General features: G+C 72.5%; 54 protein-coding genes and 5 tRNA genes (2 of these 59 cut by a window edge). 37 read left to right on the top strand and 22 right to left on the bottom strand.

Going from position 1 to position 55,877, the window contains the following annotated elements:
• Positions 1-425: the 5' end (the start) of a 3-hydroxybutyryl-CoA dehydrogenase gene (locus ABZ919_RS22285; protein WP_361250428.1), read on the bottom strand. Its footprint begins 448 nt before the window's first position; only the first 425 of its 873 coding nucleotides appear in the window; it begins with the start codon at positions 423-425; its stop codon lies beyond the left edge, outside the window.
• 171 nt (positions 426-596) lie between these two features.
• Here ABZ919_RS22285 and ABZ919_RS22280 point away from each other — a divergent pair, with 171 nt between their 5' ends.
• Positions 597-1,871, top strand: coding sequence for a family 10 glycosylhydrolase (locus ABZ919_RS22280; RefSeq protein WP_361250425.1), 1,275 nt, complete (start codon positions 597-599; stop codon positions 1,869-1,871).
• Here the strand turns inward: ABZ919_RS22280 and ABZ919_RS22275 are convergent.
• The gene (locus tag ABZ919_RS22275) at positions 1,841-2,062 is read right to left on the bottom strand and encodes a DUF1918 domain-containing protein (protein WP_361250423.1); all 222 of its coding nucleotides are present in this window, start codon (positions 2,060-2,062) and stop codon (positions 1,841-1,843) included. The genes ABZ919_RS22280 and ABZ919_RS22275 overlap by 31 nt on opposite strands.
• A 19-nt stretch (positions 2,063-2,081) precedes the next feature.
• Positions 2,082-2,993 (bottom strand): DMT family transporter, encoded by a 912-nt coding sequence (locus tag ABZ919_RS22270; RefSeq protein ID WP_361250420.1) that lies wholly within the window; start codon positions 2,991-2,993, stop codon positions 2,082-2,084.
• Between ABZ919_RS22270 and ABZ919_RS22265 the strand changes: the two genes are divergently transcribed.
• Complete coding sequence (locus ABZ919_RS22265) at positions 2,992-4,425, top strand: PLP-dependent aminotransferase family protein (protein WP_361250418.1); 1,434 nt, start codon at positions 2,992-2,994, stop codon at positions 4,423-4,425. The two genes, ABZ919_RS22270 and ABZ919_RS22265, sit on opposite strands and share 2 nt — an antisense overlap.
• Here the strand turns inward: ABZ919_RS22265 and ABZ919_RS22260 are convergent.
• Positions 4,422-4,628, bottom strand: coding sequence for a DUF6461 domain-containing protein (locus ABZ919_RS22260; protein WP_361250416.1), 207 nt, complete (start codon positions 4,626-4,628; stop codon positions 4,422-4,424). The genes ABZ919_RS22265 and ABZ919_RS22260 overlap by 4 nt on opposite strands.
• Before the next feature lie 86 nt (positions 4,629-4,714).
• Between ABZ919_RS22260 and ABZ919_RS22255 the strand changes: the two genes are divergently transcribed.
• Positions 4,715-5,308 (top strand): histidine phosphatase family protein, encoded by a 594-nt coding sequence (locus ABZ919_RS22255; RefSeq protein WP_361250413.1) that lies wholly within the window; start codon positions 4,715-4,717, stop codon positions 5,306-5,308.
• Here ABZ919_RS22255 and ABZ919_RS22250 read toward each other — a convergent pair.
• Complete coding sequence (locus ABZ919_RS22250; RefSeq protein WP_361250622.1) at positions 5,290-5,733, bottom strand: DUF6314 family protein; 444 nt, start codon at positions 5,731-5,733, stop codon at positions 5,290-5,292. The genes ABZ919_RS22255 and ABZ919_RS22250 overlap by 19 nt on opposite strands.
• Before the next feature lie 260 nt (positions 5,734-5,993).
• On the opposite strand from ABZ919_RS22250, the gene ABZ919_RS22245 reads away from it, so the two are divergent.
• The 8 genes from ABZ919_RS22245 to ABZ919_RS22210 are packed head-to-tail and all read left to right on the top strand — an operon-like array spanning position 5,994 to position 14,823.
• Positions 5,994-8,609: a YfhO family protein gene (locus ABZ919_RS22245; protein ID WP_361250411.1), complete on the top strand. Its 2,616-nt coding sequence runs from the start codon at positions 5,994-5,996 to the stop codon at positions 8,607-8,609.
• 22 nt (positions 8,610-8,631) lie between these two features.
• The gene (locus ABZ919_RS22240) at positions 8,632-9,582 is read left to right on the top strand and encodes a glycosyltransferase family 2 protein (protein ID WP_361250409.1); all 951 of its coding nucleotides are present in this window, start codon (positions 8,632-8,634) and stop codon (positions 9,580-9,582) included.
• Complete coding sequence (locus tag ABZ919_RS22235) at positions 9,579-9,950, top strand: GtrA family protein (protein ID WP_361250406.1); 372 nt, start codon at positions 9,579-9,581, stop codon at positions 9,948-9,950. The genes ABZ919_RS22240 and ABZ919_RS22235 overlap by 4 nt, the downstream gene beginning before the upstream one ends.
• A gap of 45 nt (positions 9,951-9,995) precedes the next feature.
• Positions 9,996-11,024 (top strand): N-acetyl-gamma-glutamyl-phosphate reductase, encoded by a 1,029-nt coding sequence (gene argC, locus ABZ919_RS22230; protein ID WP_361250403.1) that lies wholly within the window; start codon positions 9,996-9,998, stop codon positions 11,022-11,024.
• The gene (argJ, locus tag ABZ919_RS22225; protein ID WP_361250400.1) at positions 11,021-12,172 is read left to right on the top strand and encodes a bifunctional glutamate N-acetyltransferase/amino-acid acetyltransferase ArgJ; all 1,152 of its coding nucleotides are present in this window, start codon (positions 11,021-11,023) and stop codon (positions 12,170-12,172) included. Before argC ends, argJ begins: the two co-directional genes overlap by 4 nt.
• Positions 12,169-13,068: an acetylglutamate kinase gene (gene argB, locus ABZ919_RS22220; protein WP_361250397.1), complete on the top strand. Its 900-nt coding sequence runs from the start codon at positions 12,169-12,171 to the stop codon at positions 13,066-13,068. The genes argJ and argB overlap by 4 nt, the downstream gene beginning before the upstream one ends.
• The gene (locus ABZ919_RS22215; protein WP_361250395.1) at positions 13,065-14,270 is read left to right on the top strand and encodes an acetylornithine transaminase; all 1,206 of its coding nucleotides are present in this window, start codon (positions 13,065-13,067) and stop codon (positions 14,268-14,270) included. The genes argB and ABZ919_RS22215 overlap by 4 nt, the downstream gene beginning before the upstream one ends.
• Positions 14,271-14,277: 7 nt before the next feature.
• The gene (locus ABZ919_RS22210; RefSeq protein WP_361250392.1) at positions 14,278-14,823 is read left to right on the top strand and encodes an arginine repressor; all 546 of its coding nucleotides are present in this window, start codon (positions 14,278-14,280) and stop codon (positions 14,821-14,823) included.
• Between the two features lie 95 nt (positions 14,824-14,918).
• On the opposite strand, the gene ABZ919_RS22205 is transcribed toward ABZ919_RS22210, so the two are convergent.
• Genes ABZ919_RS22205 through ABZ919_RS22185 form a run of 5 tightly spaced genes read right to left on the bottom strand, consistent with a single transcriptional unit; the run spans position 14,919 to position 19,862 of the window.
• Positions 14,919-15,710, bottom strand: a complete 792-nt coding sequence (locus ABZ919_RS22205) for an FAD:protein FMN transferase (RefSeq protein WP_361250619.1) — start codon at positions 15,708-15,710, stop codon at positions 14,919-14,921.
• A gap of 4 nt (positions 15,711-15,714) precedes the next feature.
• Positions 15,715-16,524, bottom strand: coding sequence for an FMN-binding protein (locus ABZ919_RS22200; RefSeq protein WP_361250389.1), 810 nt, complete (start codon positions 16,522-16,524; stop codon positions 15,715-15,717).
• Between the two features lie 17 nt (positions 16,525-16,541).
• Positions 16,542-17,924 (bottom strand): ferredoxin reductase family protein, encoded by a 1,383-nt coding sequence (locus tag ABZ919_RS22195; protein ID WP_361250386.1) that lies wholly within the window; start codon positions 17,922-17,924, stop codon positions 16,542-16,544.
• Between the two features lie 59 nt (positions 17,925-17,983).
• On the bottom strand, positions 17,984-18,475 hold the full coding sequence (locus ABZ919_RS22190) for an FMN-binding protein (RefSeq protein ID WP_361250384.1): 492 nt from the start codon (positions 18,473-18,475) through the stop codon (positions 17,984-17,986).
• A 40-nt stretch (positions 18,476-18,515) separates the two neighbouring features.
• Positions 18,516-19,862 carry a ferric reductase-like transmembrane domain-containing protein gene (locus ABZ919_RS22185; RefSeq protein WP_361250381.1) on the bottom strand — a complete coding sequence of 449 codons (1,347 nt, stop codon included), beginning with the start codon at positions 19,860-19,862 and terminating at the stop codon, positions 18,516-18,518.
• A gap of 209 nt (positions 19,863-20,071) precedes the next feature.
• On the opposite strand from ABZ919_RS22185, the gene ABZ919_RS22180 reads away from it, so the two are divergent.
• Together ABZ919_RS22180 and ABZ919_RS22175 are read left to right on the top strand one after the other, a co-directional pair.
• Positions 20,072-20,812, top strand: coding sequence for a response regulator transcription factor (locus ABZ919_RS22180; RefSeq protein ID WP_361250379.1), 741 nt, complete (start codon positions 20,072-20,074; stop codon positions 20,810-20,812).
• An 80-nt stretch (positions 20,813-20,892) separates the two neighbouring features.
• Complete coding sequence (locus ABZ919_RS22175; RefSeq protein WP_361250616.1) at positions 20,893-22,365, top strand: HAMP domain-containing sensor histidine kinase; 1,473 nt, start codon at positions 20,893-20,895, stop codon at positions 22,363-22,365.
• A gap of 16 nt (positions 22,366-22,381) precedes the next feature.
• Here ABZ919_RS22175 and ABZ919_RS22170 read toward each other — a convergent pair whose 3' ends face one another.
• Positions 22,382-23,086 (bottom strand): L,D-transpeptidase family protein, encoded by a 705-nt coding sequence (locus ABZ919_RS22170; protein WP_361250377.1) that lies wholly within the window; start codon positions 23,084-23,086, stop codon positions 22,382-22,384.
• A gap of 3 nt (positions 23,087-23,089) precedes the next feature.
• Entirely contained in the window at positions 23,090-23,677 is a 588-nt protein-coding gene (locus ABZ919_RS22165; protein WP_361250374.1) for a pyridoxamine 5'-phosphate oxidase family protein, read from the bottom strand.
• Between the two features lie 152 nt (positions 23,678-23,829).
• Between ABZ919_RS22165 and ABZ919_RS22160 the strand changes: the two genes are divergently transcribed.
• The 5 genes from ABZ919_RS22160 to ABZ919_RS22140 all read left to right on the top strand — a co-directional run bounded on the left by ABZ919_RS22160 (position 23,830) and on the right by ABZ919_RS22140 (position 29,797).
• Positions 23,830-25,023 carry an argininosuccinate synthase gene (locus ABZ919_RS22160; RefSeq protein ID WP_361250372.1) on the top strand — a complete coding sequence of 398 codons (1,194 nt, stop codon included), beginning with the start codon at positions 23,830-23,832 and terminating at the stop codon, positions 25,021-25,023.
• Between the two features lie 52 nt (positions 25,024-25,075).
• Positions 25,076-26,509, top strand: a complete 1,434-nt coding sequence (gene argH / locus ABZ919_RS22155; protein ID WP_361250369.1) for an argininosuccinate lyase — start codon at positions 25,076-25,078, stop codon at positions 26,507-26,509.
• A gap of 160 nt (positions 26,510-26,669) precedes the next feature.
• Complete coding sequence (locus tag ABZ919_RS22150; protein ID WP_361250366.1) at positions 26,670-27,641, top strand: aldo/keto reductase; 972 nt, start codon at positions 26,670-26,672, stop codon at positions 27,639-27,641.
• 84 nt (positions 27,642-27,725) lie between these two features.
• Positions 27,726-28,277, top strand: a complete 552-nt coding sequence (locus ABZ919_RS22145) for a helix-turn-helix domain-containing protein (protein ID WP_361250364.1) — start codon at positions 27,726-27,728, stop codon at positions 28,275-28,277.
• Positions 28,274-29,797, top strand: a complete 1,524-nt coding sequence (locus ABZ919_RS22140; protein WP_361250362.1) for an MFS transporter — start codon at positions 28,274-28,276, stop codon at positions 29,795-29,797. Before ABZ919_RS22145 ends, ABZ919_RS22140 begins: the two co-directional genes overlap by 4 nt.
• A gap of 129 nt (positions 29,798-29,926) precedes the next feature.
• Here the strand turns inward: ABZ919_RS22140 and ABZ919_RS22135 are convergent, their stop codons facing one another.
• Positions 29,927-30,598, bottom strand: a complete 672-nt coding sequence (locus tag ABZ919_RS22135) for a lysophospholipid acyltransferase family protein (RefSeq protein WP_361250359.1) — start codon at positions 30,596-30,598, stop codon at positions 29,927-29,929.
• A gap of 365 nt (positions 30,599-30,963) precedes the next feature.
• Here ABZ919_RS22135 and ABZ919_RS22130 point away from each other — a divergent pair, with 365 nt between their 5' ends.
• From ABZ919_RS22130 to ABZ919_RS22120, 3 genes are all read left to right on the top strand, one after another.
• Positions 30,964-32,139, top strand: coding sequence for a glycerophosphodiester phosphodiesterase (locus ABZ919_RS22130; RefSeq protein ID WP_361250356.1), 1,176 nt, complete (start codon positions 30,964-30,966; stop codon positions 32,137-32,139).
• Positions 32,140-32,710: 571 nt separating this feature from the next.
• A complete protein-coding gene (locus ABZ919_RS22125) occupies positions 32,711-33,217 on the top strand; it encodes a sigma-70 family RNA polymerase sigma factor (protein WP_361250353.1) in 507 nt (168 codons plus the stop codon).
• A 45-nt stretch (positions 33,218-33,262) separates the two neighbouring features.
• Positions 33,263-33,760 (top strand): GNAT family N-acetyltransferase, encoded by a 498-nt coding sequence (locus tag ABZ919_RS22120; protein ID WP_361250614.1) that lies wholly within the window; start codon positions 33,263-33,265, stop codon positions 33,758-33,760.
• Positions 33,761-33,833: 73 nt separating this feature from the next.
• Here ABZ919_RS22120 and ABZ919_RS22115 read toward each other — a convergent pair whose 3' ends face one another.
• On the bottom strand, positions 33,834-34,274 hold the full coding sequence (locus ABZ919_RS22115; RefSeq protein WP_361250351.1) for a hypothetical protein: 441 nt from the start codon (positions 34,272-34,274) through the stop codon (positions 33,834-33,836).
• Positions 34,255-34,614, bottom strand: coding sequence for a hypothetical protein (locus tag ABZ919_RS22110; RefSeq protein ID WP_361250347.1), 360 nt, complete (start codon positions 34,612-34,614; stop codon positions 34,255-34,257). The genes ABZ919_RS22115 and ABZ919_RS22110 overlap by 20 nt, the downstream gene beginning before the upstream one ends.
• A 69-nt stretch (positions 34,615-34,683) precedes the next feature.
• Between ABZ919_RS22110 and ABZ919_RS22105 the strand changes: the two genes are divergently transcribed.
• The 9 genes from ABZ919_RS22105 to ABZ919_RS22065 all read left to right on the top strand — a co-directional run bounded on the left by ABZ919_RS22105 (position 34,684) and on the right by ABZ919_RS22065 (position 47,240).
• Positions 34,684-35,334 carry an HAD family hydrolase gene (locus ABZ919_RS22105; protein ID WP_361250344.1) on the top strand — a complete coding sequence of 217 codons (651 nt, stop codon included), beginning with the start codon at positions 34,684-34,686 and terminating at the stop codon, positions 35,332-35,334.
• A 379-nt stretch (positions 35,335-35,713) separates the two neighbouring features.
• Positions 35,714-36,748: an ATP-binding cassette domain-containing protein gene (locus ABZ919_RS22100; RefSeq protein WP_361250611.1), complete on the top strand. Its 1,035-nt coding sequence runs from the start codon at positions 35,714-35,716 to the stop codon at positions 36,746-36,748.
• Entirely contained in the window at positions 36,745-37,482 is a 738-nt protein-coding gene (locus ABZ919_RS22095; protein WP_361250342.1) for a methionine ABC transporter permease, read from the top strand. The genes ABZ919_RS22100 and ABZ919_RS22095 overlap by 4 nt, the downstream gene beginning before the upstream one ends.
• Positions 37,483-37,566: 84 nt before the next feature.
• The gene (locus tag ABZ919_RS22090) at positions 37,567-38,397 is read left to right on the top strand and encodes a MetQ/NlpA family ABC transporter substrate-binding protein (protein WP_361250340.1); all 831 of its coding nucleotides are present in this window, start codon (positions 37,567-37,569) and stop codon (positions 38,395-38,397) included.
• 142 nt (positions 38,398-38,539) lie between these two features.
• A complete protein-coding gene (locus ABZ919_RS22085) occupies positions 38,540-39,178 on the top strand; it encodes a GNAT family N-acetyltransferase (RefSeq protein WP_361250338.1) in 639 nt (212 codons plus the stop codon).
• Between the two features lie 87 nt (positions 39,179-39,265).
• Positions 39,266-40,489 carry a precorrin-6y C5,15-methyltransferase (decarboxylating) subunit CbiE gene (cbiE, locus tag ABZ919_RS22080; protein ID WP_361250335.1) on the top strand — a complete coding sequence of 408 codons (1,224 nt, stop codon included), beginning with the start codon at positions 39,266-39,268 and terminating at the stop codon, positions 40,487-40,489.
• 345 nt (positions 40,490-40,834) lie between these two features.
• Positions 40,835-44,980, top strand: a complete 4,146-nt coding sequence (cobT, locus tag ABZ919_RS22075) for a nicotinate-nucleotide--dimethylbenzimidazole phosphoribosyltransferase (protein WP_361250332.1) — start codon at positions 40,835-40,837, stop codon at positions 44,978-44,980.
• Between the two features lie 143 nt (positions 44,981-45,123).
• A complete protein-coding gene (cobA, locus tag ABZ919_RS22070; protein WP_361250329.1) occupies positions 45,124-46,356 on the top strand; it encodes a uroporphyrinogen-III C-methyltransferase in 1,233 nt (410 codons plus the stop codon).
• Between the two features lie 65 nt (positions 46,357-46,421).
• Entirely contained in the window at positions 46,422-47,240 is an 819-nt protein-coding gene (locus ABZ919_RS22065; protein ID WP_361250327.1) for an RNA methyltransferase, read from the top strand.
• A 47-nt stretch (positions 47,241-47,287) separates the two neighbouring features.
• Here the strand turns inward: ABZ919_RS22065 and ABZ919_RS22060 are convergent, their stop codons facing one another.
• On the bottom strand, positions 47,288-48,700 hold the full coding sequence (locus ABZ919_RS22060) for a protein kinase (protein WP_361250325.1): 1,413 nt from the start codon (positions 48,698-48,700) through the stop codon (positions 47,288-47,290).
• Positions 48,701-49,313: 613 nt separating this feature from the next.
• Between ABZ919_RS22060 and ABZ919_RS22055 the strand changes: the two genes are divergently transcribed.
• The 3 genes from ABZ919_RS22055 (at position 49,314) to ABZ919_RS22045 (ending at position 51,067) form a co-directional block, all read left to right on the top strand.
• Positions 49,314-49,481, top strand: coding sequence for a hypothetical protein (locus ABZ919_RS22055; RefSeq protein WP_361250637.1), 168 nt, complete (start codon positions 49,314-49,316; stop codon positions 49,479-49,481).
• Between the two features lie 261 nt (positions 49,482-49,742).
• On the top strand, positions 49,743-50,696 hold the full coding sequence (locus tag ABZ919_RS22050; protein WP_361250322.1) for an aminoglycoside phosphotransferase family protein: 954 nt from the start codon (positions 49,743-49,745) through the stop codon (positions 50,694-50,696).
• Positions 50,697-50,776: 80 nt separating this feature from the next.
• Positions 50,777-51,067, top strand: a complete 291-nt coding sequence (locus ABZ919_RS22045) for a zf-TFIIB domain-containing protein (RefSeq protein WP_361250319.1) — start codon at positions 50,777-50,779, stop codon at positions 51,065-51,067.
• A 48-nt stretch (positions 51,068-51,115) separates the two neighbouring features.
• Here ABZ919_RS22045 and ABZ919_RS22040 read toward each other — a convergent pair.
• From ABZ919_RS22040 to ABZ919_RS22020, 5 genes are all read right to left on the bottom strand, one after another.
• Positions 51,116-51,187, bottom strand: a tRNA-Val gene (locus ABZ919_RS22040).
• A 29-nt stretch (positions 51,188-51,216) separates the two neighbouring features.
• Positions 51,217-51,288, bottom strand: a tRNA-Val gene (locus tag ABZ919_RS22035).
• A 47-nt stretch (positions 51,289-51,335) separates the two neighbouring features.
• A tRNA-Val gene (locus ABZ919_RS22030) sits at positions 51,336-51,407 on the bottom strand.
• Between the two features lies 1 nt (position 51,408).
• Positions 51,409-51,482 (bottom strand) — tRNA-Cys (locus tag ABZ919_RS22025).
• A 38-nt stretch (positions 51,483-51,520) separates the two neighbouring features.
• Positions 51,521-51,593 (bottom strand) — tRNA-Gly (locus tag ABZ919_RS22020).
• Positions 51,594-51,771: 178 nt separating this feature from the next.
• Here ABZ919_RS22020 and ABZ919_RS22015 point away from each other — a divergent pair.
• The 3 genes from ABZ919_RS22015 to ABZ919_RS22005 all read left to right on the top strand — a co-directional run bounded on the left by ABZ919_RS22015 (position 51,772) and on the right by ABZ919_RS22005 (position 54,550).
• Positions 51,772-52,827 carry a chorismate-binding protein gene (locus ABZ919_RS22015; protein WP_361250317.1) on the top strand — a complete coding sequence of 352 codons (1,056 nt, stop codon included), beginning with the start codon at positions 51,772-51,774 and terminating at the stop codon, positions 52,825-52,827.
• Entirely contained in the window at positions 52,824-53,645 is an 822-nt protein-coding gene (locus tag ABZ919_RS22010) for an aminodeoxychorismate lyase (RefSeq protein WP_361250315.1), read from the top strand. Before ABZ919_RS22015 ends, ABZ919_RS22010 begins: the two co-directional genes overlap by 4 nt.
• 80 nt (positions 53,646-53,725) lie before the next feature.
• Positions 53,726-54,550, top strand: a complete 825-nt coding sequence (locus ABZ919_RS22005; RefSeq protein WP_361250312.1) for a GNAT family N-acetyltransferase — start codon at positions 53,726-53,728, stop codon at positions 54,548-54,550.
• A gap of 79 nt (positions 54,551-54,629) precedes the next feature.
• Here the strand turns inward: ABZ919_RS22005 and ABZ919_RS22000 are convergent, their stop codons facing one another.
• Positions 54,630-55,154, bottom strand: a complete 525-nt coding sequence (locus ABZ919_RS22000) for a DsbA family protein (protein WP_361250309.1) — start codon at positions 55,152-55,154, stop codon at positions 54,630-54,632.
• A 285-nt stretch (positions 55,155-55,439) separates the two neighbouring features.
• Between ABZ919_RS22000 and ABZ919_RS21995 the strand changes: the two genes are divergently transcribed.
• Positions 55,440-55,877, top strand: the 5' portion of a protein-coding gene (locus tag ABZ919_RS21995; RefSeq protein ID WP_361250306.1) for a hypothetical protein. 3 nt of this gene lie beyond the right edge of the window; the window shows 438 of its 441 coding nt (coding positions 1-438); its start codon is at positions 55,440-55,442; its stop codon lies beyond the right edge, outside the window.

The following is a 55,877-nucleotide window of genomic DNA, read 5'->3' as shown; positions in this document are numbered from 1 at the left end:
TGGTCCGGGCGGGAGGTGGCCACCGCCAGCTTGACCAGCGGAATCGAGGAGGTGTTCGAGGCGAGGATGGCGTCGGCGCGGGTCACCACCTGGTCGAGCACCTGGAAGATCTCCGTCTTCACCTGCTCGTTCTCCACGACCGCCTCGACCACGAGGTCGCGGTCGGCGAACTCGCCGAGGTCCGTGGTGAAGCTCAGCCGCGCCTGCGTCGCGTCCCGCTCCTCCTCGCTGATCTTGCCGCGCTCGGCGGCCTTGGCCAGGGAGCTGAACAGCCGGGTGCGGCCGATCTCCAGGGCCTCGCCGGTGGTCTCGGCGACCTTCACGTCCAGTCCTGCGCGGGCGCACACCTCGGCGATGCCGGCGCCCATCTGCCCGCAGCCCACGACTCCGACGCGCGCAATGTCTCCCGCTGGGATGCCCGTCACATCGACCCCTTCGCTGGTTCGGCTCGCTCGGCAGGGACCTCCTGGTTCGGCGCCTGCTCCGAACGTGCACGTTACCGTCAAGTATCGATGATCGATCGCGCGGGTGGGGTGCATCCTGGGGCGCGGAGCGATCCGTGACGGAGCGGATCCGGAGCGTATGGGGGTGTACGGATGGGGCGACTGTCACGGCGGGCCTTCACCCTGGCGGCGCTGTCGACGCTGGCGGCGCCCCCGAGCGCGGCGGCGGCCGCGGACCACCCGCCCCGCGCCGCCGCGGACCACCGGCCCCGCGCGGCCGATGACGGTCCGGCCCGCGCGGCCACCGAGATGCGGGGGGTGTGGCTCGCCACCGTGGCCAACCGGGACTGGCCGTCCCGGCCCGGCCTCACGGCCGCCGCGCAGCGGGCGGAGCTGCTCGCGCATCTCGACAGGGCGGCCCGTGACCGCCTCAACACGGTGATCTTCCAGGTACGGCCCACCGCCGACGCCCTGTGGCCGTCACCGTACGAGCCCTGGTCCGAGTACCTCACCGGCACCCAGGGCCGCAGCCCCGGCTGGGATCCCCTGGGCACCGCGGTGCGGGAGGCCCACGCCCGGGGCCTGCAACTGCACGCCTGGTTCAATCCGTACCGGATCGCGAACCACACCGACCTCAGCCGGCTGGCCGCCTCGCACCCTGCCCGCAGACACCCCGACTGGGCGGTGCCCTACGGCGGGAAGCTCTACTACAACCCCGGCCTGCCCGAGGTCCGCGCCTTCGTCGAGAAGGCGATGCTCGACGGGGTCGCCAGGTACCCCGTCGACGCCGTCCACTTCGACGACTACTTCTACCCCTACCCGGTGGCCGGGCAGACCTTCGACGACGACGACGCCTACGAGCGGTACGGCGGGGACTTTTCCGGCCGGGCCGCCTGGCGGCGGGACAACATCAACACACTCGTGCGGGAGACGGCCGCCGGCGTCAAGCGGATCCGCCCCGGCACCAGGTTCGGGATCAGCCCCTTCGGGGTGTGGCGCAACGCCTCCACCGACCGCCGGGGCTCGAAGACACAGGCGGGCGTGCAGACGTACGACGACCTGTACGCGGACACCCGTACCTGGGTGCGCAACCACTGGATCGACTACATCGTCCCGCAGCTGTACTGGAACATCGGCTTCGCCGCGGCCGACTACGCGAAACTGGTCGGCTGGTGGGCGGCGGTGGCGAGGGGCACCAGGACCCGGCTCTACATCGGCGAAGCCCTGTACAAGGCCGGAGCCGCCGGGCAGCCTCCGGCCTGGCAGGATCCGGCCGAGCTGTCCCGGCACCTTACTCTGGCCGCCCGCCACCCACAGGTGCGCGGGCATGTGTTCTTCGCCGCCGAGGACGTGGCGGCCGACCCGATCGGGGCGATGTCACGCGTGATCGCCGATCACTACGGGCGATCGGCGAAGCCACCCCGTTGATTCCTCTCGTCGCGGTGCTTGACCTGGCAGTCAGGTCCGGGGGACATGATCGCCTCGTGTCCGTCCTGGAAACGGACGCGGTAGGGCGGGTTGCCCTCGGTACCGAGTACTTCGACGACTTCCGTGACCTGGTCGTGCTGGCCCACCACCCTGCCGTGCTGGACCAACTGGTCGCCCTTGGATGCGCGCATCTGCAGGCCCTCCTCGTGATCACGACCGCTGTGTGACGGCGATGCACACGAGCACGGCGACGGCGGTCACCGGTGCGGCCGCCGTGAAGTGCTCGCCCAGCAGCAGCGCCGACCACACCAGTGTGAGCAGGGGTTGGGCCAACTGCAACTGGCTGGCCCTGGGGATGCCGATCGCCGCCATCCCCCGGTACCAGACGACCAGTCCGAGGAACTGCGAGCCCAGGGCCACCCACAGCAGGCCGGCGATGCCGTGCGCGGTGAGACGGACGGGCTCGTACGTCAGCGCCACCGTGGCAGCGGGCACGCTCAGCGGCGCGCACAGCACCAGCGCCCAGCCGATCACCTGCCAGCCCGGCATGACCCGGGCCAGTCGGCCGCCCTCGGTGTATCCGGCCGCGCACACCAGCAGGGCGGCGAACAGCAGACCGTCGGCGGTGGTGAGGGCGCCGCCGCTCTGTCCGACGGTGAAGGCGACCACGGCCGCGGCCCCCGCCAGCGCGGCCGTCCAGAACCGGTGCGAGGGGCGGCTGCCGGTGCGCAGGGCCGACAGGACGGCGGTGGTCAGCGGCAGCAGTCCCACGACGACGGCGGCGTGCGCGGTCGTGGAGGTCTGCAGCGCGAGCGTGGTCAGCATCGGGAAGCCGAGCACCACGCCGGCGCCGACGACGCCGAGACCCGGCAGATGCCGGCGTTCCGGCAGCGGAACCCGCAGCACGAGGAGACAGCCGCCCGCGACGAGCGCGGCGAGGACGCTGCGCACCGCCACCAGTGACCAGGGCCCGAAGCCCTCCAGACCCCAGGCGGTGGCCGGGAAGGTCAGGGAGAAGGAGGCGACACCGAGGGCGGCGAGGCCGGTGCCGACGCCTCGGCGCTCGCCGGGAGCGGTGACCGCTATCGGGCTCGGGGCAGTAGCGCTACTCTGTGCTCTCATGCATGAGAGTAGCAGTGTGGGTGATCTGGCAGCACGGCTCCGGCGGGAGCTGGACCGCTACTCCCCGGGTGGAAAGCTCCCGTCGAGCCGGGAACTGGTCGAGCGGTTCCACGTCAGCCCGGTGACCGTCTCGCGCGCCCTCGCCCAACTGGCGGCCGAGGGGCTGGTGGTCACCCGGCCCGGCGCGGGTGCCTTCCGGGCACGGCCGCACGCGGCGCAGACCCCGGCCGGGGACACCTCCTGGCAGGAGGTCGCGCTGAGCGCCGACGGCGCCGCCGACCACGTACCGCGCACGGTGGACGCCTCCGGGGTCACGGTCTCCCTGGCCGCCCCGCCACCCGGTGTGCTGGAGTTCAACGGCGGCTACCTGCACCCCTCCCTGCAGCCCGAGCGGGCCATGGCGGCGGCCCTGGCCCGCGCCGGGCGGCGGCCGGGCGCCTGGGGGAGGCCGCCGCTGGAGGGCCTGCCGGAACTGCGGGAGTGGTTCGCGCGCGGCATCGGCGGCGCCGTCACGGCGGCCGAGGTGCTGATCGCGGCCGGCGGGCAGTCCGCGCTGGCCACCGCGCTGCGCGCGCTCGCCCCACCCGGTGCCCCGGTCCTCGTCGAGTCGCCCACCTACCCGGGCATGCTGGCCCTCGCCCGCGCGGCCGGGCTGCGGCCGGTCCCGGTGCCCGTCGACGCCGACGGCGTACGGCCCGACCTGCTCGCCGACGCCTTCGGGGCCAGCGGCGCCCGGGTGTTCGTCTGCCAGCCCCTGTTCCAGAACCCGACCGGCGCCGTGCTGGCCCCCGGCCGGCGCGCCGAGGTGCTGCGCATCGCCCGGGAGGCCGGCGCGTTCGTCATCGAGGACGACTTCGTCCGGCGCCTGGTGCACGCCGACGCGGGACCGCTGCCCCGCCCGCTCGCGGCCGACGACCCGGACGGCGTGGTCGTGCACGTCGGCTCGCTGACCAAGGCGACCTCGCCGAGCTTCCGGGTGAGCGCGCTGGCCGCGCGCGGTCCGGTGCTCGAGCGCCTGCGCGCCATCCAGGTGGTGGACAGCTTCTTCGTCCCCCGGCCGTTGCAGGAGGCGGCCCTGGAACTGGTCGGCTCCCCGGCCTGGCCGCGCCATCTGCGGGCGCTCTCGGCCGAGTTGAAGGCCCGCCGCGACGCCATGACGGCCGCGCTCGCCCTGCACCTGCCCGAAATCGCCCTGCCGCACATCCCGTCCGGTGGCTACCACCTGTGGCTGCGCCTCCCCGACGGTGCCGACGAGTCCGCGCTCACCGTGGCCGCCCTCCGCGCGGGCGTCGCCCTCACGCCCGGCCGCCCCTACTTCAGCGCCGAACCCCCCGCCGCCCACCTGCGCCTGAGCTTCGCGGCGGTCGCCGGCACCGGAGAGATCACGGAGGGGGTACGGCGGCTGCGGGCGGCCCGTGACGGCAGACCCTAGGGCACTGTCACCAGCGCGCAGGTGATCTCGAGCGACTCGAACAGCTCGGGAGTCAGGCGGACCCCGGTGATCCGCTCGGCGAGTGCGAAGGCGGCTTCGGTGCGCAGGGCGAAGCTCCGCGAGCGGTTCCCCCCATACAACTTCGGCGTGTACGAGCGGTCCTCGGGGAAGCAGGTGGCGTACGCGGCCAGTGGATGGTCCACTCCGTTCGGGTAAGCGGTTGCTCACCCGCTGTAGCTCACAGGCGGCACCCCTTGACCTGCTCTCACCGGCGGCACACCATCACCGCATGCCACTGAGGGTGACGTTCGTCGCCGCCGCACGCAGTTCCCCGCTGCTGGCGGAGCGCTTCGAGGACGACCGGCCGCTGGACCAGGCCGGCTGGGACGAGGTGCAGCGCGCCGCCGGGGATCTGCTGCCACTGGCGGCGGCCGAGCTGCGCTACTGCTCGCCGACCCCGCGCAGCCGGGCCACCGGCGACGCGCTGGGATACGCGCCGCTGGTCCAGCTGGCGCTCCGGGACTGCGACATGGGCCGCTGGCGCGGGATGACGCTGGGCGAGGCGATGGCCCGCGAGCCGGACGCGGTGGACGCCTGGCTCGCCGACCCGCGCTCCACCCCGCACGGCGGCGAGTCCCTGCTGGCCTTCATCTCCCGGGTCGGCGGCTGGCTGGACACCCGTCCGGCGGACGACAGTGGCCGGATCGTCGCCGTCGCCGAGCCCGCCGTGATCCGCGCGGCCCTGGTCTACGCCCTGAAGGCGCCGCCCTCGACCTACTGGAACATCGACGTGCGCCCGCTGTCGACGTCCACCGTCACCGGCCGGGCGGGCCGCTGGAACCTCCGCCTCGACGGCGTCTGCGCTCAGCCCTCACGCACGTAGTCCGTGGCCAGCACGAGATCCTTGGCCGGACCGCCGACCCGCCACACCGTGTGCCAGCGGTCGGCGTCCAGGACGGTGAACTCGCCCAGGTAGAGATCGGCGGCGCACGGGTGCTCGGCGACGTACCGCCCCGAGCCGAGATCCAGCGCGTGGAAGGGCCGCCCGTCCGCGAACCGCACGTCCGCGCTGCCCGGCGTCGGTCCCGGCAGGAAGCGCAGCGTACGGGTCGCCGGCCGCGCCACACCCTGCCAGGTGAAGGTGCCGGACTCCTCGTGCAGCAGTCCGCCGCCCTCCAGTGAGCCGAAGACGGTCATCCCGCGGAAGTGCCCTCGCTCTCCGCTCGCCAGGTCCCGCACGTCGCGCTCGACGCGCCAGCGACCGGCCAGATGGGCCAGTACGTCGGCCACGGGCCAGAACTCGGCCACCGTCGCCCCTTCCGCCATGCCCGCCCCATCGGCGTGCTCCTACCCCTTCTCGCATTGTGCCAGAGCTCGTTCACCGTAAAAACACCCTCCGTAAATCAGAGATTTCCCGGCTGGCCATCAAATCCACGCGGAGTTTCCCGTATTCGGAGTGCGGCGCATCACTTTTCGGTGAGCGCACAACCAACCGGAAAGAAGGCTCGTCTAGGTCGGCGAAATGACGGGCACACCTTGTGGGGGAACGCCGGAAAATGCAAAAAGGTGTGAAACCGATATCCCGTCCAGCGCGGGCCGCCGCCCTGCTCGCCGCGGCCGTCGCACTGACGGCGTTCTGCGCCGGGGACGTCCTCGCCCGCAGCTACCCCTTCGGCCCCCGCACGCGCAGCGTCAACGACCTCGGCAACCAGTTCGTGCCCTTCCACGCCCACCTGTGGGACCTGCTGCACGGCCACGCCGACGGCGGTCTGCTCGTCAACTGGCAGTCCGGCTACGGTTCCAGCTTCCTGCCCGACCTCGGCACCTACCTCGGCAGCCCGTTCGCCCTGCTCGTGGCCGTCTTCCCCCGGGACCGGATCGACCTCGCCGTCTACGTCGTCACCGTACTGAAGATCGCCGCGGCCGCGGCCGCCATGGCCCGGCTGCTGCTCACCCTGCGTCCCGGGCGCTGGTGGGCCGCCGGACTGCTCGGCGCCTCCTACGCACTGTGCGGCTGGACCGTGGCCGACGCCGACTACAACCCGATGTGGCTCGACGGTCTGATCGCCCTGCCGCTGCTGTGCCTTGTCGGCGAGTGGGCGCTCGCGGGGCGCCGGCGCCTCCCCGGCGTCCTGATCGTCGCCCTCGCCTGGACCGCCAACTTCTACACCGCCTACATGGCCACCCTCGGCGCGGCACTGGTCCTGCTGCTGCGCCTGCTGCTCACCCGCCCGCCCCGCCGGCAGGCACTCGCGGCGGCCGGCCGCGCCGCCCTCACCGTCGCCCTCGGCATCGGCCTCGCCGCCCCCGTCGTCATGGTGATCTACTTGGGCACCAGGCACGCCTACCCGGGCCGCGTACAGCAGTTCACACCGGTGGCCGGCCAGGACCTGCTCGCCCGGCTGCTGCCGGCGACGTACGGCTTCGGCTCCCCGGCCCTCTACGTCGGCATCACCGCCCTGGTGCTCGCCCTCGCCCTGCCCTTCCACCGCGCCGTCCCCACCCCGGTCCGCCTGGGCTGGACGGCGCTGGTCGCGGCGGTCGCGCTGTCGCTCCAGTGGGCGCCGACCAGCCTGGCCTGGCACGCCTTCGCCACCCCGCAGGGCAGCTCCTACCGGCAGGCCTTCGTCCTGTGCGGACTGCTGGTCATCGCCGCCTGGCACGGCCTGGCGTACGGGCCGCCCGACCGGCGTGCGCTCGGGGCCGCGACCGCGCTGCTCGTCCTGATCACCGCCGTCGCCGGCCGGAGCGCGCTGGTACGGCCGCACACCTGGCCGGTGCTGCTGCTCGCCGTCGCGGGAACCCTCACCGGGCTCGTCCTCCTGGGGCGCGCCGGGCCGCGCACGAGACTCGCCGGCCTCGCCGTCGCCGTCCTCCTCGGCGCACAGGTCGGCGAGAGCGCCGCCACCTCCGCCGTCGCCACCGAGCTGCGCCTGAAACACCTGGACGACTACGCGCCCTGGGGTGAGCGCCAGGAGCGGCAGGCCTCGGCGATCGCCGACGCCGACGGCTGGCCCCGCTACCGCACCGACCCCGGCCGCGAACGGACCGTCGGCAACGACCCGATGCTGGTGGGCGGCCAGGGTGCGCAGTACTACAGCAGCCTCACCTCCGACGTCCTCAGCCGTACCCTGACCGCGCTCGGCGGCGGCTGGACCTCACGCGGCCGCAGCGTGGAGAGCCTCGACAACGCCGTCACCGACGTCGTCTTCTCCGTCGGCGCCCGGCTGCACAACCCGCCGGACCCGCACCAGGAACCACCGGCCCCGGCCGGCACCGACAGCACCGACAGCACCGACAGCACGGGCAGCACGGGCAGCGCCGACAGCACGGAGAGTGCCCCGGTCACCGTCACCCGGCGCGAGGTGCCGCCCCTGGTGACGGTGCGGACCGCGCCCGACGACGCCCCGTTCGGGCCCTCGCCGTACCGCAACCAGGAACTGCTGCTCGGCAGCCGCGTCTACGCCGTGCCCCGGGTCTCCGTGCACGACCACGGCGGCAAGCCGGTGCCAAGCCGCTACGTCGGCTCGGGCGACGCCCTGACCCGACCGGTGGTCACGGCCCGCTGCCCGGCGGGGACACAGGTGAATCTGTGGGCGCCGCACTTCTCCGGCACCGCACGGCTCGCGGGCACCGGTACCGGCGTCCCCTTCCGCTTCTCCCGCGGGCGCAACCGGGCCGCCATGGAGCCGCTCGGCCGCACCCCGCCCTCCGGGAGCGTGCGGATCGAGCTGGCACCGGACCGCCCCGGCCGCATACCGCCCGGCGCGGTCGGCTGCCTGGACACCGTCCGGCTGCACGCCGCCGCCGCCCGTCTGAAGGCCACCGGCGCCACCCGGGTGAGCGTCTCCGACGGCACCGTCCGCGCCCTGCTGCCCGCCGGCAGCAAGGGGATCGCGGTCGTCGCCGCACCCCGCATCGCCGGCTGGCGGTGCGCCACGGACGACGGCCCGGCGCGACCGGCCGGCGACTACCACGGCCTGATCGCCGTCCCCCTGGACGCCGGCTCGACCAGCCTGACCTGCACCTTCCACCCACCCGGCCTGCGGCTGGGCACGACCGTCGGGCTCGTCTCGCTCGCGAGCCTCGTCCTGCTCACCGCCCTCACCGCCGTCCGCCGCCGGCGCGTCCCCGCGCCGCCCACGACCACACCAGCGCGCGAGCGCGTGACCGCCGCACCCTGACCGTGCCCCTGGGGGACCTGCCATGCTGATATCGATCGTCGCGCCCTGCTACAACGAGGAAGACGTCCTGGAACGCTTCCACGACAGGATCCAGGGCGTCGCCGAGGAACTGCTGCCGCTCGGCCACGACATGGAGTTCGTGTACGTCGACGACGGCAGCCGCGACCGTACGCTCACCGTCCTGGAGCACCTGGCCGACCGCGACGCCCGGGTCCGCTACGTCTCCTTCAGCCGCAACTTCGGCAAGGAGGCCGCCCTGCTCGCGGGCCTGCGGCACGCCTCCGGCGACTCGGTGATCGTCATGGACGCCGACCTGCAGCATCCGCCGGAGCTGATCCGGCGGATGATCCGGCTGCGCGAGGAGGGCCACGACCAGGTCATCGCCCGGCGCAGCCGCACCGGTGACCGCCTCACCCGCACGCTCACCGCCCGCCTGTACTACCGGCTCGTCAACCGCCTGGTCGACGTCGAACTCGTCGACGGCGCCGGTGACTTCCGGTTGCTGTCGCGTCGCGTGGTGGACGCCGTGCTGGCCCTCACCGAGTACAACCGTTTCTCCAAGGGCCTGTTCGCCTGGGTGGGCTTCCCGAGCACCACGTTCGAGTACGAGAACGCCGAGCGCGAGGCCGGCAGCAGTTCCTGGAACCTGCGCGGCCTGCTCAACTACGGCATCGACGGCCTGCTGTCCTTCAACAACCGCCCGCTGCGCGCCGCCCTGTGGCTCGGTATGGGACTGCTGCTGTGCGCGGGCCTCTACACGGCCTGGATCGTGGGCGCCGCACTGGTCAACGGCGTCCAGACGCCCGGCTATGTGACCATCATCACCGCCGTCACCGCCCTGGCGGGCGTACAGATGGTCATGCTGGGAGTCATCGGGGAGTACACCGGCCGCATCTACTACGAGGTGAAGGGCCGCCCGCACTTCCTGGTGAAGGCGACCAACGTGGAACGGACGAAAGACCTCATTCCTTGAAGCGACAGATCCTCACCTTCGGCCTGGTCGGCGTGATCAACACCGCCACCTATTACTGTCTTTACCTTCTGTTCCTCACCTGGCTGCCCTATCTGGCCGCGCATGTTCTCGCCTTCGGTATCAGTATGGTCGGGTCCTTCTTCCTGAACGCGCGCTTCACCTACCGGACACCGCCGACCTGGCGCAAATTCCTGCTCTTCCCCCTGACCAACGTCACCAACTTTCTGATCACGACGGCCGGTGTGTACGTGATCGTCGACGTCCTGCACGCCGGCAGCCACTTCGCGCCGCTGCTCGCCTCGGCCGCGGCGATCCCGGTCACGTTCGTCGTGTCCCGCTGGGTGATGTTGCCCAAGTCGATTGCATAAACGTGCAGTGTCACGTATAGTCATGCCGTCTAGAGGAGGATGGACATGGCGGTACGTGCGGCGGTGGCCGGGGCGAGCGGTTACGCGGGCGGTGAGGTCCTGCGGCTGCTCCTCGCGCACCCCGAGGTCGAGATCGGTGCCCTGACCGGACACTCCAACGCCGGCCAGCGGCTCGGCGCGCTCCAGCCGCACCTCCTGCCGCTGGCCGACCGTGTGGTCACCGAGACCACCGCCGAGGCGCTCGCCGGGCACGACGTGGTCTTCCTCGCGCTGCCGCACGGGCAGTCCGCCGCCGTCGCCGAGCAGCTCGGCCCCGATGTGCTCGTGGTCGACATGGGCGCCGACTTCCGGCTGAAGGACCCGGCCGACTGGCAGAGGTTCTACGGCTCCGCGCACGCCGGCACCTGGCCCTACGGCCTCCCCGAACTTCCGGGTGCCCGCCGTGCGCTGGAGGGGGCCAAACGCATCGCGGTGCCCGGTTGCTACCCCACCGCCGTCACTCTCGCCCTGTTCCCGGCCTACGCCGCCGGACTCGCCGAGCCCGAGGCGGTGATCGTCGCGGCGTCCGGCACCTCCGGCGCGGGCAAGGCGCCCAAGCCGCACCTGCTCGGCAGCGAGGTCATGGGCTCCATGTCCCCGTACGGCGTCGGCGGCGGCCACCGGCACACCCCCGAGATGATCCAGAACCTGAGCGCGGCGGCGGGGGAGCGGGTCTCCGTCTCCTTCACGCCGACCCTGGCGCCGATGCCGCGCGGCATCCTCGCCACGTGCAGCGCGTCCGCCGTCGCGGGGGTGACGGCGGACTCCGTCCGCGCCGCCTACGAGAAGGCCTACGCCGACGAGCCCTTCCTTCGTCTGCTCCCCGAGGGCCAGTGGCCCGCCACGGCGTCCGTCCACGGTTCCAACGCCGTTCAGGTCCAGGTCGCTCACGACGAGAGCGTGGGCCGCATCATCGCGATCAGCGCCATCGACAACCTGACCAAGGGCACCGCGGGCGGTGCCGTCCAGAGCATGAACATCGCCCTGGGTCTCCCCGAGACCACCGGACTTTCCACGATCGGAGTCGCACCGTGAGCGTCACGGCAGCCAAGGGATTCACGGCGGCGGGCATCGCCGCCGGGATCAAGGAGAACGGCAACCCCGACCTGGCCCTCGTGGTCAACGAGGGGCCGCGCCGTGCCGCCGCGGGCGTCTTCACCTCCAACCGCGTGAAGGCGGCGCCGGTGCTGTGGTCGGAGCAGGTCGTGAAGAGCGGCCAGGTCTCGGCCGTCGTCCTCAACTCCGGCGGCGCCAACGCCTGCACGGGCCCGAAGGGCTTCCAGGACACCCACGCGACCGCCGAGAAGGCGGCCGAGGTGCTCGGCCGCGGCGCCGTCGAGGTCGCCGTCTGCTCCACCGGCCTCATCGGCGTCCTGCTGCCCATGGACAAGCTGCTGCCGGGCGTCGAGACCGCCGCCGCCCAGCTCTCCGAGCACGGCGGCGAGAAGGCCGCCATCGCCATCAAGACCACCGACACCGTCCACAAGACCTCGGTCGTCACGAAGGACCGCTGGACCGTCGGCGGCATGGCCAAGGGCGCCGGCATGCTCGCGCCGGGCCTCGCCACCATGCTGGTCGTCCTCACCACCGACGCCGACCTCGGCAACGAGGTGCTGGACAAGGCCCTGCGCGCCGCCACCAAGGTCACCTTCGACCGCGTCGACTCCGACGGCTGCATGTCCACCAACGACACCGTGCTGCTGCTCGCCTCCGGCGCCTCGGGCATCACCCCGCAGTACGAGGAGTTCGCCGAGGCCGTACGGCAGGTCTGCGACGACCTCGGCCGGCAGCTCATCGGCGACGCCGAGGGTGCCAGCAAGGACATCAAGGTCGAGGTGGTCAACGCGGCGAGCGAGGAGGACGCCGTCGAGGTCGGCCGCTCGATCGCCCGCAACAACCTCCTCAAGTGCGCGATCCACGGCGAGGACCCCAACTGGGGCCGGGTGCTCTCCGCGATCGGCACGACGAGGGCCGCCTTCGAGCCGGACCAGCTCAACGTCGCCATCAACGGCGTGTGGGTGTGCAAGAACGGTTCGGTGGGCGAGGACCGCGAGCTGGTGGACATGCGCTACCGCGAGGTGCACATCGTCGCCGACCTGGCGGCGGGTGCCGAGAGCGCGACCATCTGGACCAACGACCTGACCGCCGACTACGTCCACGAGAACAGCGCCTACTCGTCATGAGCACCCGTAAGCACACGGCCCTGCCGAAGGCCCAGATCCTCATCGAGGCGCTGCCCTGGCTGACCCGGCACCACGGCAAGATCGTCGTCATCAAGTTCGGCGGCAACGCCATGGTGAACGAGGAGCTGAAGGCCGCCTTCGCCCAGGACGTCGTCTTCCTCAGACACGCCGGCCTCAAGCCGGTCGTCGTCCACGGCGGCGGCCCGCAGATCAGCGCCGCCCTGGACAGGCACGGGATCGTCAGCGAGTTCAAGGCGGGCCTGCGCGTCACCACCGAGGACGCCATGGACGTCGTACGGATGGTGCTCGCGGGCCAGGTGCAGCGCGAGCTCGTGGGGCTGCTCAACCAGCACGGGCCGCTCGCCGTCGGACTCACCGGCGAGGACGCCCGCACCATCACCGCCATCAAGCACCAGCCCGAGATCGACGGCGAACTGGTCGACATCGGGCGGGTCGGCGAGATCACCGCGATCGACACGGGTGCGATCGAGGCGCTGCTCGCCGACGGCCGCATCCCGGTCGTCTCCTCGATCGCCCGCTCCCAGGACGACCACCATGTCTACAACGTCAATGCTGATACGGCGGCTGCGGCACTCGCTGCTGCGCTGGGGGCCGAGACCCTCATGGTCCTCACCGACGTGGAGGGCCTCTACGAGGACTGGCCGAACTCCGACGAGGTGATCAGCCGCCTCACCGCTTCCCAGCTGGAGAAGCTGCTGCCGGAGTTGAGCTCGGGCATGGTGCCGAAGATGGAGGGCTGCCTGCACGCCGTGCGCAACGGCGTGCACACGGCCCGCGTCATCGACGGCCGGGTCCAGCACTCGATCCTGCTGGAGATCTTCACCGACGAAGGCATCGGCACCATGGTCGTGCCGGACGAACAGGGGGACACATGAGCAACCGGGATCTGACCGCGCGGTGGCAGGGCGCGCTCATGGACAACTACGGCACCCCCCGTCTGCCCCTCGTGCGCGGCGCGGGTGTGAAGGTGTGGGACGCCGAGGGCCGGGAGTATCACGATTTCGTCGGCGGCATCGCCACCAACGCCCTCGGCCACGCCCACCCGGCGATCGTCGAGGCCGTCGGCAAGCAGATCGCTTCCCTCGGCCACATCTCCAACTTCTTCATGGCCGAACCCACCGTCGCCCTCGCCGAACGGCTCCTGACGCTCTTCGGCCGGGAGGGCAGGGTCTTCTTCTGCAACTCCGGCGCCGAGGCCAACGAGGCCGCCTTCAAGATCGGCCGGCTCACCGGGCGCACCCATATGGTCGCCACCGACGGCGGCTTCCACGGCCGTACGATGGGCGCCCTCGCGCTCACCGGCCAGCCCGCCAAGCAGGACCCCTTCCGGCCGCTGCCCGGCGACGTCACCCACGTTCCCTACGGTGACGCCCAGGCGCTCGCCGCCGCGGTCACCGAGGAGACGGCGCTCGTCGTCATCGAGCCGATCCAGGGGGAGAACGGGGTCGTGGTGCCGCCGGCCGGCTATCTGAAGGCCGCCCGCGCCATCACCGCCGCCACCGGTGCCCTGCTGGTCCTGGACGAGGTGCAGACCGGCGTCGGCCGCACCGGGACCTGGTTCGAGTACCAGGCCCACGAGGGCGTCCTCCCCGATGTCGTCACCCTGGCCAAACAGCTCGGCGGCGGACTGCCGCTCGGTGCCACCGTGGCCTTCGGCCGGGCCGCCGAACTGCTCCGGCCCGGCCACCACGGCACGACCTTCGGCGGCAACCCGGTCGCCTGTGCCGCGGGGCTCGCCGTGCTCGACACCATCGCCGACGACGGGCTGCTGGAGAACGTCAAACGGCAGAGCGAGAGGCTGCGCGCGGGAATCGAGGCTCTGGGCCACCCGTTGATCGATTATGTGCGGGGTGCCGGTCTGCTCCTGGGTATCGTGCTCACCGGGCCGCGCGCGCACCAGGTGCAGCAGACGGCCCAGGAGGCCGGGTTCCTGGTGAACGCGCCCGCCCCGGACGTCGTACGGCTCATGCCGCCGCTGAACGTGAACGACGACGAGACAGGCGCCTTCCTCCGGGCGCTGCCCGGCATCCTCGACGCAGCGAACCCAGCGGATGGGGACGGACGATCCGGAGAATAGGACGACGATGAGCCATGCGCAGGACCACGAGCAGGCGGCGGGTGCCGGGCCCGCCGTGCCGCAGACCCGTACCGCGCGGCACCGCCGGATCGTGGACATCCTCAACCGGCAGCCGGTGCGGTCGCAGAGCCAGCTGGCGAAGCTGCTCGCCGACGACGGGCTGAGCGTCACCCAGGCGACGCTCTCCCGGGACCTCGACGAGCTGAACGCGGTGAAGATCCGCAACACCGACGGCGAGCTGATCTACGCGGTGCCGAGCGAGGGGGGATTCCGTACCCCCCGCGCCCCCTTGGGGGGGTCGGCGAAGGAGGAGCGGATGCGGCGGCTCTCGCAGGAGCTGCTGATCTCCGCAGAGGCATCGGCGAACCTCGTCGTCCTGCGGACCCCTCCCGGGGCCGCGCAGTTCCTCGCCTCCGCCATCGACCAGGCCGAACTGCACGACATCCTGGGCACCATCGCGGGTGACGACACACTGCTTCTGATCAGCCGGGACCCGACCGGCGGCCAGGCACTGGCGGACCACCTGCTGCGCCTGGCCCAGAACGGGCACTGAGCCCGTATGCGGCCGATGGCATCCGAGGGTCCCGGCGCCGTCGTCGCGCCGGGACCATGCCGTTGGGCAGGCGCCGCGGGGAAGAAGGAGCGCCCTCAGCCCAGCCGTGCCGCCAACCCCCCGGTGCAGCGCACCTCGTCACCGGCCGTGATCAGCAGGCCCTCGACGTCCGGCAGCGCCTCCAGCCAGGCCAGCCCCGCCCGCGAGCCCATCGCGAAGGCCGCCGTGGCCCAGCAGTCCACCCAGGTCAGGCGCGGACCGACCACGGTCACCGCCACCAGGTCCGTCACCGCCGACCTGCCCGTGCGCGGATCCACGATGTGTGCGCCCCGCTCCGCCGTGCCCGAGGTCGCCACCGACAGCTCGGCCACGCCCGCCGTGGAGATCACCGCCGCCAGCCCACCGGGCCGGAGCGGATCGGCGACCCCCACCCGCCACGGCCGCTGCGGCTCGGGCATGCCCAGCAACTGGACGTCCCCGCCGCCGTTGACGCTCACCCCCCGCACGCCGGCCACCTCCGCCAGCAGCCGCGCGGCCCGCTCGGCGGCCCAGCCCTTGACGATGCCGGTGGGGTCGAGCGAGCCCCGGTAGCGGGCGCTGAACCAGCCCCCGCTCACCCGTTCCGCCTCGGCCGCGAGGTCCAGCACCTCGGCCATCTCGGGCGCGCACTGTGCCAGGGTCAGCTCACCCCGGGCCAGCCGTGACACCTCGCTGTCCTCGCGATAGGTGCTGAACAACGCGTCCGTGCGGTGCAGACCGGCCACGGCTTCGGCCAGGGCCTCGCGCACCGCACCGGGTTCCCCGCCGCGGACGTCGAAGGAGAAGACGGTCCCCATGACCTCCTCCGCATGACGCACCGCGGCGGGAGCCTCAGCCGACTCGGCCACCGCGTCAGCCACCGGCCTGGTCCAGGGCCGACTGGAGCGACTGCTTGTAGCCGGTGCTGGTGTAGGTGGCGCCGGAGACGGCGTCGATGGTCGCGTTGCCGGCCGTGACGGCCTCCTGGTTCAGCTTGGGCACGGCCATCGCCGTCTTCTGGTCGCTGAGTCCGCCCTTGGGCGCCTGGACGGCCTCCGCCTTGGTGATCTTGCCGCCGCTGACCGTGATCCGCACCTGGACCGGGCCGTACTGGGTCTGCGCGACCTTCCCGGTGACCGTACGGGCCTGCGCCGCACCGGAGGAGTGGGAGGTGCCGGAGGAACCGGAACCCGCCGAACCGGCCGGCGCGGACTTCATTTTGTCCAGGGCCGACTGGAGCGACTTCTTGTAGCCGTTGCTCGTGTAGGTGGCCCCGGACACCGCGTCGATCTGCGCGCTCTGCGCCGCGACGGCCTCCTGGTTCAGCTTCGGGACCGCCAATGCGGTCTTCTGGTCGCTGAGTCCGCCCTTGGGCGCCTGGACGGCCTCCGCCTTGGTGATCTTCCCGCCCGCGACGGACAGCCGGACCTGCACGGTCCCGTACTGCGTCTGTGTGGCGTCACCGGTCACCGTGCCGGCGGCCGAACCGGCCGAACCGGCCGCGCCCGCCGCCTGCGCGCCGCCCTGCGGTGACTGCTGTGCCGCCGTCGCCTGCGGGGCCGCGCCCGCCGCGGACGCCGCGGCCGGATCGGACGCCGGCTTCAGCGACAGCAGCAGCACGACACCGGACACCGTCGCCGCGGTGGCGAGCATGATCCGCCGGATGGGGTGGCTCTTCCTCATCTGTCCGTAGCTCCCGCTCACATCTCGAAGGACTCGTGATGGATGCGGCGGGCGGGGACCCCCGCGCCGCGCAGTGCCTCGTACACCGACTGCGCGAACCCGGGCGGGCCGCACATGAACACGTCGTGCCGGTCGATGTCCGGGATCTTCCGCTCCAGGTTCTCCGCGGAGATGTCCGGGCGTTCACCGTCGGGGCTGTTCACCGCGTACATCAGCCGGGCTCCCCGCTCGTCGGCGATCTTCGCCAGCTCGTCCCACAGCGCCAGGTCCTGGGTGGTGTTGGCCCGGTAGAGCAGGGTGATGTCCCCGGCCGCGCCGGGCAGCGTCTCGAACAGGGCCCGCATCGGTGTGATGCCGACGCCGCCCGCGACCAGCAGCACCTTGCCCCGGCTGCGGCGCTGGGCGGTCATCGCCCCGTAGGGGCCCTCGGCCCACACCTTGGTGCCGGGGGTGAGCTCCCGGAGCCGGGCGCTGTGGTCGCCGATCGCCTTCACCGTGATCCGCAGCATGTCCGGGCGCGGCGCCGCCGACAGCGAGTACGGGTGCGAGCTGAAGCGCATCCCGGGAGCGAGGAACCGCCAGCGGAAGAACTGCCCCGCCTCCGCACCCATCCGGTGCAGCCTCCGCCCGCTGATCAGCACCGAGACGATCCCCGGCGTCTCCTCGACGACGGCCTCCACGCGCATCCGGTGCCGGAGGTTCAGCCGGATCGGGGTGAGGATCCGGTACCAGATCACCAGTGCGGTCACCGCGCCGTACAGGCCGTACCAGAAGGTCTTCGCCATGGGCTCGACCGCGAAGTCGTTGCCGGTGGTGATCTGGTGCCAGAACGTCAGGAACACCGCCGCGTACGTCAGCAGATGGACGTGGTACCAGGTGTCGTACGGCAGCCGGCGGCGGACCGCGCCGATCGAGGACAGGCCGATGAGCACGAACAGGCCCGTGCCGATGGCGGCCTTGCCCATGTCGGGCAGCTGGTTGATGGAGTCGATGGTCTGCTGGACGATGTCGTTCAGCGACTTGCCCGCCTGCAGCGCGTACCCCCACATGGTGAGGAAGACGTGCGCCACGATCAGGCACAGCGTGTAGCGGCCGCTCATCGCGTGCCAGCGGGCCACCCGGTCCGAGCCGACCCGCCGTTCCAGTGCGGGCACGCGCGCCATCTGGAGCACGACCAGCGCCATGAGGTAGCCGGCCAACAGGCCCGTGATGCGGCCCGCGTTGAGAATCCTGCTGTTGTCGTCGGCGATGGACGGGGTGTTGTGCCACCAGAGCCACAGGACGCCCACCGCGCCCGCCCAGACGGCGAGCAGCAGCGGTACGGCCGGGCTGCGGCGCGGGCGGATGCGGCGCATCGTCTGTCGGCGGGCGGCACGTCCGCCTGCGAGCGTGGTGGACACGGTTCCTCCGTGGGGACTCGACCGTTGGCCCTCAGATACGTGCCGCATGCGCCGAGTGTTCAGAGCCCCGCCGAGTCCAGCGCGGACTGGAGGGACTGCCGGTAGCCGGTGCTGGTGTACGTCGCCCCCGACACCATGTCGATGCTCGCGCTCTGCGCGTCCAGCGTCTCGCGCCGCAGCTGGGGCAGCGCGTAGCTGTTGATCTCCTGGTCGTGCGGGTTGTCCGACGGGTACTGCACGGCCGTCACTTCCGTGATCTTGCCGCTCTTGATCGTCACCCGCACCTGGACCGGGCCCCAGCGGGTCTGGACGGTGTCGCCGGTGACGGTCTTGGAGACACCCTTCGTACCCGAGGACGAGCCGCCCGACGAGCCGCCCGATCCGCTCGACGGGGCCGAACTGCTCGCCACGGCAGGCGACTTGGTGTCGGCCGTGGCCGGCACGGGACTCGTGTGCGGCTTCAGCGACAGCAGCAGCACCATCCCGGACACCGTGGCGGCACTCGCCAGCACGATCCGGCGGAGCGGGCGGTTCTTCTTCAACGCGTGCACTTCTACGGCCTCACAGTTCTCGTCGACGGCTCTGCGGCGGTCACAGTTCGAACGACTCGTGGTGGATACGGCGGTCCGGAACCCCGGCCGCGCGCAGTGCCTCGTACACGTCCTGCGCGAAGGCGTGCGGCCCGCAGATGTAGACGTCGTGGCCCGCGAGTCCCGGGAAGGTGGCGCGCAGCGACTCCGCGGTGATGTCCGGGCGCTCGCCCCGGGGGCCGTTCAGCGCGTACAGCACCTGGGCGCCGCGCCAACGGGCGATCGACTCCAGTTCCCCGCCGAGCGCCAGGTCCTCGGCACCGCGCGCCCGGTACAGCAGGGTGACCTCACCGGGCAGCGTCTCGAACAGCGCCCGCAGCGGGGTGATGCCGACGCCGGCCGCGATCAGCAGCGAGTGGTGGCTGGTGGCCCGGTCGGCGGTCATGGAGCCGTAGGGGCCCTCCGCCCACACCCGGGTGCCGGGCCGCAGCAGGGCCACGGCCGTGCTGTGGTCGCCGAGGGCCTTGACCGTGATGCGCATCAGGTCCGGGCGCGGCGGCGCCGACAGGGAGTACGGCGTCGACGTCCAGCGCAGTCCCTCGCCGAGGAACCGCCAGCGGAAGAACTGCCCGGGGCGTGCCCCGAGCCCGTCCAGGTGCTGCCCGCGCACGACGATCGAGTAGACGCCGGGCGCCTCCCGGTGAACCGAGTCGACGCGCAGCCGGTGGCGCCGGTTGAGCCGCACCGGGGCGAGGATCCGGTACCACAGCACCAGGGCCGCGACGCCCAGGTAGAGCACGTACCAGACGGCGGTCGCGACCGGCTTGCCGTTGAACTCGTCGCCCAGCGTCAGCTGGTGGAAGAAGGCCAGGAAGACGGCCGCGTAGGTCAGCAGGTGGACGTGGTACCAGAACTCGTGGCTCGTACGGCGGCGCACGGCCCGGGCCGAGGTGATGCCGACCGCGAAGAGGATCACCGTGCCGGCGGTGGCCTTGAGCATGTCCGGGTAGTCCAGGACGACGGCCGCCGTCTCGTGCCAGAGCGTGGCCCGGTCCTGGGCGGCGTATCCGGTGAGGATCAGTGCGACGTGCGCGACGAGCAGGCAGATCGTGTACCGGCCGGCCATCGCGTGCCAGCGCGCCACCCGGTCCGAGCCGATCCGGGTCTCCAGCAGCGGCACCCGCGCCATCAGGCCGAGGAGCACCGCGCAGGCGTACCCGCACAGCAGGCCGGCGATCCGCCCGGCGCCGGTCAGCCAGCCGGCCGTACCGACCACGGACCCCGTGTCCGCCCACCACAGCGCGACCACGGCCGCCGCCCCGCCCCACAGCACGGCCAGCACGGGCCCCGCGGGGGAGCGCCGTGCGGTCGCGGGCGGGGCCGCCCGACGCGTGTCCACGGTCGTCATCAGTCGCTGTCCCTTCGTCCGCCGTACCCGGCCACTGTGCGGCGGGAAGCTCTGAGCCACCTCTGAGGGACCCCTGCACAGGCCTTTTCAGAGCGGACTCAGAAGGGGTTCTCAGCCGGCGTTGAGAGGGTGGGAGCGCGCACTCAGAGAAAACTCAGAGGGCAGCGGGTACGACGCACCCCTGGACAGGGGCGATGCTGGTAGGCGCGATGAACACGACCCGTTCCGGCCGCCCGGCCCTCACCCGACCCGACGGCACCCCGCTGCACGTCCTCGTCGTCGACGACGATCCCGACCTCGCGGAGGTGCTCACCGGAGCCCTGCGCTACGAGGGCTGGGAGGTGCGTGCCGCCGCCGACGGCGCCTCGGCGCTGAGCACCGCGCGCGAGCTGCTGCCCGACGCCGTCGTCCTGGACGTGATGCTCCCGGACACCGACGGCTTCGCCGTGCTGCGCCGGCTGCGCGAGGCGAAGCCCGACGTGTGTGTGCTCTTCCTCACGGCCAGGGACGCGGTCGAGGACCGGATAGCGGGCATCACGGCGGGCGGCGACGACTACGTCACCAAGCCCTTCAGCCTGGAGGAGGTCGTCGCCCGGCTGCGCGGCCTGCTGCGCCGGGCGGGCATGGCCAGGCAGCTGGAGGACGGGCCGCGGCTGATCGTCGGGGACCTGGTGATGGACGAGGAGGCCCGCGAGGTCACCCGGGCCGGTGACCTGATCGAACTCTCACCCACCGAGTTCGAACTCCTCCGCTTCCTCATGCGCAACCCGCGCCGCGTGCTCAGCAAGGCGCAGATCCTCGACCGGGTCTGGTCCTACGACTTCGGCGGCCGGGCGCATGTGGTCGAGCTGTACATCTCCTATCTGCGCAAGAAGATCGACGCGGGGCGCGAGCCCATGATCCACACCGTGCGTGGGTCGGGCTACGTCCTGAAACCGGTGACCAAGTGACCCGCCCGGGCAAGCCGAACGGACTGCAGCACGGTCTCATCCGTCTGGGCCGTCTGGGCCGTCTGGGCCGTCTGAACCGTCTGGGCCGCCGCAACCGCCCGGGCCGGCTCCGGACGCTGCGCGCGCGGCTCACCATCGGACTGGTGGTGCTGCTGGCGGTGAGCTGCGCGGCCGTGGGCCTGGCGGCGGTCGTCGAGCTGAACGGCTCCCTCACCCAGCGCGTGGACGAGCAGCTCTCCCAGGTCGGCACCCGGTTCCCGGAGAGCCTGGAGCACAAGGGGCAGCGGCCGGACGACCACGACGGGGACGAGCACGGCGACACCCGGCGGATGGCCACCGGCACCTTCGGCGCCCGCCTGCTGAACGGCAAGGTGACCAACAAGGGCCTCATCCGCTCCGGCGACCTGGCGGCCGACCTGAACGTCGACCTGACCGCACCGGACGCCGCACGGCTGGCCCGGGTACCGGCCGACGGCCGGCCGCACACCGTCGAACTGTCCGCGCTGGACGACTACCGGGTCGTCGCCTCCGCCGGCCGGGACGGGGACGTGCTGATCGTCGGGCTGCCGCTGGAGCCGGTCGAGGCCACCGTCCACCGGCTGGAGCTGGTCGCCGCGATCGTGTTCGGCCTGGCCCTGGTGGTGGCCGGGGTGGCCGGTGCCTTCTGGGTGCGCTGGTCGCTGCGGCCGCTCAGCCGGGTCGCGGCCACCGCCACCCGGGTCAGCGAGCTCCCGCTGGCCAGCGGCGAGGTGGCGCTGCCGCCGCGCGCCCCGGACGCCGACCCCCACACGGAGGTCGGGCGGGTCGCCGCGGCCTTCAACCGCATGCTCGGCCATGTCGAGGACGCGCTGACCAAACGGCACGCGAGCGAGGAGCGGCTGCGCCGCTTCGCCGCCGACGCCAGCCACGAGCTGCGCACCCCGGTCGCCTCGGTCCGCGGCCACGCCGAGCTCGCCCTGCTCCACCCGGGCCCGGTGCCGCCCGAGGTCACCCGGGCCCTGGAGCGGATCGCCGCCGAGTCGTCCCGCATGGGCCTGATGGTCGACGATCTGCTCCTGCTCGCCCGTCTCGACGCCGGCCGGCCGCTGGAGCGCCACCCGGTCGACCTGACCCATCTGGTCCTGGACGCGGTCACCGACGCCCGCGCCACCGGCCCCGACCACCGCTGGATGCTGGACCTCCCGGTGGACCCGGTGACGGTCCAGGGCGACGCCCACCGCCTCCAACAGGTGCTGGCCAACCTGTTGGCCAACGCGCGTCTGCACACACCCGCCGGCACCAAGGTCACGGTCACCCTGGAAGAACGAGCCGACGCCGCCGTCCTCTGCGTCCACGACGACGGCCCCGGTGTCCCCGAAGAGGTCCGGCCCGGCGTCTTCGAACGCTTCACCAGAGCCGAACACCGCCGCCGAGCGGATGCCCCCGGCGCAGGGGCGGGCCTTGGCCTGTCGATCGTGGCGGCGGTGGTGGAGGCGCACGCGGGGAGCGTCGGCCTGGAGAGCGCACCGGGCTCCACCACGTTCACGGTGCGCTTGCCGGTCCAAGGGGCGTGAACCGCGCCCGGCACGTTCAGTACCGGGTGACCGCCGTGGTCCCGCTCGCCGTCCCCATGGCCATGTGCGGCCGCTTCCGGGGGTCCACCCACCGCAGAATCCGCTCCATCGCGTCCTCCGGCACCGACACACAACCGGCCGTGGCCCCGGCACCGTTGACGTGCAGGAAGATACCGGCGCCGCGCCCCCGCACCGGCTGCTCGTAGTTGAATCCGATCACGAGAGCGTACGCGTACTGCGTGGCGTAGGAGACGAGGTGCTCGGACTCCGAGGCCCGGCAGTCACCCGGCAACGGATCCACCCACCGGTTGTACGACCCCGAGTCATTGTCCTGGCACCACCACGAAGTCTCCTGCACGGTGCGGTACTCGATGCTCGTCCCGCTCGGCGCCGCCTTGGTCCCGAAGCCGAAAGGAACGCCGTACAGCCCCGTCGGCGTGGTGTTCGTGCCCTGCTCGCGCGAGCCGCCCTCGACCAGCCCGTTCGCCCCGAACCGCGCCGGTGCCGTGCCGGCCTGCACCCACTGTCCCTCCTTCAGGTCCCACCAGGTGAGCGTCCCCGACGTGGAGTCGGCGCGGTCCGCCTGCGCGGTGATCAGCTGGCTGCCGCCGCCGGTGTCCGCCATCTGCGCGGGCAGCGGCACGGAGCCCGGAGCCGGTGCGAGACCGAGCAGGGCGAACGAGGACGCGGACACGAGGGCGAGCACGACACCGGGACGCATGGCTCAGACGCTAGACGGCGGAAGCGGCAACGGCAGCCCGGGTAGGCCGTCCAGGCTCGTCGCGACGTGCTCCTTCTTCTCGAAGTACGCGCTCAGCGAGCTGTCGTCCTCCCGCGCGAAGCGCCTCCCGTGCAGGTCGCGGTCGCCCTCGTACGTCATGTGGGGGACGGCGTACCCGCAGGTGTCGCGGACCAGTTCGGCGTGGACGACGATGATCGCGCGCAGCCCGTGCGCGCTCGGGTCGATGTCCGGGAAGCGGGCGAGCAGCTCCTTGAACCGGGGGTCGTCCCGGAAGACCGGTTCGCCCCGGCCGTGGACGCGCACGATGTTCGGTGGGCCCTGGAACGCACACCACATCAGGGTGATCCGCCCGTTCTCCCTGAGGTGCGCGATGGTCTCCGCGTTGGACCCGGCGAAGTCGAGGTAGGCCACGGTCAGTTCGTCCAGCACGGCGAAGGAGTTCCGAAGGCCCTTGGGGGAGAGGTTGACCGTGCCGTCGCCGGAGAGCGGGGCGGTCGCGGTGAAGAAGAGGGGTTGCTCCTCGATGAACGTCCGGAGCCTGCCGTCGATGCGCTCATGCGTCTTTCCCATGTCCACCGAGTATCGGCGTGACTCGTTCGCCTGTCTAAGGAGTTTGCGGAGGAGTCCACCCTTCGGGACCACCGTGTCCACCCTCCATTGACGAATCATGCAGAGTTCTGCATACTCATGCATGACCGCATGTGCAGTGTGAGGAGAAACCCGTGACCGAGCGCGTCGTACTCGCCTATTCGGGCGGTCTGGACACCTCCGTCGCCATCGGCTGGATCGCCGAGGAGACGGGCGCCGAGGTCATCGCCGTCGCGGTGGACGTCGGCCAGGGCGGCGAGGACCTGGACGTCATCCGCAAGCGCGCCCTCGCCTGCGGCGCGGTGGAGGCCGAAGTCGCCGACGCCAAGGACGAGTTCGCCGAGGAGTACTGCCTCCCGGCGATCAAGGCCAACGCCCTCTACATGGACCGCTACCCCCTGGTCTCCGCCCTCTCCCGGCCGTTGATCGTCAAGCACCTCGTCGCCGCCGCCCAGAAGCACGGAGCCACGACCGTCGCCCACGGCTGCACCGGCAAGGGCAACGACCAGGTCCGTTTCGAGGCCGGCATCGTCGCCCTCGCCCCCGGCCTGAGCTGCATCGCCCCGGTCCGCGACTACGCGATGACCCGGGACAAGGCCATCGCCTTCTGCGAGGCCAAGCGGCTCCCGATCGCCACCAGCAGGAAGTCCCCGTACTCCATCGACCAGAACGTCTTCGGGCGCGCGGTCGAGACGGGCTTCCTCGAGGACATCTGGAACGCCCCGATCGAGGACATCTACGAATACACGGCCGACCCCGCCACGCCGCACGAGGCCGACGAGGTGGTCATCACCTTCGAACAGGGCGTCCCGGTCGCGATCGACGGCCGCCCCGTCACCGTCCTGCAGGCGATCCAGCAGCTCAACGCGCGCGCCGGCGCCCAGGGGATCGGCCGGATCGACATGGTCGAGGACCGGCTCGTCGGCATCAAGTCCCGAGAGGTGTACGAGGCTCCCGGCGCGATCGCGCTCATCACCGCCCACCAGGAGCTGGAGAACGTCACCGTCGAGCGCGAACTCGCCCGCTACAAGCGGCAGGTGGAGCAGCGCTGGGGCGAACTGGTCTACGACGGCCAGTGGTTCTCCCCGCTCAAGCGCGCCCTGGACGGCTTCGTCGACGAGGCCAGCCGGCACGTCAACGGCGACATCCGGATGACTCTGCACGGCGGCCGTGCGGTCGTCACCGGCCGGCGCTCCCGGTCCTCCCTGTACGACTTCGACCTCGCCACCTACGACACCGGCGACACCTTCAACCAGGCCGCGGCCAAGGGCTTCATCGACATCTACGGCCTGTCCTCGAAGATCGCCGCCAGGCGGGACCTGGCGTGAGTACGGTGCGAGTACCGTCCGCCCATCCACATCCTCTCTAGGAGCAGCGCAAGTGAGCAGCAACAGCGGTGACGTACGGCTCTGGGGCGCCCGTTTCGCCGACGGTCCCGCCGAGGCCCTGGCGAAGCTGTCCGCGTCCGTCCACTTCGACTGGCGGCTCGCGCCGTACGACATCGCCGGCTCGCGAGCCCACGCGCGCGTCCTGCACAAGGCCGGCCTCCTCACCGAGGACGAGCTGCAGCGCATGATCGCCGGGCTCGACCAGCTCGAGACCGACGTCGCGTCCGGCGCGTTCACCGGCACCATCGCCGACGAGGACGTGCACACCGCCCTGGAGCGCGGCCTGCTGGAGCGGCTCGGCCCCGACCTCGGCGGAAAGCTGCGCGCCGGCCGCTCCCGCAACGACCAGGTCGCGACCCTCTTCCGGATGTACCTGAGGGATCACGCCCGTACGATCGGCGGTCTGATCGCCGAGCTCCAGGACGCCCTGATCGGCCTCGCGGAGGCCCACCCCGACGTCGCGATGCCCGGCCGCACCCACCTCCAGCACGCCCAGCCGGTGCTCTTCGCCCACCACGTCCTGGCCCATGTGCAGTCCCTGTCCCGGGACGCCGAGCGGCTGCGCCAGTGGGACGAGCGCACGGCCGTCTCCCCATACGGTTCCGGTGCCCTGGCCGGCTCGTCCCTCGGTCTGGACCCGGAGGCGGTGGCGCAGGACCTCGGGTTCGAGCACGGCAGCGTCGGCAACTCCATCGACGGCACCGCCTCCCGTGACTTCGTCGCCGAGTTCGCCTTCATCACCGCGATGATCGGCGTGAACCTCTCCCGGATCGCCGAGGAGATCATCATCTGGAACACGAAGGAGTTCTCCTTCGTGACCCTGCACGACGCGTTCTCCACCGGCTCGTCGATCATGCCGCAGAAGAAGAACCCGGACATCGCCGAGCTGGCGCGCGGCAAGTCCGGCCGTCTGATCGGCAACCTGACCGGCCTGCTGGCGACCCTCAAGGCCCTGCCGCTCGCCTACAACCGCGACCTCCAGGAGGACAAGGAGCCGGTCTTCGACTCCTGCGACCAGCTGGAGATCCTGCTCCCGGCCTTCACCGGCATGATCGCCACCCTCACCGTCCACCGCGAGCGCATGGAGGAGCTGGCCCCGGCCGGCTTCTCGCTCGCCACCGACGTCGCCGAGTGGCTGGTCAAGCAGGGTGTGCCGTTCCGGGTCGCGCACGAGGTCGCGGGGGAGTGCGTCAAGGTCGCCGAGTCCGAGGGCAAGGAACTGGACGACCTCACGGACGAGCAGTTCGCCAAGATCTCCGCCCATCTGACTCCGGAGGTGCGCTCCGTCCTCAACGTCCCGGGGGCCCTCGCCTCCCGCAGCGGCCGCGGCGGCACGGCGCCGAGCGCGGTCGCCGTCCAGCTGGCGGAGGTCAGGGCCGACGTGGCGGCTCAGCACGAGTGGGCGGACGCCAAGAAGAAGAGCTGAGGGCAGGCGCCCCGAAAGGGGCGCGGAAAAGCGCGCGAGAACCACGGCGTACCCCCACTCGCGAACACACAGCACGCCCCGCGCTCTGCGGCGGACCCCCAAGGGCATCGCGCGTTACGTTGGTCGGAAGCTGCACGGAGCCGACCGAACGGAACCCGCGATGCCCTTCGCCCGACTGGCCACCGCCACCACTCCCACCTGCCACATCGGCCTCGGCCTCGCCGCAGTGGGTCGCCCCGGCTACATCAACCTGGGCCGCGAGGAGGACCTCGGGGACAACCGCAGCGCCGACGCGCTGCGCCGGCGCACCCACGAACTCCTCGACGCCGCCTACGCCCAGGGCGTGCGCTATTTCGACGCGGCCCGCTCCTACGGCCGTTCGGAGGAGTTCCTCGCCGACTGGCTGAACACCCGCCCCGACATCGACGACGTGGTCGTCGGCAGCAAGTGGGGCTACACCTACACCGCCGGCTGGTCCACCGACGCCGAACAGCACGAGGTCAAGGACCACAGCCTCGCCGCGTACGAGCGGCAGCGCGCCGAGACCGACGCGCTGCTCGGCGACCGGCTCGACCTCTACCAGATCCACTCGGTGACGCCGGACAGCCCGGCCCTCACCGACAAGGACCTGCACGCCCGGCTGGGCGAGGCCGCGGCCCAGGGCCTGAGCATCGGCTTCTCCACCAGCGGCCCCGCCCAGGCCGACGCCGTCCGGGCCGCCCTGGAGATCACCGCCGACGGCAAGCCCCTCTTCCGCACCGTCCAGTCGACGTTCAACGTGCTCGAGAAGTCGGCGGGACCCGCGCTCGCCGAGGCGCACGAGGCCGGGCTCACCGTGATCGTCAAGGAGGGACTGGCCAACGGCAGGCTGGCCGCCCCGCACGCCCCGGCGGAGCTGAAGTCCGTCGCCGAGGAGACCGGCCTCGGCTGCGACGCCGTGGCCCTGGCCTGGATCCTGCGGCAGCCGTGGGCCGGCGTCGTCCTCTCCGGCGCCGCGACGGTCACCCAGCTCGCCTCCAACCTCCATGCTCCCGCCGTCGACCTCGACGCGGACCAGATGACCCGCCTCGCCGCACTCGCCGAGGAGCCGCACGCCTACTGGGAGCGGCGCGGACAGCTGCCCTGGCACTGACCCCTGATCGGCCGTGACCGACACGGATGAGTCACGCACGCCTTATGTGAGACATGAATGTCTCACATGCTCTATGCTCGTCTCATGGCCCTCGATCGTGACCACGTGCTGCGCAGCGCGGCCGCCCTGCTGACCCGTAGATCCACCGCGACCATGGACGAGGTCGCCAAGGCCGCCGGGATCAGTCGGGCGACGCTGCACCGCCACTTCGCCGGTCGCGACGCGCTGGTGCGGGCACTGGAGGCGCTCGGCATCGCGGAGTGCGAGGCCGCTCTGGACCGGGCCCGGCCGGAAGAGGGCTCCGCGGCCGACGCCGTGCGCCGGCTCGTCCGCGAGATCGAGCCGGCCGCCGGTCTGCTCGCCTTCCTCTACGGCGAGAGCCAGCTGTGGGAGGGCGAGCGGCAGAACGACGGCTGGCAGCGGCTCGACGCCCGGATCGGCGCCCTGTTCCAACGCGGCCAGCAGAACGGCGAGTTCCGCATCGACCTCACTCCGGTCTGGCTCACCGAGGCGCTGTACGGCCTGATCGCCTCGGGCGCCTGGGCCACCCTGGACGGCCGCGTGGCCGCCCGTGACTTCCCGACCATGATCGCCGAGCTGTTGCTCGGCGGTTCTCTGCGAAGAGAGGAACCATGACCAGCACCCTGCAGCCGGTTCGCGCGGCGGAGGTGGAGAAGCGCCCGGGCCGCTGGCTCGCGCTCTCCGTCCTCGTCCTGGCCGTGCTGCTGGTGGCCGTCGACGCCACCGTCCTCGGCCTGGCGACCCCCTACATCAGCGAAGACCTCAACCCCTCCGGCACCCAGCTCCTGTGGATCGGTGACGTCTACTCCTTCGTCATCGCCGGTCTTCTGGTCTCGATGGGCAGCCTCGGCGACCGCATCGGCCGCAAGCGGATCCTGCTCGGCGGTGCCACGGCGTTCGGCGCGATATCCGTGCTCAACGCCTACGCCACCACCCCTGAACTGATGATCCTGGCGCGGGCGCTGCTCGGTGTCGCGGGCGCGACCCTGATGCCCGCCACCCTCGCCCTGATCCGCAACCTCTTCCACGACCCGCGCGAGCGCAGCCTCGCCGTGGGCATCTGGGGTGCTACGGCCTCCGCCGGCACGGCCGTCGGCCCCATCGCCGGCGGTTTCCTGCTGGAGCACTTCTGGTGGGGCTCGGTGTTCCTGATCAACCTGCCCGTGATGGCGGTCCTCGTCCTGGTCGGCATCCGCACCCTGCCCGAGTCCCGCAACCCGGACCCCGGCCCCTGGGACCTGATCAGCGTCGTCCTGTCGCTCGTCGGCGTGATCGGTGCGGTGTACGCCGTCAAGGAGGCGGCCACCCACGGTGTCACCTGGCCCACGCTCGCCGCGGGACTGCTGGGTGCGACGGCGATCTACGGCTTCGTGCACCGCCAGCTCACCATGCCGACTCCGCTGCTGGACATGCGGCTGTTCCGGCGCCGAGGCTTCAGCGGTGCGGTCCTGGCCGACCTGCTGACCGTGCTCGGCATGTCCGGGCTGGTGTTCTTCCTCTCCCAGTACCTGCAACTCGTCCAGGGCAGGCGCCCGTTCGAGGCGGGGCTGGCCGAACTGCCCGCCGCGGTCGGCGCCGTGGCCGCCGGTCTCGTCGCGGGCCGCGCGGCCCGCCGCTTCTCGGTCCGCACCGTGGTCTCCGGCGGCCTCGCGGCGGTCGGTCTGGCCCTGGCCGTGCTGACGGCGCTCGGCCGGTCCACCGGCTACCCGGTCCTCGGTGCCGCGCTCCTGGTCGTGGGCGTCGGCGCGGGCTTCTCCTTCACGGTCACCGCCGACGTGATCCTGTCCAGCGTGCCCAAGGAGCAGGCAGGCGCCGCCTCGGCGGTCTCCGAGACGGCGTACGAACTGGGCGCGGCCTTGGGCATCGCCCTGCTGGGTTCGATCGTCACGGGCGCCTACCGCGACTTCACCGGCCCGGCCGGCACCCCGGCGCAGGCACACGAGTCACTGGGCGCCGCGGTGGAGGCAGCGACGAAAATGCCCCCGCACACGGCGGGGGCACTTCTGAGCGCGTCCCGTGACTCCTTCGTCCACGGGCTGCAGCTGGCCTCGGGCGCGGGAGCGGCGGTCCTGCTGGGAACGGCGGTGGCGGCGTGGTTCCTGCTGAAGGGGCAGAAACTGGAAAGCGCAGGGTGAGTGAAGCGCCCCGAAAGGGGCGCGGGGCCGTATCGACATCCGGCTCCGCCACGTGGGCGCGACCGCCGCGTGGGCGCGACCAGCCCCCACGCGCCTGCGCCCGAGGAACCCGCCGGACCGCCGGCGGTGTTACGCGGCCTTCGCCTTGGTGGCGTACATGTCCACGTACTCCTGCCCGGACAGCCGCATGACCTCCGCCATCACGGAGTCGGTCACCGCCCGCAGCACGTACCGGTCCCGGTCCATGCCCTCGTACCGCGAGAACTCCATCGCCTCGCCGAAGCGGACGGTGACCTTGCCGGGCCGCGGGATGCCACGGCCCCCCGGCTGCAGCTTGTCGGTGCCGATCATGGCGAACGGAACGACGGGCGCTCCGGTCATCAGCGTCAGCCGTGCGATACCGGTGCGCCCCCGGTACAGCCGGCCGTCGGGCGAGCGGGTGCCCTCGGGGTAGATCCCGAAGATCCTCCCCTCCTCGAGGATCCGCCGCCCGGTCATCAGCGCGGCCACACCGCCGTTCGCCCCGTCCCGGTCCACCGGGATCATGCCGACGCCGGTGAAGAACCAGGCCATCAGGCGGCCCTTGATCCCCTTGCCGGTGACGTACTCGTCCTTGCCGATGAAGTGCACCTGACGCTTGGTGACCAGCGGCAGCACGATCGAGTCGATGAAGGTGAGGTGGTTGCCGGCCAGGATGACCGGCCCGTCACCGGGGATGTGCTCCACGCCCTCCACCTGTGGGCGGAACATCAGGCGCATGATCGGTCCGAGCACTGCCTTGATGAGCGCGAAGCGGGACAACGGGTCCTCCGATGTCGAGGGAAGCGATATGAGTCTGTGCAGGTGAGGACATTACTCGCGGCTCCGGGCCCGGCGCACATCGGGTGCGGCCGGTTCACCGAGGTCTTACAAAGAGTTGACGCGGGTTTACCTGCGGTGACGTGTCGGGAACGGGCTGTGACGCCCCTGTGGCCATGTGACGGAGATCGCGCCCGGTCTCACCCGCTCGGCCGTCCAGCACCGGCCGCCGCCGCTGCCGACGGCTCCCGGCGCACGGCTCCCACAGGACATGCGGCGTCACCCACGTGTTCCGAAAAGGGCCTCCCTTCGGTCATGTGTGCGCCCCTACGATCGGCGCGCACTCAAGAGACGGCAGGAGGGCGCTGATGGGCAGCGACCAGGCGAACGAGAAGGCACAGGGCACCGGACGGCGGGCGATCCTCGGCGCGGCGGTGTTCGGCGCGAGCGGAGCGGTCCTCGGGCGGCCGGGCGTCGCGGAGGCCGCCGAGACGCGGACGGCCGGGCGGGCCGGCCGTGGGCTGAAGAGCCTGCCGGTGCCGACGATCATCGGCCACCGGGGTGCCAGCGGCTACCGCCCCGAGCACACCTTCGGCTCGTACGACCTGGCCCTGGACCTCGGTGCCGACGTGGTCGAGGCCGGTGACCTGGTGCCCACCAAGGACGGCCACCTCGTCTGCCGGCACGAACCGGAGATCGGCGGCACCACGGACGTGGCCTCGCACCCGGAGTTCGCCGACCGCAAGACCACCAAGCTGCTGGACGGGGTCGCCACCACCGGCTGGTTCACCGAGGACTTCACCCTCGCCGAGCTGAAGACCCTGCGCGCCGTCGAACGCATCCCCGCCAACCGGCCGCACAACACCCTCTACAACGGGCGCTGGGAGATCCCCACGTTCGAAGAGGTCCTGAAGTGGCAGGACGAGCAGACCCGCAAGCGTGGCAGGCAGGTCTGGATCTACCCCGAGACCAAGCACCCCACCTACTTCCGGGGGCTCGGCCTCGGCCTGGAGGAGCGGGTGGCGAAGCTGCTGCGCAAGTACGGCAAGGACGGGCGGAACTCGCCGGTCATCCTGCAGTCCTTCGAGCCCACCAGCATCCAGAAGCTGAACCAGCTGGTCGACAACCCGCTCGTCGTGCTGCTCTCCTCGGCGGACAGCCGCCCCTACGACTTCGTCGAGGCGGGCGACCCGCGCACGGTCGCCGACCTGATCACCCCCAAGGGCCTGCGGGAGATCGCCGGTTACGCGCAGGGCATCGGCCCGACCCTGGACCTGGTCATCCCGAAGAACGCGGACGGCACCCTGGCCAAGCCGACGACCCTGGTCTCCGACGCGCACCGGGTGGGCCTGATCCTGCACCCGTACACCATGCGCAACGAGAATCCGTTCCTCCCGGCGGAGTACCGCAAGGGCAGCGCGGCCGACGCCTACGGTGACTCCTTCGGCGCCTTCAAGACGTACTTCGCGACCGGCATCGACGGCGTCTTCACCGACAACGCCGACACCGCCGTGCTCGCCCGCGCCGACTTCCAGGCGAACTGACCACACCACCCGCCCGGCGGACCACCACCATGACCGTCCCGGCGGCTCTTGGCCGGCCGACGCCGTGGGCTGTCTCCGGTGGCTCCGGGTCGGCCGAAGTCGTGGGCTGATCGGGGCGGTTACCGGTCGGCCCGCGCTGTGGGCTGGCGCGGGCCATCGAGCAGCGCCCCGCGCTGTGGGCTGGCTCGGCTCTGGTGACCGTGCGGTGGGTCGGTGTCGGGGGGTGGTCCGGGCGACTTCCCTTCGGCCGACGCCGCGGCCGCGCTGGCGCCTGGTCGGTCGATGCCGCGGGCCGACCGGGGCACCGCCTGGTTGGGCCGTCGCCGTGGGCTGATCTTTGTGAGGGCCCGACGGGGCCGGCGTCGCGCCGCGGTTCGGCCCAGGTGGTCCTCGCCCGGTACGCGCCGCGGGTAGGCCCGGGCGGCACCCGGGCGGCCGGTGACGTGCTGGCCGGCCTCGGGGAGCGGCCGGTGGGTCCGCCTCGTCAACGCCCGGGTTCGCGGGGACTCCGTTCGGGGTGACTGTGTGGCGCTTCGGAAACCTGGCCCCGGGGGGGCGCGTCGTTCCGCATATGACGCACGACCTGGTAGCCGCCCTGAGCCCGCTGCTCACCGCCGAGGCCTCGGCCGAGGCACATGCCGCCGGAGCCGAGCCGGGCGACCTGGAGCAGGCCGTCTGGCTCCGCCTGCTGGAGCGCCTGGAGGCCGAAGGACCGCCGCCCGACCCGCACGGCTGGCTGCGCAAGGCGGTCCGCGCGGAGGCGCGCCGCAGCCGCCGCACCATCCGCCGGGAACGTCCCTACGGTGCCGAGCCGGCCGACGACGTCCGCGCCGACCCCGAGCAACACGTCCTCACCGCCGCCCGGTGCCGCGCGCTGCGCGAGGCGGTGCGGCGCCTGCCCGGCCGCTGCCCCCGGCTCATGGAGGCCCTGCTGTCCCCGAAGGATCTGACATACCGGGAGATCGCGGGGGAGTTGGGTATCTCACAGGGCAGCCTTGGGCCGGAACGTTCCAGATGTCTGGGATGTCTGCGCCGATTGCTCACGCCGGAGGTTGCGGCCCGCGAAGCGCGGGGATAGGAGTGGGGGACGACAGATGATCAGGTGAGCGGGAGGCGTGCGCACATGGGCATGAGCGTGACCATCTCGGTGGCGACGGAACAGGACGCGGAGCAGATCTTCAAACTCCAGTACCTGTGCTTCCAGAGCGAAGCGGCGCTGTACGGCAACTACCGCATCGCCCCGCTCGTGCAGACCCTGGACTCGGTCCGCCAGGAGGTCGCCTCCGACTGCGTCTTCGTCGCCCGGCTCGGCGACGAGGTGGTCGGCTCGGTGCGCGGAAGGATCGCCGAGGACGGCGCCGCCGCCATCGGCAGGCTCTGCGTCCACCCGCGCCTGCAGGGCCACGGCATCGGCGCGCGGCTGCTGCGCGCGGCCGAGGCGGCACTGGCCGAGGAGCGCGGCGCCACCCGCTTCCGCCTCCACACGGGCCACCGCAGCGAGGGCAACCTCCGCCTGTACCGCCGCTCCGGCTACGAGACGGTGGGCCGCTCCCAGGGCGCCGACGGAGTGGACCTGATCATCCTGGAAAAGCCGGCGGGGGCCTTCGTCCAGACGGCGTGAGCGAAGCGCCGGCGTCAGGGGCGCGGAGAACCGCGGGGCGCGAGCGCGAAGCATCAGCGGTCGCGCTCGCTCCTCACGCACCCCGCTGAAGGGGCGCCTTCCGCAACCAGTACATCGCGGAGACCGGCAGCAGCACCGGAATGAAGATGTACCCCGCCCCGTAGTACGACCACACGGTCGTGTCCGGGAACGCCGAGTGGTCGGCCAAGGTCCACGTACCGACGATCAGCACACCCGCGAGCTCGGCCGCGCAGCAGACCAGCGCCGCCCGCCGGGCCGTCTCCCCGCCCCGGATCAGCGTGTACGTGATGAACGCGTACACCAGGCCCGCCACCGCCGACAGCGCATAAGCGAGCGGCGCCCGGTCGAACTCCGTGCTGATCTGGAACGCGGACCGCGACACCGCGCCGACCACCATCACGCCGTAGAACCAGACGAGCAGCATGCCCGGCCCGCTGATCAACCGGGCCGGCTTCTCCTCCACCGCCGTCACCTCAGCCTCCCCAGATGTCATAGAGCCGCACCTCCAGCACGGCCAGCACCACACCGCCGGCGGCCACCGTCACCGAGCCCCAACGGGTCCGCTCCGCCAGGGACATGAACCCCGCCGCCGGCACGCATGCGAACGCGCCCAGCAGATACGCCACGAAGATCGTCGTGCCCTGCTCCGGCTTCTCGCCCCGCACCAGCTGCACGATCCCGACCACCAGCTGGACCACGGCCAGCAACGACACCACGGCCATGCCGATGAAGTGCCAGTCCTTGGTCGGCTGGTCACGATGGGCGGCCCAGCCGCACCAGGCGGCGAGCAGCAGCGCGGCGACGCCGGTCACCAGCGTCAGGGCATTGAGCATGCGGTGACCTTATTACGGCCGAAACGGGCGCCGGCCGCCGACCCCGCCGTACGCCGTAGGGTCTAGACCATGACGATCCACGCGCACGCCCTCCTGTTCGACAACGACGGCACCCTTGTCTCCTCCCTCGACTCCGTGGAGCGCTGTTGGACCCGCTGGGCCCGGGAGTACGGGATCACCGCCGAGGAGTTCGGACGCGTGGCACTGCACGGGCGGCCCGCCGCCGAGATAGTCGCCGACCTGCTGCCCGCCCACCTGGTCCCGGAGGCCGTCGCACGGGTCGAGCAGCTCGAGGTGGACGACGTACCGGACGGAGGCGTCCGGCTGCTGCCCGGCACCCGGGACTTCCTGGACTCCCTGCCCGCCGACCGGTGGGCCGTCGTCACCTCCGCCACCCGGCGGCTCGCCGGGGCCCGCTTGGACGCCGTCGGCATCCTGCCCAAGACGCTGATCGCCGCCGACGACATCACCCGCGGCAAGCCCGACCCCGAGCCGTATCTGCTCGCCGCCCGGCAGCTCGGCGTCGACCCGGCCCACTGCGTCGTCTTCGAGGACGCCCCGGCCGGGCTCCGGGCGGGACGCGCCGCCGGAATGACCACCGTGGCGTTGACCACAACCCACCGGGCGGCGGAACTCGACGCCGACCTCGTGGTCGAGGACCTGTCGGCCTTGTCCGCACTGGTCACCGACCGGGGCGTGGAGATCTCCGTCCGCTGCTGAGCACCCGTTCCAGGCTGTCCGCCGCTGTCCACCATGCGGACAGTCGCGGCCGGTCAGGACCGTACGTCTGGTTTACTGATCGCATGACCACGACGAGCTGCCGCACCCTTGCGACCGAGGCGACCATGACGCCCGGTGCTCGTTGTATGTGTCGCCTGATGTGTCGAATGTGCGCCTTCTAGAGGGCCCCCGCATCAGCTGAGCCATGGGGGTCCCCCCGCTCGAGCGAAGCCGAGAGCGGGGAGCCCCGAAGCGAGAGCCGTGGCATGTCCGTGCGCCGCAGTCCGTACGGGACGCACATCCACGTTTCATGCCTGAACCGCATGCACCCGTGCCCGGGCACACCCACGCCCGCGCACTCGACAGTGACGGAAATCCTGTGATCACCACCTCGGGCCTGACCAAGGTCTACCGCTCCCGCGGCCGTGAGGTCACCGCCCTCGACGGCGTCGATCTGCACGTCCGCGAAGGGGAGGTGTTCGGCGTCATCGGCCAGTCCGGCGCCGGCAAGTCCTCCCTCATCCGCTGCGTCAACCTGCTGGAGCGCCCCACTTCCGGCAGCGTGACCGTCGCCGGGCAGAACCTCACCGCCCTCGCCGGACGCGGCCCCCGCGCCGGCAAGGAGCTGCGCCGGGCGCGCAGCCGGATCGGCATGGTCTTCCAGCACTTCAACCTGCTCGCCTCGCGGACCGTGCAGGACAACGTCGAGCTGCCGCTGGAGATCCTCGGCAAGTCCGGGAGGGAACGCTCCCGCAAGGCGCTCGAACTGCTGGACCTGGTCGGCCTCGCGGACAAGGCCAAGGCCTACCCGGCCCAGCTCTCCGGCGGCCAGAAGCAGCGCGTCGGCATCGCCCGCGCCCTCGCCGGCGACCCCAAGGTGCTGCTCTCCGACGAAGCCACCAGCGCCCTCGACCCGGAGACCACCCGCTCCATCCTCCAGCTGCTGCGCGACCTGAACCGGCAACTGGGCCTGACCGTCCTGCTCATCACCCACGAGATGGACGTCGTGAAGTCGATCTGCGACTCCGCCGCCCTCATGGAGAAGGGCCGGATCGTGGAGTCCGGCACGGTCAGCGAGCTGCTGGCCACGCCCGGCTCCGAGCTGGCGTCCGCCCTGTTCCCGGTGAGCGGCGAGCGCACCGGCGCCGACCGGACCGTCCTCGACGTCACCTTCCACGGGGAGGCCGCCACCCAGCCGGTCGTCTCCCAGCTCTCGCGCACCTACAACATCGACATCTCGATCCTCGGCGCCGCCATCGACACCGTCGGCGGCCTTCAGATCGGCCGCATGCGCATCGAGCTGCCCGGCCGCTACGAGGACAACGTGGTGCCGATCGGGTTCCTGCGCGAACAGGGCCTGCAGATCGACGTGGTGGGCCAGCAGGCTCCGCTGGTGAAGGAAGGTGCCAAGTGACCTGGTCCGAGATGCAGCCGCTGCTGTCCCAGGCGTGTACCGAGACGTTCCAGATGGTGCTGTGGTCCACCCTGATCGCCGTCGCCGCCGGCCTCCCGCTAGGCATCCTCCTCGTCCTCACGGACCGGGACGGCCTGCTGCAGAACGTCGTCGCCAACAAGGTGATCGGCCAGATCGTGAACGTCGGCCGGTCGATGCCGTTCATCATCCTGATGGTGGCGCTGATGAGCTTCACGCGCTGGGTCACCGGGACGACCATCGGTACGACCGCCGCGATCGTGCCGCTCGCCATCGGCGGCATCCCGTTCTTCGCCCGGCTGGTCGAGACGGCTGTCCGCGAAGTGGACAACGGTCTCGTCGAGGCCGTGCAGTCCATGGGCGGCAACACCTGGACGATCGTCCGCAAGGTCCTCGTCCCCGAGGCCCTGCCCTCGCTGATCGCCAGCACCACCACCACGGTCATCGCCCTCATCGGCTACTCCGCCATGGCCGGCACGGTCGGCGGCGGCGGCCTCGGCGACCTCGCCGTCCGCTACGGCTACCAGCGCTTCGAGACCCAGCTGATGTGGATCACCGTCGCGATCCTCGCCGTCGTGATCTCCCTGATCCAGTTCGCCGGCGACTTCGCGGCCCGCTCCCTGCACAGCCGCGGCGGCCGTTCCGGACCGGCGCCGAAACTGCGCCTGCTGAAGGCCGAGGAGCCCGCGGCGGCCGACGTCGGCAAGGTCGCGTAGGCCGCCCGCGCTTCTCCGCAGCGGCACCCAGACTCCCCGTACACCCACACGGGGTCGCACCACCCTTAAGGAAAGGCACTTTTCGTGCGTAACACCGCCAAGTTCACCACCGTCGTCCTCGCCGCCGGAGCCCTCACCTTCGGGCTGACCGCCTGCGGCTCCGGCAGCTCCTCCAGCTCGCACGACTACAGCGGCCCGCTGGTCGTCGCCGCGAGCCCGACCCCGCACGCCGAGATCCTGAACTTCGTCAAGAAGAACCTGGCGAAGAAGGCGGGTCTCGACCTCGAGGTCAAGGAGTTCACCGACTACATCACGCCCAACACGGCGACCGAGGACGGCTCGGTGGACGCCAACTACTTCCAGAACCAGCCGTACCTGGACGACTTCAACAGCAAGCGCGGCACGCACATCGTGCCCGTCGTCACGGTGCACCTGGAGCCGCTCGGCCTGTACTCCCACAAGGTCAAGAAGGCCGACGCCCTGAAGAGCGGTGCGACCGTCGCCGTCCCCAACGACGCCGTGAACGAGGCCCGGGCGCTGAAGCTGCTCGCCACCGACGGGCTCATCACCCTCAAGTCCGGCGCCGGCAACGAGGCGACCCCGCAGGACATCACCAAGAACCCCAAGAACCTGAAGTTCAAGGAGGTCGAGGCGGCCCAGACCCCGCGCTCCCTGGACGACGTGGACGCTGCGGTCGTGAACGGCAACTACGCCATCTCCGCCGGCCTGAAGCCCGCCAAGGACGCCATCGTCCTCGAGTCCGCGAAGAACAACCCGTACGGCAACTTCCTCGCCGTGAAGAAGGGCAACGAGAAGGACCCGCGGGTCGAGAAGCTCGCCAAGCTCCTCACCTCGCCCGAGGTCAAGAAGTTCATCGAGGACAAGTACCAGGGCTCGGTCATCCCGTCCTTCTGACCTCTCGAAGATCACTCGCCGCCACGCACGGGGTCCGCGCCTTCACTTGGTGTGGACCCCGTCGTGCGGTTCAGTGCTTTCATGCTGCATGCTGGGCAGTTCAGCAGGCCCTGAACGTTTTTCGAAGGTTACGGAGCGGCGCATGACTGGCACCTTTCCCAACGTCTCCCTCAGCACGGAGCGGTTGGTCCTGCGCCCCTTCGAGGAGTCGGACATCGAGGCCTTCGCCGAGATGATGAACGACGAGCTGGTCACCACCTGGACGTCCGTCCCCCAGCCCTACACCGAGGCCGACGCCCGGGCCTGGATCACCGAGATCGCCCCTGCCGAACGCGCCGGTGGCCGCGGCATCGTCTTCGCGGTCGACGAGTTCCTCACCCAGCGCCTCGTGGGCGTCGTCCATCTGCAGAACACCGACTGGCGGGTGCGCTCGACGGAGATCGCCTACGTCGTCGCGCCATGGGCGCGAGGCGAGGGCTACGCCTCCGAGGCCGCCCTGGCCACCGCGCAGTGGCTGTTCCGCGACCAGAAGTTCGAGCGGCTGGAGCTGCGCACCGCCGCCGACAACGCCGCCTCGCAGCAGGTCGCCCAGAAGATCGGCTGCATCAGTGAGGGCGTCCTGCGGGGCGCCTGGATAGCCCGGAGCCGGGCGGCGGACGGGACATGGAAGGACGTCCGCACCGACGTCATCGTCTGGAGCCTGCTGCCGGAAGACCTGGCCGGTGCCGGCGACCAGCTCGCCGACACCAGCGGTTTCACGTCGTACTCGGACTGGAACTGAGTCACTGAGCTCCACCAGGTACCCTCACGGAGCCTGCCTGCAGGCCCCCATCCCTGACGACCTGCGAAGACCTGGAGAGAGACGACGATGGCCGACCGGGTCACGGTGATCGGCTGGGACGGCTCGCCGCTGACCGCCGCGGCACGCTCCGCTCTCGGCGCCGCCACGCTCGTGGCGGGCGCGGCCCATCACCTGGCGCTGCCCGAGGTCCCGCCCACCGCCGAACGCATCCGCCTCGGCAGCCTCGCACTCGCCGCCCGCCGCATCGCCGCCCACCGCGGCACCGCGGTCGTGCTCGCCGACGGCGACCCCGGCTTCTTCGGTGTCGTACGCACCCTGCGCGCACCGGAGTTCGGCCTGGAGGTCGAGGTCGTCCCCGCCGTCTCCGCGGTGGCCGCAGCCTTCGCCCGGGCCGGCATGCCCTGGGACGACGCCCAGGTGGTCGTCGCCCACCCGCGCACCCTGCGCCGGGCCGTGAACGTCTGCCGCGCCCACCCCAAGGTCGCCGTCCTCACCGCACCGGGCGCCGGACCCGCCGAGCTCGGTCTGCTGCTGGAGGGCGTCCACCGCACCTTCGTCATCTGCGAGGAACTGGGCACCGAACGCGAGCAGGTCACCGTCGTCACCTCCGACAACGCCCCCGACCACACCTGGCGCGACCCCAACGTCGTCATCGTCATCGGCGGGCCGGCGGGGGCGGGCGACAGCGGTGGCTGGATCGCCGGGCGCGACCCGGGCGCCGGCCCGCGCGGCTGGGTGCAACCCGACGAGACCTACGGCGACGGACGCGGGAGCGGCCTCGGAGAGGGCGAGACGGAACTGCTCCGCGCCGCCCAACTCGCCCGCCTCGGGCCCCGGGTCGGTGACCTCGTCTGGGACATCGGCAGCGGCAGCGGCGCGTTCGCCGCCGAGGCCGCGCGCGCCGGAGCCGCCGTCATCGCCGTCGACCACGACCCGGTGGCCTGCGCCCGCGCCGAGGGGGCCGCCCGCCGGTTCGGCGTCCAGCTCCAGGTGGTCCGGGGCAGCGCCCCGCACGTGCTGGAGAACCTGCCCGAACCGGACGTCGTCCGGGTCGGCGGCGGCGGAGCCGCCGTCGTCTCCGCGGTCGCCGACCGGCGCCCGCAGCGGATCGTCACGCACGCCGCGACCCGCGACGCGGCCGAACTCGTCGGCCGTGACCTGACCGAGCACGGATACCGGGTCGAGTGCGCCCTGCTCCAGTCCGTCGAGCTCGACACCCGCGCCTGGACCGAGACCGAGCGGAACGTGGCGTTCCTGCTCAGCGGGGTACTCCCGGACCGCGCCCCGTGATCCTGTTGTCGTACTGCGCGCGGTAGGCTGGCCGATCGTTGTACCGCACCGGGCGGCCCGGAACTTCGTTCGCCAATGTCCGGAAAGCGCGCCCGTTTTGGGGTGGGTGTGGTACTGCGGAACCGGAGGACGCGCAACGTGGCGCAGTCCACAGCGGACTGTCGCGGATCATGCTGTCGCGACGGCGGAACGGCCGGGACAATGCCACTGAATGGCTTTGTCGCCTTTTCCGGCGGGTCGTTCGTGCCGCTGGGCATGGACGCTCGTTCTTCACTACGGGCGGTCGGTGCGCCGTTCCGGGTGAGCTGGTCGTAGGAAGCACTAACCGATGGGCGAGGGGTACGCATGACCGACACCGGCCAGGTCCCGGGCGAGGGGCAGCCGGAGAGCGCAGGCATGGTGGAGCAGCCGGGCGTCCCCGCGCACGGTGCGTACACCTACCTCTCCGAAGGACCCGCCGAGGACGAAGACCTGCTGCTGCCGGGTGCCCAGGGCGCGTGGGGCAACGAGATTGCGCCGCCCCCTCCGGAACCGGTCGTCGAGGCCGTCCACGAGCCGGGCCCGCACGAGACGTCGGGCCGTGACAGCGGCTCCGTCGACCTCAGCGGCGTCCGCCTGCCGGAAACGGCCCCGGCGTCCGTGCCGCCGTCGCCGATCCTCGCGGCCCCGCAGGAACAGCAGGCCGCCGCGCAGCCGCCGCGCCGTCCGCTGCACCTCGGCCCGCCGATCCCCGACACCTCCGCCAGCCCGGTCCGCTCCCTGGCCGACCGCGGCCCGGCCGGAGCGCCGGTACGGCAGCCCGCCGCGCCCGCGACCGGCCCCGAGTACCTCGACGCCCAGCCGCTGCGCGACATGGCACCCCAGAGCGCCACCCCTTGGGGCGCGACGCCCGCCGACGTCCCGGCACCGGCCGCGGTGGCCCAGGTCGGCACGCGGGCACCGGCTGCCGAAACGGTTGACCCGGCCGCCGCCTCCGCGGACGCCGTCGCCGCCGCCGATCCGTCCGGCGCCGCCCAGGCCGCGGTCGCCCGCCTCACGAACCAGACGGCCGCACCGGCACCGGGCCCGGCCCAGGTGGTGCACGGCCACGACGGCGTACAGCCCGTGCACGCCCACGACGGTCTGCAGCACGTGCACGGCCACGACGGCGTGCATACCGCTCCCGCGGGTGAGGCTCCCGCGGACGTGCCGTCGTCCGTCGCCGGTCAGCCGGGCGAGGGCGCCTTCGAGCCCGCTCCGGCCGAGGGCCCCGCGAGCGGCCGGCTGCCGTCCGTTCCCGGCCACGGCGCCGAGGGCGTCCCGCAGGCTTCCGCCGATGCCGGGCAGGATGCGCCGACCGCGCAGTCCGCCGAGGCTGCGGCCGCCGCCGGTCAAGTCACCGAGGCCGGCGCACCCTTGCCCGACGCCGTCGCGGCACCCGCGGGGGTCGCCGGCACCGAGGCGGGTGACGCGACCGGCGAACAGGCCGCGCTCGCGCAGGATCCCCACACCGCCTCGGTCCCGGGGGTACCTCCGACCGCCCCCGCCGAACAGGTCGCCGTCATCGTGGACGAGGCGGAGGCGCACGACGTGCCGGGCCACCCCGTGCCCGCTCCGGAACCACAGGACGCTCAGGCCGCCGCCGGGGCGACCGAGCCCGTCCGGCCCGCCGAGCCGGCTCCGGCGGGTGCGGCCCCGGCACCGGTGGACGGCGCGCCGGCCGCCGACGCCGGACGGGCCTCCACGGCCGCCGAGGCGGTCGTCGCCGCGGACGGCGCGGGCACCGTTCCCGCGCTCCAGGTACCCGACACGGCCCAGGCCGCCCCCGAAGCGATGCCGCCCCAGGCCGAGTCGGCCGCCCCTGAGCAGCCCGCCCCGAACGCCCCCGCCCCCGCCCCCGTCGCCGTGGCGCCGCAGCCCGGCACCGAGGACGCCCGGCCCGACGCCGCGGACATCCGGCCCGGCACGTCGGCGGCGCAGCCCGCGCCCGCCGCCGAAGCCGCACAGACCCCCGAGGTGGCGCCCGAGGCCGGGGCCCTCGCCCTCGCGCCGGAGGCGGCGCAGACCGAGGCTCCCGCGGCCCAGCACGCCGCGGCGGCACCCGTCGCCACCGACGGCGCCGCCACGCCCGAGCCGCACCTTTACCCGGCCCACGGCCCCCAGCCGGCCGCAGTCACGGCGCCCACCGCCGAGGCAGAGGCCGGCGCCCCGGAGGCCCAGGCCGCTGTCGCGCCGCAGGCCCAGCCCGAGCCTGCCCCGCAGGACGCCGTCCTCCCGGTCGCGGTGGCCGAGGCGGCCGCGCCCGACGCCGCCCCCGCCGCGCCGCAGCCGCAGCCCGCCGAGGCCGACGCCGCGCCGGTCACCGACGGCACCCCCGCACCGGCCGCCACCGGCGCCGAGCCGACGACGGCCACCCCGGCCGACGGTGTCCCCGCCGACCCGGAGACCGGCGGGCCGGACGCCCCCGCCGAACAGGCCGAGCCGCTGCCGTCCAACGTTCCGCAGCAGGCACACCCCGAGCAGCCGCTCGGGCAGTTCGTGCCGGTCGACGGCCAGGTGCCCACCACCCCCCACCTGGCGCCGACCCCGCCGCAGCCCCTGGTCCTCCCCCCGGACGAGGGTCAGGAGCCGGTGGCCACGGTACCCGCGCCCCGGGAGGGCGAGCAGGCAGCCGTGCCCACCCCCGATGTCGTACAGCACGCGGAGGACCTGCAGACCAGGGCCGCCGACCCGGAAGAAGAGAGCACGGCCGCAGTGGTGGAAGCACGACAGCCCACCGGTCCCGCAGCGCCCGGCTACGCCGACGCGGAGCGCGAGGCCGTCCTCAAAGTCATGCGCGAGCGCAGGGACATCCGCAACGGCTTCCGCAGCGACCCCATCCCGCACGAGGTGCTGCTGCGCGTCCTGGAGGCCGCCCACACCGCGCCCTCCGTCGGCCACTCGCAGCCCTGGGACTTCGTCGTCATCCGTTCCGCCGAGACCCGGCGGACGATGCACGAACTGGCGACGCGTCAGCGCGAGGCCTACGCCAAGTCGCTGCCCAAGGGCCGGGCCAAGCAGTTCAAGGAACTGAAGATCGAGGCCATCCTCGACACCCCGGTCAACATCGTCGTCACCGCCGACCCCACCCGCGGCGGCCGGCACACCCTGGGCCGTCACACCCAGCCGCAGATGGCGCCCTACTCCTCGGCGCTCGCGGTGGAGAACCTCTGGCTCGCCGCCCGCGCCGAAGGACTCGGCGTCGGCTGGGTCAGCTTCTTCGACGAGCGGGAGATGGTCCGCGCGCTCGGCCTGCCCGAGCACCTGGAGGTCGTCGCCTACCTGTGCGTCGGGTACGTCGACGAGTTCCCGGACGAGCCCGAGCTGATGCAGGCCGGCTGGTCCAAGCGGCGCCCCCTGTCCTGGGTGGTCCACGAGGAGACGTACGGCCGCCGCGCCCTGCCCGGAGAGGAACCCCACGACCTGCTTGCCGAGACCGTCGCACAGATCCGCCCGCTCGACGCCAAGGCCCTCGGCGAGGCCTGGGAGCGCCAGAAGCGCATGACCAAGCCGGCCGGCGCGCTCGGCATGCTGGAGATCATCTCCGCACAGCTGTCCGGGCTGTCCCGGCAGTGCCCGCCGCCCATCCCGGAGCCCGCCGCCGTCGCCATCTTCGCCGGCGACCACGGCGTGCACGCCCAGGGCGTCACCCCCTGGCCGCAGGAGGTCACCGCGCAGATGGTGGCCAACTTCCTCGGCGGGGGAGCGGTCTGCAACGCCTTCGCGGGCCAGGTCGGCGCCGAGGTGTGCGTGGTGGACGTCGGTGTCGCCGCAGACCTGCCCGCCACCCCCGGTCTGCTGCCCCGCAAGATCCGCGGTGGCACCTCCGACATGACCACCGGCCCTGCGATGACCCGCGAGGAGGCCAAGGCGGCCATCGAGGTCGGCATCGAGACCGCCCGCGACCTGGTGGCGGCCGGCAACAAGGCGCTGCTGACCGGTGAGATGGGCATCGCCAACACGACGGCGTCCGCCGCGCTGATCTCCGTCTTCACCGGTGCCGACCCGGCGGAGGTCACCGGCCGCGGCACCGGCATCAACGACGAGACGCTGGCCCGCAAGACGGAGGTCGTCCGCCGCGCCCTGGAACTCCACCAGCCGGACCCGGCCGACCCGATCGGTGTCCTCGCGGCCATCGGCGGCTTCGAGCACGCCGCCATGGTCGGCCTGCTGCTCGGCGGCGCGTCGCTGCGCACGCCGGTGATCCTGGACGGCGTCAGCGCCGGCGCCGCCGCCCTCGTCGCCCGTGCCGTCGCCCCCGAGGTGCTGGCCGCCTGCATCGCCGGCCACCGTAGCGCCGAGCCCGGCCATGTGGCCGCGCTCAACAAGCTGGGCCTGCGCCCCCTGGTCGATCTCGACCTGCGGCTGGGCGAGGGCACGGGAGCCCTTCTCGCCCTGCCGCTCGTGCAGAGCACGGCCCGGGCGATGCACGAGGTGGCCACGTTCGACTCGGCGGGAGTCACCGAGAAGTAGGCGTCACGGCACGGGGTGGTCCGGTGTTCAGCTGCCGGACCACCCCGTCCCCTGTGCCCCGGGCACAGCTAAAATCGCACGTCAGGGCCGCTCCGAAGGTGCAGCGGGCCCCCAACGCACAGCTGCACGAGGAGCCGCCCCTCATGGCCGAACACCCCGCCTACCCCGTAGGCCTTCGCCTCTCCGGCCGCCGTGTGGTCGTCCTGGGCGGCGGTCAGGTCGCCCAGCGCCGCCTGCCGGCACTGATCGCGGCGGGCGCGGACGTCGTCCTCGTGTCCCCGGAGGCGACACCCTCCGTCGAGGCCATGGCGGACGCGGGCGAGATCACCTGGGTCGAACGCCCGTACCGGGACGGCGACCTCGCCGAGGCCTGGTACGCCCTGATCGCCACCAGCGACCCGCAGGCCAACGCCGCCGCCTCCGCCGAGGCCGAGCGGCACCGTGTGTGGTGCGTCCGCTCCGACGACGCCGACGCCGCCACCGCCTGGACCCCGGCCACCGGGACCAGCGAGGGCGTGACGGTCGCCGTCCTCACCACCGAGGCCCGCGGCCGCGACCCGCGGCACACCGCCGCCATCAGGGACGCCGTCGTCGAGGGCCTGCGCGACGGCACCCTCGTCGCCCCGCACCACCGCACCCGCACGCCCGGCGTCGCCCTCGTCGGCGGCGGCCCCGGCGACCCGGACCTGATCACGGTCCGCGGCCGCCGCCTGCTCGCCGAGGCCGACGTCGTCATCACCGACCACCTGGGCCCGCGCGACCTGCTCGCCGAACTCTCCCCGGGCGTCGAGGTGATCGACGCGGCGAAGCTGCCGTACGGGCGCTTCATGGCCCAGGAGGCCATCAACGACGCGCTGATCGAGTACGCCAAGCAGGGCAAGTCGGTCGTACGGCTCAAGGGCGGCGACCCGTTCGTCTACGGCCGGGGGATGGAGGAGGTCAACGCCCTCGCCGAGGCCGGTATCCCGTGCACCGTCGTGCCCGGCATCTCCAGCTCCATCTCGGTTCCGGGTGCGGCCGGCATCCCGGTCACCCACCGGGGCGTGGCCCACGAGTTCACCGTGGTCAGCGGGCACATCGCCCCCGACGACGAGCGCTCCCTGGTGGACTGGCCGGCGCTGGCCCGGCTCACGGGCACCCTCGTCGTCCTCATGGGCGTCGGCACCATCGGGAAGGTCGCCGAGACGCTCGTCGCCCACGGCAAGTCCCCCGACACCCCGGTAGCCGTCATCCAGGAGGGAACCACGGCCGCCCAGCGGCGCGTGGACGCCACCCTCGCCACGGTCGGCGAGACCGTCCGCACGCAGGAGGTCAAGGCCCCGTCGGTCATCGTCATCGGCGAGGTCGTCACCGTGGGCCCGCGACCGACCGCGTAACCCCGGGTAACCCGACCCGTCTCCAGCCGTTGGCACCGCACCCAGGACAAGGCAGTATCACCCCTGTGGCCGATCTCATCACCGTCGAGGATCCCGAAGACCCCCGCCTGCGCGACTACACGGGCCTGACCGACGTCGAGCTGCGCCGCAAGCGCGAGCCCGCCGAGGGCCTGTTCATCGCCGAGGGCGAGAAGGTCATCCGCAGGGCCAAGGAAGCGGGCTACGAGATGCGCTCCATGCTGCTCTCGGCCAAGTGGATCGACGTCATGCGCGACGTGATCGACGAACTCCCTGCACCGGTCTACGCCGTCAGCCCCGAAGTCGCCGAGCAGGTCACCGGCTACCACGTGCACCGCGGCGCGCTCGCCTCCATGCAGCGCAAGCCGCTGCCCACGGCCAATGAACTCCTGCGCTCCGCACGCCGGGTCGTGGTCATGGAGTCGGTCAACGACCACACCAACATCGGCGCCATCTTCCGCTCGGCCGCCGCCCTCGGCATGGACGCGGTCCTGCTGTCGCCCGACTGCGCCGACCCGCTGTACCGGCGGAGCGTCAAGGTCTCCATGGGCGCGGTGTTCTCGGTGCCGTACGCCCGTCTGGAGACCTGGCCGAAGGGCCTGGAGTCGGTCCGCGAAGCCGGCTTCACGCTGCTGGCGCTCACCCCGGACGACAAGGCCCGCTCCTTCGACGAGGCCGCCCCCCACAAGATGGACCGGGTGGCCCTGATGCTCGGCGCCGAGGGCGACGGACTGTCCACCCAGGCCCTGGTCGCCGCCGACGAATGGGTCCGCATCCCGATGTCCCACGGCGTCGACTCGCTGAACGTGGGCGCGGCCGCGGCGGTCGCCTTCTACGCGGTGACCACCGGCCGCCCGGAGTCCTGACCGGCCCGTTCCGGCCGGTGCCCACCGGCCGGTGCCCGAAGAGCCGGCTACTTCCCGAAGTCCTGGCTCGGCGCCGAACCGAACAGGTCGGACAGCGGCCGGTCGGAGTCCGGTGTCCCGGGATCCGGCTGTACGTGCTGCGCACGCCGGACGCCGTCGTCGCGCAGTCCGCGGGCCGGCCCCTGGCAGCCCTGCGCCACCGCGATGCCGAGCGCCACGAGCAGCGTCACCACGACGAACACGAACAGCCGCTGGCGCAGCAGCCGGGGATTGGCGGGCCGCCGACCGGTGCCCGTCGCCCGCTGCGCCGGCCGCCCGGAACCGCCGCGCGCGGCGGGACGGCTCCCGTTGCCCGAGCGCGAGGCGCCGCCGCGCGGCGCCGGAGTCGGGCGCGCCTGGCCCGGCCGTGCCGGGACACCGGTGCCGTTGCCGCGCGGGCCGCTGCCGGTGCGTGCGGGCGCACCGCCGCGTGACGGCGCACCGCCCCGCACGGGGGCGGCACCGCGCGGCGGCGTGCCGGAATGGCCGCGCCGCTGGGTGCGCTGCTGCTCGGGGTAGGTGTCGACGAGCCGCCCGGTGGGACGGTCCGCCTCCGCGGCGCGCGGCGCGGGCGGCCGTACGTCGGTCAGGCCCTGCGCCTCGCGGGCGGCGATCTCCTTGAGCCGCAGCGACAGCTGCAGCGTGCTGGGCCGATCCTCGGGATCCTTCGCCAGGCAGGCCCTGACCAGTGGGGCGATCGCGTCCGGCACACCGTGCAGCTGCGGCTCCTCGTGCACCACCCGGTACAGCATCACCTCGGAACTGCCGTGCCCGAACGGCGAGTCGCCGGTGGAGGCGTAGGCGAGGGTGGCACCCAGCGAGAAGACGTCCGTCGCCGGGGTGACGGCCGCACCGCGCACCTGCTCGGGCGCGAGGAAGCCGGGGGAGCCCACGGCCGTGCCGACGTGGGTGAGCGTGGACGCGCCGGTGGCCCAGGCGATGCCGAAGTCGATGATCCGCGGCCCCTTCGGGGACAGCAGGATGTTGGAGGGTTTCAGGTCCCGGTGGACGACACCGGCCTCGTGCACCGCGACCAGCCCCTCGGACAGCGCCGCGCCGATCGCCGCCGTGTCGGCGGCGCCCAGCGCGCCCTCGTCGGCGACCTTGTCGTGCAGGGAGGGCCCGGGCACGTACTGGGTGGCGAACCAGGGCCGCTCGGCCTCCAGGTCCGCGGCGACCAGCCGGGCCGTGCAGCCGCCCCTGATCCGCCGGGCCGCCGAGACCTCGCGGGCGAACCGGGACCGGAACTCCTGATCCTCCGCCAGATCGGGGCGGATCACCTTCAGCGCGACCCGCTGCCCCTTCTTGTCGGAGCCGAGGTAGACGACACCCATCCCGCCCGCGCCGAGCCGTCGGTGAAGCCTGAACGAGCCGACGACGCGCGGGTCCTCGCGCCTCAGGCGCATCATCGCCATGTTCATCCCCGCTGCCCGGTCCCTGTGACGTGGCACAGCTTACGTTTCCACGGCCGCCTGCGCGCAGAGGCCGCGCCCTCGGGCCCGGACGGATTGCACCGGCGGCGGGTACGACGTGAAACACGGTCAGGAAGTCGGCGGCTGCGGTGGCGTTGGCGCGAGCTTGCCCCCAACAAGAAGCCTGCGGACGTCTGTTGGGGAAGCGGGACGGCAGGTGGTGCCGGGTGACGCACACGCCTGACGCGCACCGCGGACCCGCCGGAGGTCCACGCGCCGGGCAGGCCCCGAACCGGCCGCAGCGGCGGCCCCACCCCCGACCGGAGTGATCGAAGTCACTCCTCCCGGCCTGTCGGATCCTTCGGACATGACCGGACACGGCAGGCGTCCCCTCCGGGAAGACCCGGAGACCCGGAGCCGCGTCTCCACCCAGGGGAGTACGTCCCGCGCGGTGGCTCATCCTCCGGGAGGCCCGGCAATCGGTACGAAGGCATGACGCCCGGCGCCCTCCCCCCCACCTAGATTTGAGGTCAAGCGGCGGGTGCAGCACTCGTCCCCCGAGGTCAGACGCCCGCCGCTGCCAACGGCAACCGACAAGGTCAGGAGAGGGACCATGGCCCACATGGCACCGCGACGCCCCGCGTTCGCGCCGCGCCGGACGGGCCGCCGCCACCCCTTGGTGGCGACGCTCATGGCCCTTCCCCTGGCGGCCCTGCTCCTGCTCGTCTTCGACGGCTGGGAGACGGTGGCCACACAAGCGTCGTCCGTGGGTGCGATGCTGGGGCGCTGAGCGGCGACCCCAGGCCCGGAAGAGCGGTCCGGGCGGGGACATCCATCCAGGAAACCCCGTGGGGACGGGGGTGCGGCGGACGGCACTGATGCCGGCGCAGCTGGGGAGCTGCGCCGGCATTGCGCCGTTTCCCGGGCCGACGGCGCCGGTCCTCCGGTCGCGGTGCCGGCGGGTCTTCGGGTGCCTCCAGGGGCGGCCGGCTCCCCGGGCCCCGAGAATTGCGTACGCTCGCCCCACACCCCGACCGCAGAGGCGCCCCCGTTGACCCTCCTCGCCGCGCTCACCGCCGAGGTCCGAGCCGCCGCACACCCGGACGACGCCGGAGCCTCCTGCGCCTGCGCCGACAGCGGCACGCCCCTCGCCGACCGCCCGGACGCCACGGTCGTACGGCACGCCGACACCGTCGCCAAGGCCCACGCCCCCGGCACGGACCCCGCCGAGCTCACCCTCCGGCTCGCCGTGGCGGCCCGCCTCCCGGACGTCCTCCTGCCCCCGCTCGTCCCGGCCCCCGCCTGCGTGCACGACCGCCTGGTGACCTTCTGGCCGTACGGCGCCCCCGTGGCCCCGGACGATCCGGACGCGGCCCCCTGGGAGGCCACGGGTGCTCTCCTCGCCCGTCTGCACCGCACGCGCCCGCCCGCCGGCCTGCCCCCGATGCGCGGTCCCGCCAAGGCCGCCCGCGCCATCGCGCGACTCCACGCGGCCCTGAGCTCCGGAGCCGGGCATCACCCGGACGCCGCCCCCGTCCTCGCCGCCTGGGCCGCCCTCCCCGCCTGGGCCCGCGCCGAGGCCCCCATGCCCGGCACCCCGTCCCTCTGCCACGGCGACCTGCACCTCGGCCAGCTCGTCCGTCACCCGGCACCGGGCGGCCCCTGGCGGCTGATCGACGTCGACGACCTGGGAACCGGCATCCCGGCCTGGGACCTCGCCCGCCCCGCCGCCTGGTACGCCTGCGGGCTCCTCCCGCCCGGCGAGTGGACCCGTTTCCTCGGCGCGTACCAGCGGGCCGGCGGCCCGGCCGTACCCGCCACCGGCGATCCCTGGCCCGTCCTGGACGTCCCGGCCCGCGCGCTGACCGTGCAGACGGCCGCGCTGGCCCTCGCCAAGGCGCTCGCGGCAGGTCGTCCGCTGGACGAGGTGGAGCGGGCGGTCGTCGAGGCATGTGCCCGAATGGTCCAGATTCCACACCAGTTGGCGTCCGACGCCACGGACTAGGCTGCAACCGGCCGGGGCTGCACGGAGTCTGTCCCGGGGAGACGGGAAGCAGGACCGACCGGCGAGGAGTTGAGCCGACGATGCATTGTCCGAAGTGCCACGCACCGATGCACACCTACAACCGCAGCGGTGTCCAGATCGAGCAGTGCAGCGGCTGCCGCGGCATCTTCCTCGACTACGGCGAGCTGGAGGCGCTGACCCAGATGGAGGCCCAGTGGTCCAAGCCGGTCCCGCCGGCTCCGCAGGCGTACCCGGCTCCGCCCGCGCCGGCCTGGGGCGCCCCGCACGGCGGTCACCACGGCGGCCACGGCCACCATGACCACCACGGGCACCACCACAAGAGCTGGGCCCACATGCTCTTCTCCAGCTGAGCGCACGAAGAAGCCCCTGGTCACGAGACCGGGGGCTTCCTGGATGCGTGGACGATACTGGGATTGAACCAGTGACCTCTTCCGTGTCAGGGAAGCGCTCTCCCGCTGAGCTAATCGTCCGCGGGCCGTGACCCGAGAGTCACAGACAGTGCGCGATACTGGGATTGAACCAGTGACCTCTTCCGTGTCAGGGAAGCGCTCTCCCGCTGAGCTAATCGCGCGGGCGGGGATCTTCGAGAAGACCCGTGGATCTTGCGAGAAGATCCAGTGGACGATACTGGGATTGAACCAGTGACCTCTTCCGTGTCAGGGAAGCGCTCTCCCGCTGAGCTAATCGTCCTTGGAGGTGGAGACGGGATTTGAACCCGTGTAGACGGCTTTGCAGGCCGTTGCCTCGCCTCTCGGCCACTCCACCAGGAGTGTAGGGGATCGGGACGACCCCTTCTTCCTTCGAGCGGACGACGAGGCTCGAACTCGCGACCTCAACCTTGGCAAGGTTGCGCTCTACCAACTGAGCTACGTCCGCTTGTCGTTTCGTTCCGCTTCCGCGTCCCGGCGACGTGTTGAACTCTAGCGGATTCCCGGGCCAGTACAAAAACGCGTTTGCGCAGCGTGCTGCGCTGCCCCCGGCGGGACCCGTGGTCAGAGCCCCCTCGGGGACACTCCGGGGTCACCCGTCGGACACCCGACCTAGACTCGACCACGTGCTGCACCACCCTTTCGGCCTCCCTCCTCTGGCCCGCTTCGGCGACCGTGTCGCAACCGGCCTCCTCGACGTGACCAGCGACGCCGCCGCCCTGGATTCCGCGGGCTTCTGGGCCGTCTGCGCCGACTTCGAGGGCCGGCTGACCTGTGCCCGCTTCGCGGACGTGCGTGTGGAGCCCGTGCCCGCTCCGGTGCGGGGCGGCTGGCGAGGCCCTGCGGCGGGGGACTGGACCTCCTCCCTCGACCGGGCCGCGTACACCGCGGCCGTCGGCCGGATCCGCGAGCACATCGCGGCCGGCGAGGTCTACCAGGCCAATCTCTGCCGTGTGCTCAGCGCGCCGGTCGCCCCGGACGCCGACGTGGACGCCCTGACCGCTCTGCTGGCCCGCGGCAACCCGGCGCCGTACGCAGGAACGATCCGCCTGCCGGAGCACGGTGTGGAGATCGCCACCGCCTCGCCCGAGCTGTTCCTGCGCCGGGACCACCGGGTCGTGGAGTCGGGGCCCATCAAGGGCACCGGACGCACGGAGGCGGACCTCCTGGACAAGGACTACGCCGAGAACGTCATGATCGTGGACCTGGTCCGCAACGACATGGGACGCGTCTGCGCGACCGGCAGCGTGAGCGTCCCCGACCTGTGCGCCGTGGAGAAGCACCCCGGCCTGGTCCACCTGGTCTCCACCGTCCGCGGCGAGCTGCGCGAGGCAGCCGGCTGGCCCGAGCTCCTCGCGGCCGCCTTCCCGCCCGGCTCGGTGACCGGCGCGCCGAAGTCGAGCGCCCTGCGGATCATCGAGGCCCTGGAGACCGCATCGCGCGGGCCCTACTGCGGCGGCATCGGCTGGGTCGACGCCGACCGCGGGGCCGGGGAGCTGGCCGTGGGCATCCGCACCTTCTGGATCGACCGGGAGGCCGGGATGCTGCGCTTCGGCACCGGCGCCGGCATCACCTGGGGCTCGGACCCGGAGGGGGAGTGGCGGGAGACCGAGCTGAAGGCGTCCCGGCTGCTCGCGGTAGCGTCGGGAGCGTACGACGCGAGTGGAGGGGTGTTGGCATGAAGATCTGGCTGGACGGCGGGCTGCGGGACCTGGAGTCCGCGCGTGTCTCCGTCTTCGACCACGGGCTGACCGTCGGCGACGGCATCTTCGAGACGGTGAAGGCGGTCCACGGAAGGCCCTTCGCGCTCACCCGGCACCTGGACCGGCTGACCCGCTCGGCCCGGGGCCTGGGCCTGCCCGACCCCGACCACGACGAGGTCCGCGAGGCCTGCGTGGCGGTCCTGGAGGCCAACCCGATGCCGCTCGGCCGGCTGCGGATCACCTACACCGGCGGCCACGGCCCGCTCGGCTCCGACCGCGGCGAGCACGGCCCCACCCTGGTGGTCGCCGTCGGGGAGACCGCCCGCCGCCCGGACACCACCGCCGTCATCACCGTCCCGTGGACCCGCAACGAGCGCGGCGCGCTCACCGGCCTGAAGACCACCTCGTACGCCGAGAACGTCGTCGCCCTCGCCCGCGCCCATGAACACGGTGCCTCGGAAGCGCTGTTCGGCAACACGGTCGGACAGCTCTGCGAGGGCACCGGCTCGAACGTCTTCGTCGTCCTGGACGGCGAACTCCACACCCCGCCGGTCGGCTCCGGGTGTCTTGCCGGCATCACCCGCGCGCTCGCCGTCGAGTGGGCGGGCGCCAAGGAGACCGACCTGCCGCTGGACGTGCTCCACCGCGCCGACGAGATCTTCCTGACCTCCACCCTGCGGGACGTCCAGGCCGTGCACCGGGTCGACGACCGCGAGCTGTCCGGCACCCCGGGCCCGGTGACCGCCAAGGCCATGCAGATCTTCGACGAGCGGTCCGGGCAGGACCTGGACCCCTGATCCCGGCCTGGACCGTCCTGGCGGGCCGGGTCCCGGAAAACAGGCTGACTCGGCGGCCGGTGGCGGGTAGAACACCACTGATGACCACGACCCTGCGGCCGGCCGAGCCGCTCCGGCACCATCCCGACGGCACCCGTTCCCGCCGCTACCAGGTGTGCGTGAACAGCCGTCCCGTCGGCGAGATACACCTGGGCACCTCGCCCTCGTTCGGCGACTCGATGGCACGCGTCGTCGACGTGCGGATCGACGAGCCCGACCGGCGACGCGGCCGGGGCACGGTGGCGGCGCTCGCCGCCGAGGAGGTGGCGCGGGGCTGGGGCTGCACCCAGATCGAGGCTCTCGTCCCCGCCTCGGCCGACATCGCCCTGCGGCTGTTCGACGCCCTCGGCTACACCCTGCGCAACCGCGGCATGGAGAAACGCCTCGGCACCACTGCGCCCGGGCTGCCGCAGGGCAGCACGGCGCGTCCGATGACCGAAGCCGATTTCGCTGCGTGGTACGAGTACGAGTACGAGGGGTACGCGCACCTGTGGATCGAACGTGGCTTCCCTGAGGCCACGGCCTACGCCAAGGCCCGCAGCGACCACGAGAGACTGCTGCCGCACGGACTCGCGACCGACGGCATGGTCTTCAGCGTCCTGGAGCACGAAGGGGCCCGGGTGGGCACACTGTGGCTGGCTCTGCAGGACACCAGGGCGTACGTGTTCGACGTCGAGACCGACGCCGGCCTCCGCGGCCGCGGGCACGGCCGTACGCTCATGCTGCTGGCCGAACGCCAGGCGATCGAGGCGGGCCGGCCGGTGATCGGTCTCAATGTGCACGCGGGCAACACCGCGGCCGAGCGGCTGTACGAGTCGCTGGGCTACGAGACGACCTTCCGTTCCCTCGCCAAGCCTCTGCTGTAGGGCTGCGCCGGGTTTCGCCGGGTTTCGTGTGCGGGCCGAGCCCCTGCGGTGGGGCGCCGTCTCCGTCCTGGCGCCGGGCTCAGGCCTGCCGGCCGCTGAGCAGTCGGTCGGCGATCTCCTCGATGCGCCGGCGCAGCCCCTCCTGGCTCTTGCCGCCGTCGAGACGTTCACCGCCGATGACGTAGGTCGGGGTGCCGGTCACCCCGATCGCCTTGCCCTCGGCCTGGTCGGCGTCCACGATCAGGATGTGCCGGCCGTCGATCAGAGCGGTGTCGAACTCCTCGGCATCCAGGCCGAGTTCACCGGCGATCTCGACCAGGAAGGGCTCGCCCTTGCCGTCCAGCTCCTCGACCCGCTCCAGCACGGCCTCGACGTACGGCCAGCCCTTGCCCTGCTCCAGCGCCTCCTCGGCGGCCTGCGCGGCGGCGAAGGCGTGCTTGTGCTTCTCCAGCGGGAAGTGCCGCAGCCGCAGCTCCAGCCGGTCGCCGTAGCGGGCGCGCAGGGCGCGGACGTCGTCCAGGGCGGTGCGGCAGTCGGGGCACTGCAGTTCGCACCAGACATCGAGAACGACGGCGTCGGTGCGTGCGGGGGTGGAGTCGCTCATGGCCACCAGTCTTCCAGGCCGGGCGCGGGCGACCCAATCGGGACGGCGGGGCGGCCGGGCCCGGGCCCGGGCCCGCATGCCGGGGGAGCGCTCGGCGGGGGTACGGCACCGCAGCGGCACCCCAGGAGGAGGCGACCCCGGGATCTCCCGGAGATGTCCCTGATGTCCCGCTGGAGCGTGGCACAGCGAGGACGGGGCGGTGCAGGATGGAGGGGACGGAGGCGGTGTGCCGTGCCGGTGCGCCGCGTCCGCCGTCGAACCGACCGAGCCCGCCAGGAGGACCGGATGATTGCCGAAACCGTCTGCTCGGCCGTGTCCGCGGCGGGCCTGGGTATCGCGGTGGTCACGGCTTACCGCAGGCGTTTCCTCGCGGCGGCCCGCATCGCCGCCTACGCGCTGGTGCCGGTCGCGCTGGTGATGACGGGTGTCGTCGGATGGCTCGCCGGCACCGCCTTCAGCCCGACCGCCTGGGCGGGTTTCGGGTTGCTGGGCGCGGCCTGGCTCCTGCTCGCGAGCACGCGCGCGGTCGAACGCCGTCGCGGAACTCGCGCCGAGCGTGGCGCGGGGCGCGGCGACCGGACCGAGGGCGTGGCCCCGGGCGCCTCCGCCCCCTCCCTGGGCTCGGGCACCCGGTCCGCGGCCGGCCCCACCTCCGGAGCGCGCGCCAAGGGCTCGTCGGACGACTTCCGCGACATCGAGGCCATCCTCAAGAAGCACGGCATA

This window comes from Streptomyces sp. NPDC046759 (genome assembly GCF_040645475.1).
Taxonomy (GTDB): domain Bacteria; phylum Actinomycetota; class Actinomycetes; order Streptomycetales; family Streptomycetaceae; genus Streptomyces.
Note: the sequence above shows the minus strand (reverse complement) of the source record. Positions and strands in the feature narration are given on the sequence as shown.

Coding starts and splice junctions, on each gene's coding strand:
- ABZ919_RS22280 (WP_361250425.1), top strand. CDS start 597: ATGGGGCGACTGTCACGGCGGGCCTTCACCCTGGCGGCGCTGTCGACG.
- ABZ919_RS22275 (WP_361250423.1), bottom strand. CDS start 2,062: ATGCGCGCATCCAAGGGCGACCAGTTGGTCCAGCACGGCAGGGTGGTG.
- ABZ919_RS22265 (WP_361250418.1), top strand. CDS start 2,992: ATGCATGAGAGTAGCAGTGTGGGTGATCTGGCAGCACGGCTCCGGCGG.
- ABZ919_RS22270 (WP_361250420.1), bottom strand. CDS start 2,993: ATGAGAGCACAGAGTAGCGCTACTGCCCCGAGCCCGATAGCGGTCACC.
- ABZ919_RS22255 (WP_361250413.1), top strand. CDS start 4,715: ATGCCACTGAGGGTGACGTTCGTCGCCGCCGCACGCAGTTCCCCGCTG.
- ABZ919_RS22240 (WP_361250409.1), top strand. CDS start 8,632: ATGCTGATATCGATCGTCGCGCCCTGCTACAACGAGGAAGACGTCCTG.
- argC (WP_361250403.1), top strand. CDS start 9,996: ATGGCGGTACGTGCGGCGGTGGCCGGGGCGAGCGGTTACGCGGGCGGT.
- argB (WP_361250397.1), top strand. CDS start 12,169: ATGAGCACCCGTAAGCACACGGCCCTGCCGAAGGCCCAGATCCTCATC.
- ABZ919_RS22215 (WP_361250395.1), top strand. CDS start 13,065: ATGAGCAACCGGGATCTGACCGCGCGGTGGCAGGGCGCGCTCATGGAC.
- ABZ919_RS22210 (WP_361250392.1), top strand. CDS start 14,278: ATGAGCCATGCGCAGGACCACGAGCAGGCGGCGGGTGCCGGGCCCGCC.
- ABZ919_RS22200 (WP_361250389.1), bottom strand. CDS start 16,524: ATGAGGAAGAGCCACCCCATCCGGCGGATCATGCTCGCCACCGCGGCG.
- ABZ919_RS22185 (WP_361250381.1), bottom strand. CDS start 19,862: ATGACGACCGTGGACACGCGTCGGGCGGCCCCGCCCGCGACCGCACGG.
- ABZ919_RS22180 (WP_361250379.1), top strand. CDS start 20,072: ATGAACACGACCCGTTCCGGCCGCCCGGCCCTCACCCGACCCGACGGC.
- ABZ919_RS22170 (WP_361250377.1), bottom strand. CDS start 23,086: ATGCGTCCCGGTGTCGTGCTCGCCCTCGTGTCCGCGTCCTCGTTCGCC.
- ABZ919_RS22165 (WP_361250374.1), bottom strand. CDS start 23,677: ATGGGAAAGACGCATGAGCGCATCGACGGCAGGCTCCGGACGTTCATC.
- ABZ919_RS22150 (WP_361250366.1), top strand. CDS start 26,670: ATGCCCTTCGCCCGACTGGCCACCGCCACCACTCCCACCTGCCACATC.
- ABZ919_RS22145 (WP_361250364.1), top strand. CDS start 27,726: ATGGCCCTCGATCGTGACCACGTGCTGCGCAGCGCGGCCGCCCTGCTG.
- ABZ919_RS22140 (WP_361250362.1), top strand. CDS start 28,274: ATGACCAGCACCCTGCAGCCGGTTCGCGCGGCGGAGGTGGAGAAGCGC.
- ABZ919_RS22130 (WP_361250356.1), top strand. CDS start 30,964: ATGGGCAGCGACCAGGCGAACGAGAAGGCACAGGGCACCGGACGGCGG.
- ABZ919_RS22125 (WP_361250353.1), top strand. CDS start 32,711: ATGACGCACGACCTGGTAGCCGCCCTGAGCCCGCTGCTCACCGCCGAG.
- ABZ919_RS22120 (WP_361250614.1), top strand. CDS start 33,263: ATGGGCATGAGCGTGACCATCTCGGTGGCGACGGAACAGGACGCGGAG.
- ABZ919_RS22115 (WP_361250351.1), bottom strand. CDS start 34,274: ATGACATCTGGGGAGGCTGAGGTGACGGCGGTGGAGGAGAAGCCGGCC.
- ABZ919_RS22110 (WP_361250347.1), bottom strand. CDS start 34,614: ATGCTCAATGCCCTGACGCTGGTGACCGGCGTCGCCGCGCTGCTGCTC.
- ABZ919_RS22105 (WP_361250344.1), top strand. CDS start 34,684: ATGACGATCCACGCGCACGCCCTCCTGTTCGACAACGACGGCACCCTT.
- ABZ919_RS22085 (WP_361250338.1), top strand. CDS start 38,540: ATGACTGGCACCTTTCCCAACGTCTCCCTCAGCACGGAGCGGTTGGTC.
- cbiE (WP_361250335.1), top strand. CDS start 39,266: ATGGCCGACCGGGTCACGGTGATCGGCTGGGACGGCTCGCCGCTGACC.
- cobT (WP_361250332.1), top strand. CDS start 40,835: ATGACCGACACCGGCCAGGTCCCGGGCGAGGGGCAGCCGGAGAGCGCA.
- cobA (WP_361250329.1), top strand. CDS start 45,124: ATGGCCGAACACCCCGCCTACCCCGTAGGCCTTCGCCTCTCCGGCCGC.
- ABZ919_RS22060 (WP_361250325.1), bottom strand. CDS start 48,700: ATGAACATGGCGATGATGCGCCTGAGGCGCGAGGACCCGCGCGTCGTC.
- ABZ919_RS22055 (WP_361250637.1), top strand. CDS start 49,314: ATGGCACCGCGACGCCCCGCGTTCGCGCCGCGCCGGACGGGCCGCCGC.
- ABZ919_RS22045 (WP_361250319.1), top strand. CDS start 50,777: ATGCATTGTCCGAAGTGCCACGCACCGATGCACACCTACAACCGCAGC.
- ABZ919_RS22010 (WP_361250315.1), top strand. CDS start 52,824: ATGAAGATCTGGCTGGACGGCGGGCTGCGGGACCTGGAGTCCGCGCGT.
- ABZ919_RS22005 (WP_361250312.1), top strand. CDS start 53,726: ATGACCACGACCCTGCGGCCGGCCGAGCCGCTCCGGCACCATCCCGAC.
- ABZ919_RS22000 (WP_361250309.1), bottom strand. CDS start 55,154: ATGAGCGACTCCACCCCCGCACGCACCGACGCCGTCGTTCTCGATGTC.